This window comes from Burkholderia sp. L27(2015) (assembly GCF_009765705.1).
Taxonomy (GTDB): domain Bacteria; phylum Pseudomonadota; class Gammaproteobacteria; order Burkholderiales; family Burkholderiaceae; genus LMUX01.
Window position 1 is genome coordinate 313,931 of sequence record NZ_LMUX01000008.1, and the last position, 56,667, is coordinate 370,597.

The following is a 56,667-nucleotide window of genomic DNA, read 5'->3' on the forward strand; positions in this document are numbered from 1 at the left end:
GTTACAGGCGGCACCATGCCCACGCATGGCCCGCTGTTCGTAGTGCTGCTGTTCGGTACGGTGCTGCTGGTCGGAGCCTTGACCTATGTCCCTGCGCTGGCGCTGGGCCCGGTGGTCGAGCATCTCATCATGATCGCAGGCCACTAAGAGGATCAAATGACTCAACATTCTGCAACTCGTTCAATGTTCGATCCATCGCTGGTGCGCCCGGCGATCGTCGATTCATTCAAGAAACTGACCCCGCGTACGCAAATACGCAATCCGGTGATGTTTGTCGTGTATGTCGGCAGCATACTGACCACCGTATTGTGGCTCGCCGCGCTCGTGGGCCAAGCCGAGGCTCCGGCCGGCTTCATTCTGGCGATCTCGCTGTGGCTGTGGTTCACGGTGTTGTTCGCCAACTTTGCCGAGGCACTGGCCGAGGGTCGCAGCAAGGCCCAGGCCGCATCGTTGCGCAGCGCCAAGCGCGACGTGGTAGCCAAGAAACTGCTTGAAGCGCGTTACGGCGCGAAATGGCAGGAAGTCTCGGGCAGCACCTTGCGCCGCGGCGACGTCATCTTGGTCGAATCGGGCGATACGATCCCGGCCGACGGTGAAGTGATCGAAGGCGTGGCATCGGTCGACGAATCGGCGATTACCGGCGAATCCGCACCGGTGATCCGCGAGTCGGGCGGCGATTTCTCGTCGGTCACGGGCGGCACGCGAGTGCTTTCCGACTGGATCGTGGTGCGCGTTTCGGTCAATCCGGGCGAAGCGTTCCTCGACCGGATGATCGCGATGGTCGAAGGCGCGAAGCGCCAGAAGACGCCCAATGAAATCGCGCTAACCATTTTGCTGGTGGCACTGACCATTGTGCTGTTGCTGGCAACCGCCACGTTGCTGCCGTTCTCGGTCTTCAGCGTGGATATCGCCAAGGCCGGGCACGTGGTTACGATCACGGCGCTGGTGGCCCTGCTGGTCTGCCTGATTCCGACCACCATTGGCGGCCTGCTGTCGGCCATCGGTGTGGCGGGTATGAGCCGGATGATGCAGGCTAACGTGATAGCGACTTCCGGACGTGCAGTGGAAGCGGCCGGCGACGTGGACGTGCTGTTGCTCGACAAGACCGGCACGATCACGCTGGGCAATCGTCAAGCTTCGGCCTTCGTGCCGGCGCCTGGTGTAACCGAGCAAGAACTGGCCGACGCTGCGCAACTGTCGTCGCTGGCCGATGAAACGCCTGAAGGGCGCAGCATCGTCGTGCTGGCCAAGCAACGCTTCAACCTGCGTCAGCGCGAGATGGCTGGCTTGCATGCGGTGTTTGTGCCGTTCACCGCACAGACTCGCATGAGCGGGGTCGACCTGGTCGATCACGAGATCCGCAAGGGTGCGGCCGACGCCATCCGTAAATATGTCGAGGCAACCGGTGCGCGATTTGCCGCCGAAGTGAGCGCTGCGGTCGACGAAGTGGCACGCCGCGGCAGCACGCCGCTGGTGGTTGCCGAAACGAAGGCCGGTCGTGCTCGCGTGCTGGGTGTAATCGAGCTCAAGGACATCGTCAAGGGCGGCATCAAGGAGCGGTTTGCTGAGCTGCGCCGCATGGGTATCAAGACCATCATGATCACCGGCGACAACCGGTTGACGGCAGCAGCCATCGCGGCGGAAGCGGGGGTCGACGACTTCCTGGCCGAAGCCACGCCGGAAGCCAAGCTGGCGATGATTCGCTCGCATCAGGCTGAGGGCAAGCTGGTGGCCATGACGGGCGACGGCACCAACGACGCTCCGGCGCTCGCACAAGCCGACGTGGCCGTGGCGATGAATACGGGTACCCAAGCGGCGAAAGAAGCCGGCAACATGGTGGACCTCGATTCGAACCCGACCAAGTTGATCGAGATCGTCGAAATCGGCAAGCAAATGCTGATGACGCGCGGCTCGCTCACCACGTTCTCGATCGCCAACGACGTTGCGAAGTATTTCGCGATCATCCCGGCCGCGTTTGCCACCACGTATCCGCAGCTCAACGCGCTTAACGTGATGCACTTGGCCAGCCCGTCCTCGGCGATCTTGTCGGCTGTGATTTTCAACGCGCTGATCATCGTTGTGTTGATTCCGCTGGCGCTCAAAGGCGTGCGGTATCGGCCGCTGGGTGCTGCGACGCTGCTGCGCCGCAACCTGTTGATTTATGGCTTGGGCGGGATCATCGTGCCGTTTATCGGGATCAAGGTCATCGACGTGATCCTGGCCGTCTGCGGTTGGGCTTGAACGCACGGAACAGGTCGACGATGCACATCATGAATAAACAAGGCTAGGAGCAATACTGCGATGAACTCAGTTCTGCAACAGGAAGTACCGGTAAAGAAGCCCGCCTTATGGCGGCCGATGATCACGTTGTTCGTTTTGCTTGGCGTCGTGACGGGCGTGGCTTACCCGCTGGTCATCACGGGCATTGGCCAGACGGCGTTCAAGTCTCAAGCGAACGGCAGCATGATCGAGCAAAACGGCAAGGTGGTCGGCTCGGAACTGATGGGCCAGCAATTCGATGCGCCTCAGTACTTCTGGGGCCGTCTGTCGGCGACTTCGCCGATGCCGTATAACGCGCAAAATTCGTCGGGCTCCAACCTCGGACCGACCAACTCGGCCCTGCAAGATGAGGTGAAAGGACGCATCGACGCGCTGAAGGCCGCCGATCCGACCGCTGGCACTCCGATTCCTGTCGACCTGGTAACGTCGTCGGGTAGTGGCCTGGATCCGGAAATCAGCCCGGCCGCAGCCGCTTATCAGATCAAGCGGGTGGCGCTGGCTCGCCACTTGCCGGTCGAGAAAGTGCAGGAAGTGGTCGATAGCTATACCTCCGGCCGCCAGTTCGGCATACTGGGCGAAGCACGTGTGAATGTGCTCAAGCTCAATCTTGCCTTGGACGCGTTGCCGAAGTCCTAAGTCGCGACCGCTGGCTGCAGTGGTGGCGACTGCGCCAGCTCGGTAACGGGCTGGCGTTTTACTTTTTCATGTGAATTATGGACCGACCCGATCCTGACGAATTGCTCGACAAACTACAACGCGACGAAGCGCGCCAGCAGCGCGGTCGTCTCAAAATATTCTTCGGTGCTTCGGCTGGCGTGGGCAAGACCTTTGCAATGCTGCAAGGGGCGCGACGCCGCCTGAGCGAAGAGAGCCTCGATGTGGTGGTGGGCGTGGTGGAAACGCACGGCCGCAGCGAAACTGCGGCTTTGCTCGAAGGCATGGAAGTGCTGCCGCCGCTGCAAATCGAGTATCGCGGCCGCACGCTATCCGAGTTCGATCTCGATGCTGCGCTCGTGCGCAAGCCGCAGTTGCTGCTCGTCGACGAGCTGGCGCACTCGAATCTGACCGGGGCGCGGCATCTGAAGCGCTGGCAGGACGTGCAGGAGTTGCTCGCCGCCGGCATCGACGTGTACACCACGGTGAACGTGCAGCATCTGGAAAGTCTCAATGATGTGGTGGGGCAGATCACGGGCATCAGGGTCTGGGAGACGGTGCCGGACCATGTGTTCGATATGGCCGATGAGGTCACGCTGGTCGATCTTCCCGCCGAAGAACTGCTCGACCGGTTGCGCGACGGTAAGGTGTATTTGGCCCAACAGGCCGAACGCGCGGTGCGCAACTTCTTTCGCAAGGGCAATCTGATTGCGCTGCGCGAACTGGCACTGCGCCGTACCGCCGATCGTGTCGATGCGCAAATGCGCGAGTATCGCGCCGATCAATCGATCCAGCGCATCTGGCAAGCCCGTGAGCGGCTGCTGGTGTGTGTGGGCCCGGGCGACGGGGCCGAGTCGCTGGTGCGCTCGGCGGCCCGCCTTGCCGCCAACCTGAAGGCGGACTGGATCGCCGTCTATGTGGAAACCGCTGCGTTGCAGCGACGCTCGGATGCGCAGCGCGAACTCACGTTCGCAGCACTCAAGCTTGCGCAGGAGTTGGGCGCGGAGGCCGTGACGCTGGATGGCTCGGACGCGGTACCGACTTTGCTGAGCTATGCGCGCGTGCGCAACGTGTCCAAGCTGGTGGTGGGCGCGTCGCGCCGCCAGGGGCTGTCGCGCACCCTGAAGCGTTCGTTGGGCGACCGCCTGATCGAACATGCCGGCGAGATCGACGTGACCTTGGTGCACATTCAGGTGCAGGCGGGCGCGGGCGTACCGCAGCCGCAGACCCTCGCCGGCGATATCCGCAATGCGCTGGCCGGCGAACGCGAAGAGCGCTCATCGGCCGGCAGCTATGGTTGGGCGGCCGTGACGGTGGCGCTCATTACCGGGGTCGCGAGTTTTCTGACCGGGCACCTCGATCTGACCAATCTGGTGATGCTCTACCTGTTGGGCGTAATCTTCGCCGCCGCCCGGCTCGGGCGTGGTCCCGGCGCGCTGACGTCGGTGCTCAGCGTGGCGGCGTTCGACTTTTTCTTCGTGCCGCCGCGCATGTCGTTTAGCGTGAGCGACACGCAATACGTATTGACGTTTGCCGGCATGCTGGTGACTTCGCTGGTCATCAGCCACCTGACGTCGAGCCTGCGCCAGCAGGCGCGCATAGCCAGTTATCGCGAGCGCCGCACCGGTGCGATGTATGCGATGGCGCGCGAGCTGGCGGCGGCGCTCACGACCGAGCAGATCATCGAGATCGGCAGCCGGCATGTGAGCGAGGTGTTTCGCGCGAAGGTGGCGATACTGCTGCCCGACAGCGCGGATCAGGTACGCCAGCCGGTGGAGGAGCTGCTCCAGCCGATGTGGTTGACCGGCCCGCAGCTGGACGTCGATGTCGCGCAGTGGGTGTACGACCAGCAGAAGCCGGCGGGGGCAGGTACCGATACCTTGCCGGCCAGTCCGGCAAAATATCTGCCGCTGAAAGCGCCGATGCGCACACGCGGCGTGTTGGCGCTCACCAGTGAAAGCGCACAATTGTTCAGTGGCCCCGAGCAGGCCCAGATGCTCGATACCTTCGCCGCGCAAATTGCGTTGGCGGTGGAGCGCGTGCATTACGTCGATATTGCGCGCGACGCCGTGGTCAGCATGGAGTCGGAGCGTTTGCGCAATTCGCTGCTGTCGGCCATCTCGCACGATTTGCGCACGCCACTGACGACCATAGTCGGCTTCTCGTCGATGCTGGCGCAAAGCCAAGGTATCGAGTCGGGGCAGAACGGCCTGGCCATGTCGAATTCCGACCTGGTCGAGGCGATTCACGAAGAGGCCTTGCGCATGACCGGACTGGTCACCAACTTGCTCGACATGGCCCGGCTGCAGGCCGGTGGCGTGCAGCTCAGCCGGCAGTGGCTGATGCTGGAGGAGGTGGTCGGGGCGGCATTGCGCGCGAGCCGGCGACGCTTGGCGCAACATCCGGTGCACGTGCACTTGCCGCCCGATTTGCCCTTGCTGCAACTGGATGCCGTGTTGATGGAGCGTTTGTTCACGAACCTGTTCGAGAACGCCGCCAAATACGCGGGCGCCAACAGCAGCCTGGATATCAGCGCGAACACGGTGACCGTCGACGGCAAACCGTTCGTGCGGGTGAACGTCGACGACCATGGTCCGGGTTTGCCGTCGGGCATGGAGAAGCGCATTTTCGAGAAATTTACGCGCGGCGAAAAAGAGTCGGCCAAGCCCGGCATTGGACTGGGGCTGGCGATCTGCCGGGCGATCGTGAACGCGCACGGCGGCGAGATCGGTGCGGAAAATCGCCTGATGTCGGGCGGTACCACCGGGACCGTCGTGCACGGCGCGCGTTTCTGGTTCACCTTGCCGGCCGGTGAGGCGCCACCGGGGCCCGAGACGCTCGCCGATGAGAGCGGCGGTGAAAGTCAGCACATCGGCAATCCGACCGATGGCGATCCTACAACGGAGGAACACTCGGCATGAATGATCCGGGCGTGAATGTCGTATTGATTGAAGATGAAAAGCAGATCCGCCGTTTTGTCAAAGCGGCGCTCGAGGCCGAAGGCATTACCGTGCACGAGGCCGATACCGGTCAGCGCGGTCTGATCGAGGCCGCTACGCGCAAACCGGATTTGATTATCGTCGACCTGGGATTGCCCGATACGGACGGGTTGGACGTGATACGTGAGTTGCGCGGGTGGACCGAGTTACCGGTGATCGTGCTGTCGGCGCGTAGTCAGGAGAGCGAGAAGGTTGCCGCGCTCGATGCCGGCGCCGACGACTACTTGTCCAAGCCGTTTGGCGTATCGGAGCTGATGGCGCGTATCCGTGCGCATTTGCGTCGACGCAACCAAGGCGGCGCCGCTGAGACGCCGGTCGTGCGTTTCGGCGCGGTCGAAGTGGATCTGGCCTTGCGCCAGGTGCGCCGCGATGGCGAAGCGGTTCATTTGACGCCGCTTGAATACCGATTGCTCGCAACGCTGGTGCGCCATGCCGGACGCGTGCTCACGCACCGCCAGTTGCTGCGCGACGTATGGGGACCGTCGCATGTCGAAAGCAACCACTATCTGCGCATCTATATGGGGCATTTGCGGCAAAAGCTTGAGCGCGATGCAACGCAGCCCGAACATATCGTGACCGAAACCGGTGTCGGCTATCGGCTCGTCGGATTGTTATAACCGCTGCTGCAAAACGTCGGAAGCAGGCGCGACATACGAAAAAACGGCACCGAGAGGCATAAGTGGCCGAGACGGAAACTTATGCCGGCTCCTCGTGCCTAAAAGACTCGCGCGACCTGTTCATCCTGTCCGAGCAGAGCGGCGCATTCCTACAGATTTCGACAGAGTCCGGGGCCCATGGAGCGTATCGCGGCAGCTCGACCGCGGTGTGCGCTGTCTGGAAAACCACAAATCATGACGTTTTTTTGATTTTGTACGGGGCTACACCGCGATGCTATGCGACACCCTGTGTGCAGCATGGTTATAATTAAATCGAAATAAGACGGACGCCGTCGTTTTGCGACGCGATCCGGTCCCGCTTCCTGACTGGGTCAGCCGGGTATTTCAGATCCGGTCGTTGTATGGCGCCCGGGGTTTCGTAAAGAGGGAACAGTCATGCTTGAAGCGATCTCTTTAGCTGCCGGGCTGGCATGGGCTGCGGGCTTGCGCCTTTACCTCACTGTTTTGTTCACCGGGTTGTTCGCCAATCTGGGCCTGATTCATCTGCCTCTCGCGTTGCAGCCGCTTGCCTCGCCATGGCTGTTATGCGCTGCCGTGGTGTTCTCGCTGATCGAGTTTTTCGCCGACAAGATTCGCGCGTTCGATTCGCTCTGGGATGCGGTGCATACGTTGATACGCATCCCCGCGGGCGCTTTGCTCGCGGCCGGCGCGCTCGGTTATGCGGCGCCGCAGACCGTGCTGCTGATGGCGCTGGCAGGCGGCGTGCTGGCTGGAGCCGCGCATTTGACCAAGGCTGGCACGCGTGCCGTCATCAATTTTTCCGGCGAGCAGCCTTCGGGAAAGATCGCTTCGCTGGCCGAAGACGTGCTCGTGATCGTCGGTTTATCGCTGGCTTTTTTCCTGCCGCTGGTCTTTTTGGCCTTGATTGCCGCTTTCCTGCTGGCCGCCGCATGGGCTTTGCCGCGTCTGTGGCGCGGTGTGCAGGGCGGCTGGCGCGGCATGGCCTTGCATATGGTGCATTCCGCGGTCCGGCCGGTTGCCGGCAAGCATGACTGATGCTGCCAGCGGCCCCGCCTAAACGCTCGCTCCGATCCCACCCCCCACTGCTGCGCCAGGGCTGGCGCATGACGGTGCGCGACTGGCGCGCCGGCGAACTCACCATGCTGCTGCTCGCGCTGATTCTGGCCGTCGCCGCGCTCAGCAGTGTCGGGTTTCTGGCCGACCGCTTGGCGCGCGGGCTAGAGCGCGATGCGCGTCAGATGATAGGCGCCGATCTGGTCGTGCGCGCCGATCATCCGGTCGACCCCCAATTCATCGAGCAAGCGCGTGACTGGGGCCTGCGGACCGCCAGCACCACGGTGTTTCCGAGCATGGTTGCGGCGATTGCGGCACCGGCTGCACCGGCATCGTCGCCCGCCGTCGCCGATCTCCCTACGCGGCTGGCTGCGGTCAAGGCAGTTTCTCCCGGTTACCCCTTGCGCGGCTCGGTCTCGATCGCGGCAGCCCCGGACGAGACGGGCACGGCGGCCAACAGCGTCCCGGCTCCGGGGACAGTCTGGATCGATCCGCAATTGCTCGATAGCCTGCATGTGAAAGTCGGCGGTGCGCTAAAGGTAGGCACCCGTCAATTCACCGTTGCCGCACTCATTACGCGCGAGCTGGACCGCGGCTTTGCGTTCGTCAACTTCTCGCCGCGCGTCATGCTGCGTGCCGACGATCTACCATCGACAGGCCTGCTTACCTTCGGCAGCCGTGCAACTTACCGATTGCTCGTTGCCGGTTCGCCTGCGGCAGTAGCGCGGTATACCGCATGGGCGCATGCCCAGGTCGACGGCAATCGCTTGCGTGGCGTGGCGCTCGAGAGCATCGACGACGGCCAGCCCCAGGTGCGCGACACGCTGACGAGGGCACGCCACTTTCTGACCCTGGTGGCGATGCTGACCGCCCTGTTGGCAGCCGTGGCAATCGCGATGGCGGCGCATCGTTATGCACGGCGTCATCTCGACGGCGGCGCGGTGATGCGGTGCCTGGGTGCGAGCGAGCGCACGCTGCGTGGTTTGTTTCTCGTCGAATTCGTGTTGGTCGGTTTGGCCGGCAGTGCACTAGGGGTGGTGCTTGGTTTCGCCGGCCATTACGCGCTGTTGGAATGGCTGGGCGGACTGATAGGCGTGAGTTTGCCGCAGGCCGGCGTATTGCCCGCGGTCGAAGGTATTGCCAGCGGTCTGGTGTTGCTGCTCGGTTTTGCTTTGCCGCCGCTGGCGCCGCTCACGAGCGTGCCGCCGGGCCGGGTGTTGCGTCGTGAACTGGAGGGCAATACCCACATGATGTGGTTGGGTTACGCGGTGGGCATCGCGTGTTTCGGCGCACTGCTGATGGTGGCGGCCGGCGAGATCAAGCTCGGCGTCATCGTGGCGGGAGGTTTCGCGGCAGGAATGCTGGGCTTCGGCTTGCTCGCTCGCATCGCGTTGTGGGCGCTGGCGCGGCTTGCGCGCTCAAGCAAGGGGATCGGTGGCTTGAATGGCTTTGGCGGCTTCGGAGGTCGCGCGGCGCTCGGTTGGCGCTATGCGCTGGCCTCGCTGGAACGCCGTTCCGGCGCGAGCGCGCTGCAGATCACGGCGCTGGGCATCGGCCTGATGTGCTTACTGCTGTTGGCGATTACGCGCAACGATCTGGTCGCGGGCTGGCGTGCCTCGACGCCGCCCGATGCGCCCAACCAATTCGTCATCGATATCCAGCCCGATCAGACGGCGGTCTTCAAGGATTTCCTCGCACAGCACGGCGAATCGGACATTACGTTGTCGCCGATGATACGCGGCCGTTTGATCGCCCTGAACGGCCGGCCGATTGGTGCGGACGACTACAAGGATGACAACACCAAGCGCTTGATCGAGCGCGAATTCAACCTTTCCTACACCTCCGCGTTGCCTTCGGACAACCGCGTGGTTGCCGGCGATTGGTACGGCGCCAGCAAGCGGCCCGAGATTTCGATGGAGGAGGGCATAGCCGAGGCGCTCAAGATCAAAGTGGGCGACATGACGCGTTTCGACGTGGCCGGCCAGCAGATCGACGCGCCGGTGACGAGCTTGCGCAAGCTCGACTGGGGAAGTTTCAGAGTCAATTTCTTTGTGGTGATGCCGCCTGCGGCGCTGGCGGATTTTCCCGCGACGTTCATCACGAGCTTTCATTTGCCGAGCAACCAGCATGGCGTCGTCGACGCGCTGGTGGCGCGCTTTCCGAACCTGACGGTGATCGACACCGGCGCGTTGATTGCGCAACTGCAACGGGTGCTCGATCAGGTGATTGGGGCGGTTCAATTCTTGTTCTTGTTCACGCTCGCGGCGGGCGTGCTGGTGCTCTACGCAGCGCTTGCGGGAACGCGCGACGAACGGGTGCGAGAAGCCGCCTTATTGCGCGCGCTGGGCGCTTCGAGCCGACAGGTGCGTGGGGTGCAGATCGCCGAGTTCGTGGTGGTTGGCGGTTTGGCCGGGCTGATGGCGGCGCTGGGCGCGCAGATATTGGGCGCGGTGCTCGCGCAGCGCATATTTTCATTCCATCTCACGATCAACCCGTGGCTGCCTTTGCTGGGCACTGCGGCCGGTATCGTGTGTGCGACGGCCGGCGGCTGGGCCAGTTTGCGCGCGGTGCTGGCGCGGCCTGCGCTGCAATCGTTGCGGGAAGGGGTTTAAGAAACGGGGGCTAAGCGAAGGAGTGTAAGCCGTGGGCGTGTACGCAATATCCGAGGCGTAAGCGCAAGCGCGTGCAAGCAAGCGGCGCGTGAGCAAAAGCGGGGCGCTACCAAAACGGCGTACAAGCAAAACGCGCGCACGGCAAGTCGGCGATAATGCACATCCACGTCCCCTTGCGGCGCTTTTTACACCGCTTTTTTTCATTAGAGCTCGATGACAGAAACCCTTGATAACGCGCCTAGCGTTTTCGAATTGGTCGGAGGCGAAGCGCGCGTGCGCGAGTTGATCGACCGCTTCTATGATTTGATGGATCTGGAACCCGAGTTTGCCGGGATCCGCGCTCTGCATCCGCCGACGCTGGAAGGTTCGCGCGATAAATTCTTCTGGTTCTTATGCGGTTGGATGGGCGGTCCCGATCATTACGTCAGCCGCTTCGGTCACCCGCGCCTGCGCGCCCGTCACATGCCCTACGCGATTGGTGGCAGCGAGCGTGACCAATGGTTGCGCTGCATGGCCTGGGCCATGGAGGATGTCGGCCTGGACGAGACTTTGCGCGAGCGCCTGCTGACCTCTTTTTTCCAGACCGCGGATTGGATGCGTAATCGCCCCGACTAAAATTGGGCATCGTTGCGGAGTGCCTGCCTTGAATCACGATTCGAAACCGAACGATTCCGACATGCCGTCGCCGTTGCCCGACGCCCGTGCGCAAGCCGTGCTCGATTTCTGGTTCGGTGCGCCAGGGTCGGCAGAATACGGGCAGGAGCGTCGCCTCTGGTTCAAGAAATCGGCCGCAACCGATCAGCGCATACGCGAGCTGTTCGGCCCGCTCCATGCACAGGCGGTGGCCGGACGGTGCGATGCCTGGGTGGCAACGCCGCTGGGCGCGTGCGCATTGATCGTCATGCTCGACCAGTTTTCGCGCAACCTCTTTCGAGACCAGCCGGCGGCGTTTGCGGCCGACGCGCAAGCACTGGGCATTGCAGCGAGCATCGTGCATGCCGGGATCGATCGGCAATTGCCCACGCCTATGCATCGTTCGTTTGTGTATTTGCCGTTCGAGCATGACGAAAACGAGGCCAGCCAGCGTTTGTCGCTCAAGTTGTTCGGTGCTCTGGAACAAGAAACCGGTTGGGCGGACCCGCGGGTATGGGCCGAGAAACACGCCGCGGTGATCGCGCGGTTTGGCCGGTTTCCGCATCGCAATGCCGTACTTGGGCGATTATCCAGCCCCGATGAGATCAAGTTTTTGCAGGAGCGTGGCGCTCGATTTTGACGCGTGCGCCGCGAGCCGAGCGGAGTCGGATGTAAGCGATTCGCGACTCGGGGCTCAGCCTGTCAAACGCTGCAGCAACGCCAGTGGCTCGGTCGAGACCTGCAACAAATCCAGATAAGCCGGCCGCATGAACCCTTCGTTCACCGTATGTTGCAGCATCGTCAACAGCGGATCGAAATAGCCGTCGGTATTGAGCAGCGCGAGCGGTTTGGCGTGGTAGCTAAGCTGGGCCCACGTAAACACCTCGAAAAATTCCTCGAGCGTGCCGGCGCCACCCGGCAAGGTAATGAACGCGTCCGATAGATCGGCCATCATTTTCTTGCGCTGGTGCATGTCGTCGACCACATGCAGATCATCGAGGCCGTGATGGCCGACTTCGCGATCGAGCAGCAATTCGGGGATCACGCCGATAACTCGACCGCCCGCCATCAGCGCCGCATCGGCGACTGCGCCCATCATCCCGAGCTTGCCGCCGCCGTAGACCAGCGTAAGCCCGGCTTGCGCGACGGCGGTTCCGAACTGTTGCGCAGCCTCGATGAAAACGGGCCGCGCACCGGGGCTGGAGCCGCAATAAACACACACCGATCGGATCATGAGCGCTGGCGCCCGCTGTTGTCCCCAACCCGGTCCCCGCCGCCATCGACGCTGATATCGTCGCTCTCGCGCGCAGGGTCTTTGAGAAACTCGCTGAATTCGCGCGGCGGCAGTTTGCCGCTGACCAGATCATCGAATAGTTGACGCGAACGCCCGCGCAGGTAAGGCGCCATCATTGAAATGATGTGGCGGCTCGATGCATGCAATTCCTTGCGTATCGCTTCCTGGTCGTTGTACTGGCGCGGATTCATGACGAACTGGTAAGACAGCCAATAGGTGGCGATAACGCCGATATTAGTGGAGATCACAGCGATTTCTTCGGCGGTGGCTATCATTTCGCCGTCGTCCACCAGGATCTCGCAAAGATCGCGGGCAAACCGCACCTTGTGACCGATGATTTGCTTGAAATGGGTTTCCAGTGTGCGGTTGCGTGCGAGCAGGTCGTTCAAGTCGCGGTACAGGAATCGGTAGTGCCACAGGAAATCGGCCATATAGGACAGATAGGCCCAGACCTCGTCGATGCTCGGTTTGCGATCCTCTTGGAAGCGCAGGCGCCTTTCGACTTGTTGCTCGAATTGCGCAAAAATGCTGTTGATAATGTCGTCTTTGTTGCGAAAATGGTAATAAAGATTGCCTGGGCTAATCTTCATTTCCTCGGCGATGGTGGTGGTCGTGACGTTGGGTTCGCCGAACTGGTTGAATAGTTTGAGCGACAGTTCAAGGATGCGTTCGCGAGTGCGGCGAGGCGGTTTTGCGTCCATAGAGATTGCCGGGTGTGCCCAGGGTGGGGAACCCCGGATCGTTATAATCGGAAAAAGAATTCTAATTATAAACCTCGCCTACCGGCTCCGAGCAGGGTATTTACCTCACCCAAGCGATGACGACCGGGCCAGCCAGCAAACCCCAGGTTAGTGCGCAAATCACCAGCGCCACGGTAACGGCAGCGCTGCCAAAATCCTTCGCACGCTTGGAAAGCTCGTGACGCTCCAGCGAAATCCGGTCGATGGCGGCTTCGACGCTGGAATTGAGCAGTTCGACGATCAGCACCATCAGCACGGAACCCAATAGCAGCACGCGTTCAACGGGCGGCACCGGGATCAGGATGCCGCAGGGTACCAGGATGGCGGCGAGCGTGAGCTCCTGACGAAATGCGCTCTCCTCGCGAAATGCGACGCGGAAGCCATTGATCGAATTCTTCAGCGCATGCCAGGCGCGCGTGATGCCGCGGTTGCCTTTATACGGATTGAACGGCAGCGGCGCCATCTCTTCTGGGGCGGGCACCTCTGCGGCGCTCGGATCTGCGGCGCGTCCGGTCGGCACAACGGGAGCTTGCGTCGAGGCCGTGTCGCTGATCTTTTCGCTGACGGGATGAGACGTTGAGTGGGGCACTGTAGGGGGTCGCCAGAATGATTACCGTTTCAGATTAGCACACGCCAAATGGATGCCGGGCAGCGCGTATGGTGGGTAGGACTAAAGGAAGTCCGGCGGTGTGTGGACGGGTGCGCAGCTCGCGGTGTGCAGCCCGCGATTTGCCGCCTGCTTATCCGGCGAATTCACTGAATTCGCCGCGAAGACCGGGCTGCGCAAATACATCAGGCCGTGGCCTGCTCGGCGCCGACCGCAACGTGCGGCAAGGGCTTCAAATGAGATGCGAATTGCTCCGATGCGGCGCGCCACGAAAACCGTTCGGCCCAGGCTCGTGCATGACCGCGGTCGATTTTCAGCGCGTCCAGGCAGGCTTCGCGCAGATCCTCGTTCATCGCACCGGCACCGCCGTCGGCCAGCACGTCGACTGGACCCGTCACCGGGTAGGCGGCCACCGGCAACCCGCATGCCAACGCTTCCAGCAGCACCAAGCCGAAGGTGTCGGTGCGGCTCGGGAATACGAACACATCCGCCGCCGCGTAGACCTTGGCGAGTTCCGCCTGCGTCAGCACGCCCAGGTAGTTGACTTCCGGATAGCGCGATTTAAGCTCGGCCAACTGCGGGCCTTCGCCGGCCACCCATTTCGAGCCTGGCAGGTCGAGCTTCAGGAATGCTTCGACGTTCTTCTCGATGGCGACCCGGCCGACGTACAAAAAGATCGGGCGCGCGGTGTTGAGTACTTTCGATTCTTGCGGCTGGAAAATTTCCAGATCGACACCGCGGGTCCATAGCACCACATTGGTAAAGCCGAATTTTTCGAGATCCTGCTTGACCACGGGCGTGGGCGCCATGACGGCGCGCGACGGACCGTGGAACCAGTGCAGGAATTTGTAGGTGAGTGCGAGCGGGATGCCGAAGCGAGCCTGCACGTATTCCGGAAAACGGGTGTGATAGGCCGACGTATGCGGCAGTTTGTGGCGTCGTGCATAGGCGCGAGCAGCCATGCCCAGTGGGCCTTCGGTTGCGATATGCAGCGCGTCCGGCGCGAATTCGGCGATGCGCCTGCGCACCTGTTGCCCGGGCATCAGGGACAGGCGGATTTCCGGGTAAGTCGGACAGGGGATGGTGCGAAACTCCAGCGGCGTGAGCAACTCGACGCGATGGCCGAGCTCGATCAACTCGCGCGTGGTGTTCTTCAAGGTCCGAACCACCCCGTTGACTTGAGGTTCCCACGCATCGGTAACGATCATGATTTTCATAAGATTTCAGCCATCGCGCAGTGGCGCAGTGCGGGGTGTAGGGGAGGTTGGATAGGTTATGGGGGGACGCCCGATTCAAGCGATTTCCCGGGCCTTGCTACGAACCTGCACTTTGGACGACGACCCGGACGACGATTCGGGCGGCGACTGCATGACGGTCCAGTAGACGATCTTGAGTTCGCCCTCGGTGGTTTCGACCAAGGCCGACAGGCTTTCTACCCAGTCGCCGTCATTGCAATAGAGCACGCCGTCGATGTCGCGGACTTCGGCTTTATGAATGTGGCCGCAAACCACGCCATCGCAGCCGCGGCGCAGCGCCTCATCGGTCATGACGCGCTCGAACTGGGAGATGAAATTGACGGCGTTCTTGACCTGGTGTTTCAGGTATTGCGACAGCGACCAGTACTGGAACCCAAAGCGAATCCGGATCCGGTTGAACCAGCGATTGAGCACGAGGATCAGCGAATACAAGGAGTCGCCCACGTAGGCGAGCCACTTTGCATGTTGGATCACACCGTCGAACAAATCGCCATGTACGACCCACAAGCGCTTGCCGGCCAGCGTGGTGTGGAAGGCTTCCTCGCGGATGTGAATATCGCCGAACGCGTGATCGCAGAACTGGCGGGCCGACTCGTCGTGGTTACCGGGGATATAGATGACCTGGACGCCTTTGCGCGCCTTGCGCAACACTTTCTGCACCACGTCGTTGTGAGCCTGCGGCCAAAACCAGCCTTTTTTCAGTTGCCAGCCGTCGATGATGTCGCCCACGAGGTACAGATATTCTGAGTCGTTGTGACGCAGAAAATCGAGCAGGTAATCAGCCTGGCAACCGCTGGTGCCGAGGTGGATATCGGAAATCCAGATGGTCCGGTAGCGATGAGTCGCACTCTCGTCGTCGAGAATCGGACCACTGTTGTTGATCTGGGGAGGGATAAATGAGGGGGGTAAGGCAGCGGTGCGCGCACCGGGCAGCTCGGAACCGAGTCCTGCCTGTCGGAACAGGGGCGGCACAGATATCGACTTGGACTCCATGAGATCCCTTGATAGATGCAATGCCTGCATTCAGCCATGTGTATATGACTGCCGCGTGACATTCATGGGAAGTTCTTATTACGGAGTGCTGTACGTCGATGCGCCGCGGCTTGATGGGATGCGCCGCCGCCTATGAGGTGCGCCGCCGCTTAATGAGACTCCCCGCGGCCTAGCGTGACGCGCCGCGGCTTACTGTTCGACGTGCTCGCCCCACAAGGGGCTGGCCGAGGGCATGGGATGCGGGACGGGCGGTGCCACATGCGGATCGACCGCCGCCGGTACCGAAACGGGGGCCGCTGTGGTCGCCACCGGCTTGGCCCCCGGAGACGTGCCGCCGAGCGGAGCCGTCGGCGCCTTGGAGGGCTCGGGCGGTCGATGCGGCGGCGTAATGTCCTTGATTTCTTTTTTGCCGGTCAGTGGCGTGCTGACAACAGTTTGGCGGTGGCTCTTGCGCTCAGTGGCCGCCAGTTTCTTTTTTTGATCTTCCGGTAACCGTTGGTAATCTGCCCACGCTTTTTCTCGCTGCTGCACAGGCACCGCTTTCGAAAGCTGAAAATTCTCGCGCGCGGTGCGGCGCTGGTCGGCCGTCATGCTGACCCATTCCGCCATGCGTTCATGCAGTCGCGCTTGTTCGTCCAGCGACAATTTCGGATATTGCACGGCGATTTTGAGCCACTTGCGCTTGCGTACGTCGCTGAACTGATCCCATTCGCGGGCAAAAGGCGCTAACGCGGTGCGTTGGTTCACCGAAAGCTTGGCCCAGGCGAGCGGGGCGGGTGTCGCTGTGAGCGAGGGCAATACGCCTGCTGTATCCGGGGCGAGCGCCGCGGGCACGGTTTCAGCGGAATTGTTGGCGGTATTGGTCGAACTGCGCGCCGGGTGCCAGCGCGGATAGGTCGCGACGAACGAGACGGCAGCCGCGATCACGCTGATAAAAACGATGGCGAGACCACGCCTGCTGGACACCGGCGGCTCCCGGTCTATCGCGTGCGCGACAAGTAGGCGTTGAAACCGTGATCCAGATAAGCGTTAAGGGGCAGCTCGTCGGACAACATGGCAGCATCGATGTCGGCGGTATCCGCGATGCGCTGCTGGTCTTCCCAGTACGCGACGCCGATCAATGCCGCCACCAGCGCGAACATTGGCCACATCAGGACAAAGCGCGGCGCACGCACGACCGGCGGGCGTGCACCCATTGCGCCGGCGAACGCCGGCGCCATCGCAGATACCGGCGCGGTTTGCGGGGCCACTTCCGGTTTCTTGCGCTGCAGTGCCGCCCGGCGCGCCAATGCCAGCCGGGCCAGCGTTGGCTGCGGCAGGCCTTCGGCGCTCTCGTCCAGCGCGCGACGCACCGCTAACGCGAATTCACGTTCCTTGGTATCGACAGTGGAGTTCATAATGTAATTCCCTTCGCCTTAAGCGCCAAGGCCAGGGCGTGTGTAGCTCGTGAGCAGTGCGTTTTCACGCTACCTTCGGAGCAACCCATCGCGGCGGCAGTTTCAGCGACATCCATGTCTTCCCAATAACGCATGAGGAAGGCCTCTCGTTGACGCGTTGGCAGCTTTTGAATCTCTTCGTCGATCAAATTCAGGATTTGGGCTCGTTCGAGCTGATCTTGACCGCTGTCCGATCCTATAGACCGCGCTTCGGCATCAAAATTCTCAAGCAAATCGAAATCGTCGTCTTCGTTGCTGGGCGTGAGCGAGGAAAAAAGGCTAACCCAGGTATTACGGACTTTTTGGCGGCGGAAATAATCGAGGATGACGTTTTGTAGAATACGCTGAAACAGCATAGGAAGTTCGGCAGCGGGTTTGTCGCCATATTTTTCGGCGAGCCGAATCATGGCGTCCTGGACGCAATCCAGGGACGCCTCGTGATCGCGCACCGCGTAAATGGTCTGCTTGAACGCACGCCGTTCGACGCTCGCCAGAAAATCGGCCAGTTCCTTGTCTGATGCCATCCGTTGTATTTTGACGCGAGTGGCTGCGCGCGTTATCCGTCTATAAAAATGTCGTAAAGCCCGCGGATGCTAGCAAAAAAATCCGCGCAAAGGGTGGTTTTAGCCTCGAATCCCAAACGACGCGTTGGCCCGATTTCGAGGCTTATGCACTGTTTTATTGGCCAAGCGGCCGATTACCGCAAGCAGCATAACCGACTCCGTTTGCTGCTTGGAACAAATAATTGTTGACCCTGCCGCCCTAGGTGGGTATTGTCGAAGGTTCGCAACAAGCTGCAATAAGTTCCATTGAGGCGCAGCTTACAAGGCTCGCCTGTCTTTTGGACGCGCCGCTTGAACCCGGGTCACGAGCCTGAGGGGAGAGCTCCCGATCAATTTTTTGCCGAAAATTCGAAAGGTGAACGATGAATACGCACAGCGCGGAATTCTCTACGTCGGAATTGAACGATCCCGACCCACAATCTGATACACCCACCAGTCCGTCCTCCCCATCTGCTGATATTTCGATCGGTGCAACCGTATTAATGCGGGCTTTGCAAGACGAAAAAGTCGACTACATCTGGGGCTATCCCGGCGGCTCGGTTCTCTACATCTACGACGAGCTTTACAAGCAAGACAAGATCAAGCATGTGCTGGTGCGCCATGAACAGGCCGCTGTCCATGCTGCCGACGCTTATGCGCGCTCCACAGGCAATGTCGGCGTCTGCCTTGTCACCTCCGGGCCTGGCGTGACCAATGCCGTTACCGGCATCGCTACGGCGTACATGGATTCGATTCCGCTGGTGATCATCAGCGGCCAGGTGCCCACAGCGGCAATCGGCCAGGATGCGTTCCAGGAGTGCGACACGGTGGGCATCACGCGTCCCTGCGTCAAACACAACTTCCTGGTCAAGGATGTGCGCGAACTGGCGGTCACGATACGCAAGGCGTTTTTCATTGCCAGTACCGGTCGCCCGGGCCCTGTGCTGATCGATATTCCCAAGGACGTTTCAAAGACGCCCTGCGAATATGAACAGGTCAAGTCGATCTCGTTGCGCTCGTATAACCCCGTGGTCAAAGGCCACTCAGGGCAGATTCGCAAAGCGGTCGCAATGTTGTTGTCGGCCAAGCGCCCATATATCTATACCGGCGGCGGCATCATCCTCGCCAATGCGGCGCGTGAGCTGAACCAGTTTGTCGACCTGCTGGGCTACCCCGTCACCAATACGCTGATGGGCCTGGGCGGGTATCGCGCGAGCGATTCCAAGTTCCTTGGCATGCTGGGCATGCATGGCACGTACGAAGCCAACATGGCGATGCAGAATTGCGATGTGCTGATCGCGATCGGCGCGCGCTTCGACGATCGCGTGATCGGCAACCCCGAGCATTTTGCTTCGGTGCCACGCAAGATTATCCATATCGATATTGACCCCTCGTCCATTTCCAAGCGCGTCAAGGTGGACATCCCCATCGTCGGCGACGTCAAGGAAGTGCTCAAGGAGCTGATCGAGCAGTTGCAGACCGCTGCGCCCGGACCGGACGCGCAGGCGTTGTCGGACTGGTGGGCGCAGATCGAAAAGTGGCGCAGCATCGACTGTCTGAAGTTCGATCGTGAAAGCGAAATCATCAAGCCGCAATATGTGGTGGAAAAGCTTTACGAGCTGACTCACGGCGATGCGTATGTCTGTTCGGATGTGGGCCAACATCAGATGTGGGCCGCGCAGTACTACCGCTTTGACAAGCCGCGCCGCTGGATCAATTCAGGTGGGTTGGGCACCATGGGTTTTGGCCTGCCTGCTGCGATGGGCGTCAAGATGGCGCATCCCGATGACGAAGTGGTGTGCGTCACCGGCGAAGGGTCGATCCAGATGTGCATACAGGAGCTTTCCACCTGCCTGCAGTACCGCACGCCGATCAAGATCGTTTCGTTGAATAACCGTTATCTAGGCATGGTGCGTCAGTGGCAGCAGATCGAATATAAGGAGCGTTATTCGAGCTCCTATATGGATGCGTTGCCCGATTTCGTGAAGCTGGCCGAAGCCTACGGGCACGTCGGCATGCGGATCGAAAAGACCTCGGAGGTCGAGCCCGCGCTGCGTGAAGCGTTGCGATTGAAGGATCGCACGGTATTCATGGACTTTCAGACCGATCCGTCCGAGAACGTCTGGCCGATGGTGCAGTCAGGCAAAGGCATCAGCGAGATGCTGCTCGGCTCGGAAGATCTATAAGGTGGCAAACACGCGGCCGGCGGCGCCCTCGTGGCGTCGACGACTGCGGACATGCCGACATGAACCGCCGGCGGTGCGTCTTGCTGCATAGCAAACCGCGCGCGCCTCGCGATCGCACTGCGATTTGTACCGATAACTACGCACATCATGAAACATATCATTTCGGTTTTACTGGAAAACGAGCCCGGCGCCTTATCGCGCGTGGTCGGCCTGTTTTCCGCACGCGGTTATAACATTGAAACTCTGACAGTGGCGCCTACAGAAGACCGCTCACTGTCGCGTATGACGATTGTCTCCATTGGCTCCGACGACGTGATCGAACAAATCACGAAGCATCTGAACCGCCTGATTGAGGTGGTAAAAGTGGTAGACCTGACCGAGGGCGCCCACATAGAACGCGAGCTGATGTTGATGAAAGTAAGGGCAGTAGGCAAGGAACGCGAAGAAATGAAGCGGATGGCGGATATTTTCCGTGGCCGCATTATCGACGTCACGGAAAAGACCTACACCATCGAGCTGACTGGCGACAGCAGCAAACTCGATGCTTTTATCGAAGGCCTCGATGCCGCAGCCATTCTGGAAACCGTGCGTACCGGCGGTTCGGGAATCGGCCGGGGCGAGCGGATCCTGAAAGTTTGAGATCCCGGGTTTTCGTTTCACACTTGATCCGGGTTATTGGCCGCGCTACGTCAGACGACAGCCGACCGACCCATTAATGAATTTATGCGAAGGAAGACAACATGAAAGTTTATTACGACAAAGACGCCGACCTGTCCCTGATCAAAGGCAAGCAGGTTACGATCATTGGCTATGGCTCACAAGGTCATGCACACGCGCTGAACCTGAAAGAAAGTGGCGTCAACGTCACGGTCGGCCTGCGTCGCAGCGGCGCTTCGTGGAGCAAGGCAGCCAATGCCGGCCTGAACGTCAAGGAAGTGGGCGAAGCCGTGAAGGGCGCCGACATCGTCATGATGCTGCTGCCGGACGAGCAGATCGCTGCGGTCTATAAAGCCGAGGTCGAGCCGAACATCAAGAACGGCGCCGCACTGGCGTTCGCTCACGGTTTCAACATCCATTACGGCCAAGTGATCGCTCGCGCTGACCTGGACGTCATCATGATCGCGCCGAAAGCGCCGGGCCATACGGTGCGTTCGACCTATGCACAAGGTGGCGGAGTACCGCACCTGATCGCCGTTGCACAAGACAAGTCGGGCGCTGCCCGCGATGTCGCGCTGTCGTATGCCGCAGCGAACGGTGGCGGCCGTGCCGGTATCATCGAAACCAACTTCCGCGAAGAGACCGAAACCGACTTGTTCGGCGAACAAGCTGTGTTGTGCGGCGGCACGGTCGACCTGATCAAGGCGGGTTTCGAAACGCTGGTCGAAGCCGGCTATGCACCGGAAATGGCTTACTTCGAATGCCTGCACGAACTCAAGCTGATCGTCGATTTGATCTATGAAGGCGGTATCGCCAACATGAACTACTCGATCTCGAACAACGCCGAGTATGGTGAATATGTCACGGGTCCGAAGATCGTGACGGAAGACACCAAGAACGCGATGCGCGCGGTGCTCAAGGACATCCAGACCGGCGAATACGCGAAAAGCTTCCTGCTGGAAAACGCCGCCGGCGCCCCGACGCTGCAATCGCGTCGTCGCCTGACCGCCGAGCACCAGATCGAGCAAGTAGGTTCCAAGCTGCGCGCGATGATGCCGTGGATCGCCAAGAACAAGCTGGTCGATCAAGCGAAAAACTAAGCCGTCGAAGCGTAGTCTATCGATGCGTCGGCGCCGGTTGCAACAGTTCGCGGCAGGTTCGCCGCAACAGTTTGCGGCGCAGCGCTGACAAGTTCGGTATCATGCAGGCCGTCCAGGGTTGTGAAACCCGGGACGGCTTTTTGTTATCCTAGCTGACTGCCTGCTTGCTGCCGGCGCTGATTTGGCGCTGCCGATCCAGTCCGACTCTTCCCCAACATTGCCAAACTCATGAACTATCCACATCCGATTATCGCCCGCGAAGGTTGGCCCTTCATCGCAATCGTCGCCGTGCTCGCCGTGCTGGTCCAATCGGGACTGGGGTTTGGCTGGGCGTTGCCGGTCTGGGTCGTCCTCGCGTTCGTGGTACAGTTTTTCCGTGATCCGCCGCGGCCGATTCCGGCCCAGGCCAATGCCGTGTTATGTCCGGCCGATGGCCGTGTGGTGGCGGTCGAAACGACGTTCGATCCGTATGCCGGTCGCGACGCGCTGAAGATCAGCGTCTTCATGAACGTATTCAACGTACACTCGCAGCGTTCGCCAGTTGACGGCACGGTCAGCAAGGTCGAATATTTTCCAGGAGCGTTCCTGAATGCGGCGCTCGATAAAGCGTCGCTCGAAAACGAGCGCAACGCGATTGTCCTGACCACTGCGAGCGGTCAGATTGTCACCTCGGTACAGGTAGCGGGCCTGATTGCGCGTCGGGTGCTCTGTTACACGAAGCTCGGCGCGGTGCTTAGCCGCGGCGAGCGTTATGGCTTTATCCGCTTCGGTTCTCGAGTTGACGTGTATTTGCCGATCGGCAGCCGGGCGCGCGTAGCGATCGGCGAAAAAGTCTCGGCTTCGGCCACCGTGCTGGCCGAGCTCGAGCTGTAAAACTGGCAACAGGGAGTTGGCATGGCTGCTTTTAAACCTCGTCGTCCTCGTACTAATGTGACACCGCTGCCGCGACCGTTTCGTCGCAACCAGAGTGGCGCCGATAACGTGGGTGGCGATTTGCGCGCCGAACGGCAGCATCTGCTGAGAAAGCGCGGCATTTACCTGCTGCCCAACGCCTTTACCACCGCGGCGCTGTTCGGCGGCTTCTTCGCGATCGTGCAGGCGATGAATTTGCGCTTCGAGGCCGCGGCGATTGCGATTTTTGCCTCGATGGTGCTGGACGGCATGGATGGGCGCGTGGCGCGCATGACGCATTCGCAGAGTGCGTTCGGCGAGCAGTACGACAGCCTGTCCGACATGGTGTCGTTCGGCGTCGCGCCGGCGCTCGTCATGTACGAATGGGTGCTCAAGGACCTGGGTCGCTGGGGCTGGCTTGCCGCCTTCGTTTACTGCGCCGGCGCGGCGCTGCGCCTGGCGCGCTTCAATACCAATATCGGTTCGGTCGACAAGCGTTTCTTCCAGGGTATGCCCAGTCCGGCCGCCGCGGCGCTGATTGCCGGTTTTGTGTGGCTGGCGATCGATAACCGAGTGCCGGTCAATCTTGTCTGGCTGCCGTGGGTGGCTTTTTTCCTGACGGTGTACGCCGGCGTGACAATGGTTTCCAATGCGCCGTTCTACAGCGGCAAAGCGCTCGATGTGCGGCATCGCGTGCCGTTTGCCGGGGTTTTGCTGGTCGTCATGGTATTCGTGCTGGTTTCGTCTGATCCGCCCGTGATGTTGTTCGGCCTGTTCGTCCTGTATGGCATGTCCGGCTATATTTTCTGGGGCTATAGCATGTTGCGCGGACGGCCCAATCCGGCACGCAGCGCAATAAGTGACGACTGACTCGGTGACGATCAACCCGCTACGACCGATACCACCCTCTCCAGGAGAGCAACATGGCAGATAAACTGATTATTTTCGACACGACCTTGCGAGACGGTGAGCAATCCCCCGGCGCGTCGATGACGAAAGACGAAAAACTCCGGATCGCGCGGCAACTCGAGCGGCTCAAAGTGGACGTGATCGAGGCCGGTTTCGCGGCCAGCTCAAACGGCGATTTCGAAGCGATCCAGGCGATTGCCGCGACCATCAAGGACAGCACGGTATGCAGCCTGGCGCGCGCCAATGACAAGGATATCCAGCGCGCCGCGGATGCGCTCAAGCCGGCAGAGAACTTCCGTATCCATACCTTCATCGCGACTTCGCCGTTGCATATGGAAAAGAAGTTGCGCATGACGCCGGATCAGGTGTTCGAACAAGCGAAGCTGGCGGTTCGTTTCGCGCGCAAATTTACCGACGACGTCGAATTTTCTCCCGAAGACGGCAGCCGTTCAGACATGGACTTCCTGTGCCGGATTCTCGAAGCTGTGATCGCGGAAGGCGCGACGACGATCAACATTGCCGACACGGTCGGTTATGCGGTGCCGGAGCTGTTCGGCACGATGGTCAAGACGCTGCGCGAGCGCATTCCGAATTCGCACAAGGCTGTGTTCTCGGTGCATTGTCATAACGATCTGGGCATGGCGGTCGCCAATTCGCTGGCTGGCGTGCAGATTGGCGGCGCGCGTCAGGTCGAATGCACGATCAATGGCCTGGGCGAGCGTGCCGGCAATACCGCGCTGGAAGAAATCGTGATGGCCACGCGTACGCGCAAGGACTATTTCAACCTCGAACTGGGCATCGACACCACGCAAATCGTGCCGGCCTCGAAGCTGGTCTCGCAAATCACCGGCTTTGTCGTGCAGCCGAACAAAGCGGTGGTCGGCGCCAACGCGTTTGCCCACGCATCCGGCATCCACCAGGATGGCGTGCTCAAGGCGCGCGACACCTACGAGATCATGCGGGCCGAGGACGTGGGCTGGGCCGCCAACAAGATCGTCCTGGGCAAACTGTCGGGGCGCAACGCGTTCAAGCAGCGTCTGGAAGAACTGGGCGTGAAGCTGCCCAGCGAAGCCGACGTGAATGCGGCATTCGCACGTTTCAAGGAACTGGCGGATCGCAAATCGGAGATTTTCGACGAGGACATCATGGCGATCGTGTCCGACGAGGCCGAAGCGCACGAAAATGAATATTTCCGTTTTGTTTCGCTGTCGCAGCGGTCTGAGACGGGTGAGCGGCCGCTGGCTCGGATCGTATTCGCGATGGATGGCGTGGAGGTCAGCGGTGAGGCCGGCGGCAACGGTCCCGTGGATGCGACCTTGAACGCGATCGAAACGCAGGTCAAAAGCGGCGCCGAGCAACTGCTGTATTCGGTGAACGCGATTACCACCGGTACTCAGGCCCAGGGCGAAGTGACCGTGCGGCTGTCGAAAAGTGGGCGCATCGTCAACGGCGTGGGTACCGATCCGGATATCGTCGCGGCTTCCGCCAAGGCCTATCTGGCGGCGCTCAACAAGTTGCAGTCCAAGGCTGAAAAGCTCAGTCCGCAGGGTTAGGGGAGCGATACGCCAAGCCGACCGTCTGCAGCGACGAGTTTTGCGGCGATGAGTTTTGCAGTGAGGCGGGCTGCGGCGAGAGAAACCCCGGGCCGGCGAAATCGGTATGCGGGAATAGGAAAAAGGCGACCGGCGTAATGCCGGTCGCCTTTTTCGATTCAACGCGCAGATGGCTTAAAGAGCGTCGCGCGCCTCAGGGTCGTGCAACGGATCGACCATTTTCTGGGTCATGCGCAGCACGCCGGCGTCGTCGAAATAAAAGTGGTAAAGCATGTACCAGTAATTGTCCTCCTGGAACCGGTAACTCCAGACGCTGCGCTTCATCAGCGGATAGTAAGCGGTTTCTTCAGGCAGCCCGAAGCGAATCTGCACGTCGTGCTGAGTCCACGTGCCAACCTCCGCTCGGTCGAAATTCTGGGTGGTGAGCGCTTGCTCGATGCTCACGGTGATGCCGCTAGGATTGACGACGGCCGCCGTGGTGGTCTCGCCGTAGGGCCGGGTCGGCCACAGCAGTCGCTTGTTGCCGTCGGGCAGTGTATAGACCTCCTTGGGCGGCCCGAACTTCGCCACCAGCGCGCTTTGCGGCGCGCCGGCCTGGAATTGCTGCCAAGGGTTGGCGCAACCGCTGAGCAGTAGCGCTGCCGCGCTGGCCAGCATGACGCAGCGGGTGGGGGTGAAACGGGACAGTGACAAGCGAAACAATGACATCGTGGGCTCCTGACTCCGGCGTTTTCTCAATTCTGACACGGCTAGGGCCAGACTGGGTTTTGTGCCGAACCGCCGCCGGCAAAATTGTCGCCGGTGGATATAGCTTTAGAGCGATGCGATCTCGAATCGTTCGATCCTGCCCCGTCTGGCTTGGCCGCAGCCGCCTTGTTCGCCGCCGGTGGCGCGGCCGAAATGCAAATAAGCGCAAGATAATTGCAAGGTAAGCGCAGGGCAGGCGAAGGGTAGGCGCAACGCGCGCTTCGTGCTATGATCTCGCCCTGTATCAAAGTTAGTTGTGTGAGTGTTCAACCACGGCACGGCCTTTCTTCCGTGACCGCATGTCCAGTTTCAAAGGAAAAAATCATGACTGTTGCAGTACATACCCCGAAGGCAGACGTCGTCGCGCAATATGCGCGCGGTGCGAACGACACCGGTTCGCCAGAAGTGCAGGTCGCATTGCTGACCACGCGCATCAACGAACTGACTGTTCACTTCAAAGCGCACATGAAAGATCACCACAGCCGTCGTGGTCTGCTGCGCATGGTGTCGCGCCGCCGTAAGCTGCTCGATTACCTGAAGCAAAAAGACGCTGATCGCTATCGCTCACTGATCGAAAAACTCGGTTTGCGCAAGTAAGCGGTCGGTCGACCTGAAAAATGCCTGTGTCAGTTTGCTGATGCAGGCATTTTGTTTTCTGGCGTTACCGAAATTTATGTAAGGCCGCCGTAATACCCGGCAGGAGTCGGGGGCAGGGCTTTGTGTCATTCCAGCAGTTCGGCATCGCGACTCAACCCGACCTGCTGGAATGGCATAACACGCCGCTGACTCGCGACACCCGCCGTAGCGCTGTCGCGCCGCTATCATCTAGCGCGGCAACCGAGACCAGGAGTCTGTATGTTCAATAAAATTGTGAAAGAATTTCAGTGGGGGCAACATCAAGTTCGCCTCGAAACGGGCGAAATCGCTCGTCAAGCCAGTGGTGCAGTGCTCGTTAATATCGATGAAACCGTTGTGCTGGCGACCGTCGTGGCCGCCAAAACGGCCAAGCCGGGCCAGGATTTCTTCCCCCTGACCGTTGATTACCTCGAAAAAACCTACGCTGCCGGCAAGATCCCCGGTGGCTTTTTCCGTCGTGAAGGCCGTCCCTCGGAAGGCGAAACGCTGACCTCGCGCCTGATCGATCGTCCGCTGCGCCCGCTGTTCCCGGAAGGTTTCTACAACGAAGTGCAAGTGGTCATCCATGTGCTGTCGATCAACCCGGACGTCCAGGCTGACATCGCCGCGCTGATCGGTGCATCGGCTGCGCTGGCCATTTCGGGCATCCCGTTCAACGGCCCGATCGGCGCCGCACGCGTGGCTTACACCGATGGCCAGTACATCCTGAACCCGACCCGCACGCAGCTCAAGGAATCGAAGCTGGATCTGGTCGTTGCCGGTACGGAACGTGCTGTGCTGATGGTCGAGTCGGAAGCCGACCAATTGCCTGAAGACGTGATGCTGGGTGCCGTGGTGTTCGGCCACGAGCAAATGCAGGTCGCCATCGAAGCGATCCATGGCCTGGTGCGCGACGCCGGCAAGCCGGAATGGGATTGGCAGCCGGCAGCTCGCGACGAAGCCCTGATCGCGCGCGTGACCGCGTTGGCCGAGGCCGACTTGCAAGCCGCATATCAGATTCGCCAGAAGTCCGCGCGTAGCGAAAAGCTCAAGGTCCTCTACAACGGCGTGCCGGCCAAGCTGGCCGAGGAAGCCGCTGCAGCCGGTGCCGGCAAGCCCGACAGCACGGCGATCGGCAATATCATTTTTGACCTCGAAGCCAAGATCGTCCGCAGCCAGATTCTGGCCGGCGAGCCGCGCATTGATGGCCGCGATACCCGTACGGTGCGCCCGATCGAGATCCGTACCGGCGTGCTGCCGCGTACCCACGGTTCGGCGTTGTTCACCCGCGGCGAAACGCAGGCTCTGGTTGTCGCGACCTTGGGCACCAAGGGCGACGAGCAGGTGATCGACGCGATCGAAGGCGAATATCGCGAACGCTTCATGCTCCACTACAACATGCCTCCGTTTGCGACCGGCGAAACCGGCCGGGTCGGTTCGCCCAAGCGCCGGGAAATCGGCCACGGTCGTCTGGCCAAGCGCGCGCTCGCAGCATGCTTGCCCACCGGCCAGGATTTCGGCTACACGATACGTCTCGTTTCGGAAATCACCGAGTCGAACGGATCGTCGTCGATGGCTTCGGTGTGCGGTGGCTGTCTCGCGTTGATGGATGCTGGCGTGCCGATGAAGGCGCACGTTGCCGGTATCGCGATGGGCCTGATTCTGGAAGGGAATAAGTTTGCGGTGCTGACCGACATCCTGGGCGACGAAGATCACCTCGGCGACATGGACTTCAAGGTTGCAGGTACCGCCGCGGGCATTACCGCGTTGCAGATGGACATCAAGATCCAGGGTATTACCAAGGAAATCATGCAGGTCGCACTGGCTCAGGCTCAGGAAGGCCGCATGCACATCCTGGGCAAGATGCAGGGTGCAGTGACCGGTGCACGCACCGAATTGTCGGAATTTGCACCGCGCATGATCACGCTGAAGATCAATCCGGAAAAAATCCGCGACGTGATCGGCAAGGGTGGTTCGGTGATCCGCGCACTGACCGAAGAAACCGGCACCACCATCGATATTTCCGACGATGGTATCGTGACGATAGCTTCGACCAGCAGCGAAGGCATGGCGGAAGCCAAGCGCCGCATCGAAAACATCACGGTGGATGTCGAGGTCGGCCAGGTTTATGACGGCACGGTCCTGAAGCTGCTCGATTTCGGCGCGATTGTGAACATCCTGCCGGGTCGCGATGGTCTGCTGCATATCTCCGAAATCGCCAACGAGCGTATCAAGGATATCAACGACTACCTGAAGGACGGCCAGGCCGTACGCGTCAAGGTCATTCAGACAGACGAAAAAGGCCGTGTCCGCTTGTCGGCCAAGGCTTTGCTGAACGACGGCGCACCGTCGCAGCCGCAACCTTCGCCTGAGCCTGACTCGCACGCTTAAGCGCGCACGCAGCTAGCACTGAACGTTCGCGGCGAAATTCGGTGCCGAACCACGGCCGGCCTTAGAGCCGGCTGTTTTTATTTAGGCTCGCGCATGTTGCTGTGCGTGCGCGACGTGACATTGGGTGGCATTGCGCGACATCGCGAAGTGCGGTGCGCACTCACGGCGGATATGGCCAGTTGAGCTGACTAAAATAGACTAACCGCGAATAGCTCGCGCCCACTGCATGGACGCCGCGAGGGCGCGATCAGGTGTGCGACGCAGTGAGCGCGATGCATCTGTCGCCAACAGCGCGTAGACTTTGGCAACTGACACGGTGCTGCACGACCAGCCGCGATTTTTACTTCAGGTAGACGACGATGAAAGCCATTGAAATAACTGAATTTGGTGGGCCCGAAGTCCTGAAGCTGGGGGAGCGGTCAATGCCCGAGCCACGGGATGGCGAAGTGCTGATCAAGGTGAGCGCGAGCGGCGTGAACCGCCCCGACGTTTTGCAGCGCAAAGGGCATTACCCGGTGCCGTCTGGCGCTTCGGATATTCCGGGGCTGGAGATTGCCGGCGAGATCATCGGTGGGGAGTTGCCCGATTCGACGAGCCTCAACCCGTTCGGACTCAAGCGGGGGGACCGGATCTGTGCGTTGGTTCAGGGCGGCGGCTACGCCGAGTACGCGAGTGCGCCGTTGCTGCAATGCTTGCCTGTACCGGCGGGTTTGAGCGACATCGAGGCCGCTTCGTTGCCTGAGACCTGTTTTACCGTGTGGAGCAATGTATTCGACCGCGCTAGACTGGGCGCTGGCGAAGGCGGCCCGGATGAAACGCTGCTCGTGCATGGCGGTTCGAGCGGGATCGGTGTCACCGCGATCCAGATTGCCACGGCGCTGGGTTTTACGGTCTATACCACCGCCGGCACCGACGAGAAATGCCGCGCGTGTGAAAAACTTGGCGCGGCGCTTGCGATCAATTACAACACCGGTGACTTTGTCGAAGCGGTCAAAGCGGCCACGAACGGCCGCGGCGTCGATGTGATACTCGAGATGGTCGCGGGCGACTATATCCGCCGGGATCTTACCGCGTTGGCCGATGGCGGCAGAATCGTCCTGATTGCACTGCTAGGCGGCGCGAAGGCCGAACTCAATCTGGCCGATGTGTTGCGCCGCCGGTTGACTGTGACCGGTTCGACATTGCGTCCGCGGCCGATCGAATTCAAGGCGAAAATTGCCGCGCAGTTGCGCGAGCGCGTCTGGCCCCTGATCGAAGCCGATAAGATCAAACCGGTGATTTATCGTACGTTCCCGGCCCAAGAGGCGGCGGCCGCTCATGCGATGATGGAGTCCAGCGAGCATGTCGGCAAGCTGGTCCTTACCTGGTAAGCGTTTGGCGCGGTCGAGCCCGTTTCATTGGACGGGTTTCAGCACTGAGTTTCCGCAGTGTCTCGCGCCGTGCAACTGTGTTTTACACATAAGGTAGTTTGACCCGCACAGGGCGCCGCGTTAGAATCCAGGGTTTTTGCGCGATTGGGCAGGTGCCCTATATTCCGATCAAAATAATAACAACACACACGATACGACGCATTTATGGCGAGACTCAATTCCCGGCTGGTGGTTGGCAACTGGAAAATGCATGGACGCCTAAGCGATAACGCGGCGTTGCTGGCGGCGGTGACTGCCGGCACGGTTGCAGATCCGGCTTTGCGAGTCGGCGTGTGTGTGCCGTACCCCTATTTGGCTCAGGCGCAGTCGCTGCTGGGCGCCAGTTCGGGTTCGGGCGCCGTGCAGTGGGGCTCGCAGGATGTCTCGGCGCATCTGCAAGGGGCCTTTACGGGTGAGGTGGCCGCGGCGATGGTGGCCGAGTTCGGTGCGACGTTTGCGGTGGTTGGTCATTCGGAGCGCCGCGCGTATCACGGCGAAGACGACGCGCTAGTGGCGGCCAAGACCTTGCGCGCGCTGGACGCCGGTTTAACGCCGATCGTCTGCGTAGGTGAAAGCGATGCGGCGCGGCAGGCGGGGCATACCGAGTCGGTCGTCGGCACCCAGTTGAAGGCGGTACTCGACGCGCTGAGCGACGAGCAGGCAGTGCGTATCGTCGTGGCGTACGAACCCATTTGGGCGATCGGCACGGGTAAAAGCGCAACCGTCGAGCAAGCGCAGCAGGTGCATGCGTTTTTGCGCTCGGTGTTGAGCGCAAAAACACCGGCCGCGGCCGACGTGGCACTTTTGTATGGGGGTAGCGTGAATGCGGGTAACGCTGCCGCACTGTTTGGTGCTGCAGATATCGATGGCGGCCTGATCGGCGGTGCGTCCTTGAAAGCGGCCGATTTTCTGGCGGTGTGTGCCGCAGCGCGGGCATCCGTGAATTGTTAAATCAGGCTTGATATCGAGCTTGATACAGGCTCATAAAGAGCGGGTATTAAAAAATCTAGGTGGCTGACATGTTGTGGTTTAAAACAGTAATTACCGCGGTGCAATTTTTGTCCGCGCTAGGCGTGATTGGGTTGGTATTGGTTCAACACGGCAAGGGCGCCGATATGGGCGCGGCGTTCGGTAGCGGATCGTCGGGCAGCCTCTTTGGCGCTTCGGGTTCGGCCAACTTTTTGTCGCGCGTAACAGCCGTACTGGCGGTGCTATTTTTCGTCTGCACGCTGGGCCTGACCTACCTCGGGTCGTATCGGCCCAAGGAATCGGCCGGCTTGCTGGGTTCTGCTGCAACGATGCCGGTAACGAGCGGGGCGGCGGCTTCCGGTGCGCTCGCGGCGTCGCCGGCGGCAGCGTCCGTTCCGGGGCAGGACGTACCTAAGTAAGGCTCGTGAAAGACTGATGGCGTGTGGCTTTCATGAGTTTGTTAAAGTGTTTCAAAGTTGAAAAATCTGTCTGAACACGTTACAATTGCTGAGTTGTAGGGATTCGCAGAAACCGCGAATTACAAGAAGTGCCGACGTGGTGAAATTGGTAGACACGCTATCTTGAGGGGGTAGTGGCGCAAGCCGTATGAGTTCGAGTCTCATCGCCGGCACCAAATGTATTTATGATGCCAGCCGCTGGCCAGAAGCTTCGGCTGGCATATTTCTTTCATCTTCCGGTCATCGAGATCGTGGATGTTATTGCATCTGACAAGAGCTGACCAAGCTCGGTCAGCGTCCTGAACCCATCGATAGAGGATTGCCTTGAACCTCGCAGCGTATTTTCCCGTCTTGCTCTTTATTATTGTGGGCACTGGTTTGGGTACCGCTCTAATCGGCATCGGCAAATTACTTGGGCCGAATCGTCCCGACACCGCAAAAAACGCACCTTACGAGTGCGGCTTCGAAGCCTTCGAAGATGCGCGCATGAAATTCGATGTGCGCTACTATCTGGTCGCCATTCTCTTCATTATTTTTGACCTGGAAACAGCCTTCCTATTTCCTTGGGGCGTCGCTCTGAAGGATATCGGCTGGCCAGGCTTTCTCTCCATGATGCTGTTCCTGGTCGAGTTCCTGCTGGGCTTTGCGTATATGTGGAAGAAAGGGGCGTTAGACTGGGAGTGACGAGCAATCACTGACGGCCGGCGGTGCCGGTTGTTTGTCTGGAGCGGAAAGCAATGAGTATCGAAGGTGTATTGAAGGAAGGATTCGTCACCACCACGGCCGATAAGTTGATCAACTGGACCCGTACGGGCTCCTTATGGCCGATGACGTTCGGCTTGGCCTGCTGTGCGGTCGAGATGATGCATGCAGGTGCGGCGCGTTACGACCTCGATCGTTTCGGTGTCGTGTTTCGTCCGAGCCCGCGTCAGTCGGACGTCATGATCGTTGCCGGTACCTTGTGCAACAAGATGGCGCCGGCGCTGCGCAAGGTGTACGACCAGATGGCCGAGCCTCGTTGGGTGATCTCGATGGGTTCGTGTGCCAATGGCGGCGGTTATTATCATTATTCTTATTCCGTTGTGCGCGGCTGCGACCGCATCGTGCCGGTCGACATCTATGTGCCGGGCTGCCCGCCTACGGCTGAAGCGCTGTTGTACGGCGTGATACAGCTGCAAGCGAAAATCAAGCGTACCAATACTATTGCTCGGCAATAAGCGGAGCTGAATTCCATGGCAAGCAAACTCGAGACACTGAAATCGAACCTCGAGGCGGCGTTGGCTGGCCGCCTGCAAAGCGTCACGTTGGCGCTTGGAGAGCTCACTGTCGTTGTGAAAGCGGATGACTACCTGGATGTGTGTCAGCGTCTGCGCGACGAACCGTCGCTGCGCTTTGAGCAACTGATCGATCTATGCGGTATGGACTACCTGACCTATGGGGAAGGCGCATACGAAGGTCCGCGTTTTGCGGCGGTTCTGCATCTGCTGTCGATCGAGCACAACTGGCGCCTGCGGGTGCGCGTTTTCGCGCCTGACGACGACATGCCGCTGGTGGCCTCGGTCGTGGATGTCTGGAACTCGGTCAACTGGTTTGAGCGTGAAGCGTTCGATCTGTACGGCATCATCTTCGACGGCCACCCCGATCTGCGTCGGATCCTGACCGATTACGGATTCATCGGTCATCCGTTCCGCAAGGATTTTCCGGTGTCGGGCTATGTCGAGATGCGCTATGACCCGGAACAAAAACGTGTGGTGTATCAGCCGGTAACGATAGAGCCGCGCGAAATCACCCCGCGCGTGATACGCGAAAACTTGTACGGCGGTTTGAAGCATTAAGCGCTGCGCAGTGCGGCCAGCCGGCGCCATCAGGCCGGCGAAACATGTTGTCGAGGCCTCTAAATGGCGGAAATCAAGAATTACACCCTGAACTTTGGTCCCCAGCACCCGTCCGCGCACGGCGTGTTGCGTCTGGTGCTGGAGTTGGACGGCGAAGTGATCCAGCGCGCCGATCCGCACATCGGCCTGCTGCATCGCGCGACTGAAAAGCTGGCTGAATCCAAGACGTTCATCCAGTCGGTGCCCTATATGGACCGTCTCGACTATGTGTCGATGATGGTCAATGAGCACGCCTACGTGATGGCGATTGAAAAGTTGCTGGGCGTCGAGGTACCGGTGCGCGCGCAATACATCCGCGTGATGTTCGATGAAATCACGCGAGTGCTCAACCACTTGATGTGGATCGGCGCTCACGCGCTGGACGTCGGCGCAATGGCCGTGTTCCTGTACGCGTTCCGCGAGCGCGAAGACTTGCTCGACGTCTATGAAGCCGTTTCGGGCGCGCGCATGCATGCGGCCTATTACCGTCCGGGCGGCGTGTATCGCGACTTGCCGGATGCGATGCCGCAATACAAAGCGTCGAAAATCCACAACGAAAAATCGATAGGGCGGATGAATGAAAACCGCCAAGGCTCGTTGCTCGATTTCATCGAAGACTTCGCGAATCGTTTCCCGACCTGCGTCGACGAATACGAAACCCTGTTGACCGATAACCGTATCTGGAAACAGCGTCTCGTCGATATTGGTATCGTCACGCCTGAGCGCGCACTGCAGCTCGGCATGACTGGGCCGATGCTGCGCGGTTCGGGCTTCGCGTGGGATTTGCGCAAGAAACAGCCGTATGAAGTGTACGACAAGCTCGACTTCGAAATTCCGGTCGGGACCAACGGCGATTGCTATGACCGTTATCTGGTGCGTGTCGAAGAAATGCGTCAGTCGACCAGTCTGATCAAGCAATGTATCGCTTGGCTGCGCAAGAACCCCGGTCCGGTTATGCTCGACAACCATAAAGTGACGCCGCCCAAGCGCGTCAACATGAAGTCGAACATGGAAGAGTTGATTCACCACTTCAAGCTCTTTACGGAAGGCTTTCATGTACCCGAAGGCGAAGCGTATGCAGCGGTTGAGCATCCGAAGGGCGAGTTCGGCATCTATCTGGTTTCGGATGGGGCCAACAAGCCTTATCGCCTGAAGATCCGTGCGCCCGGTTACGTGCATTTGTCGACGCTCGACGAAATGGCGCGCGGCCACATGATTGCGGATGCGGTAACGATCATCGGTACGCAGGATATTGTGTTCGGGGAAGTGGATCGGTAATAAGCGCCAGCGCAGTTCGGCCCGAGAGATCAAAGGCGAGCTGTTTGGCTGAGCCGAGACCAGAGTATCGGATCGGCAATAAATAATGCATTAAAAAAATGCGTTAAAGAATGCGTCAAAAGGACGCATGGCAATCGGATTAAAAAGGGGCGCTCGGTCTGTCGCGGCAAGTTGCAATCATTGGCCGGTCTGGCGGGATGTCGTTCGGTAGGATTTATAAGAGTTGTGTTAGAAAATGCTCTCAACTGAAGCTCTGAAAGAAATTGATCGCGCGCTAGGAAAATATCCTGCCGACCAAAAGCAATCGGCTGTGATGTCGGCGCTCGCCGTCGCACAGGACGAGCATGGTTGGCTGTCGCCCGAGGTCATCCAGTTTGTCGCCGATTACCTCGGGATGCAGCCTATCGCTGTGCAGGAAGTCGCGACGTTCTACACGATGTACGAAACCTCGCCGGTCGGCCAGCACAAGATCACGCTGTGTACCAATTTGCCTTGCCAGTTGTCCGGCGCCGAATCGGCCGCGGACTATCTGAAGCAGAAATTGGGCATCGATTTCAACGAAACGACGCCGGACGGCAAGTTCACGTTGAAAGAGGGCGAATGCTTTGGCGCCTGCGGCGACTCCCCGGTGCTGCTCGTCAACAACAAACGAATGTGCAGCTTCATGAGCCACGAGAAGATCGACCAGTTGCTTGAGGAACTGTCCAAATGACATCGTTGCACGATCGGCATATCAAACCGCTGATACTCGCTGGCCTGACCGGCGAGAACTGGCATCTCGAAGATTATGTGGCGCGCGGCGGTTACGCCCAGCTCAAGCGCATACTCAACGAAAAAATTTCCCAGGAACAAGTCATTGCCGATGTCAAGGCATCGGGCCTGCGTGGCCGAGGCGGTGCGGGTTTCCCGACCGGCCTGAAATGGAGCTTCATGCCGCGCCAATTCCCGGGGCAGAAGTATCTGGTCTGCAATTCGGACGAAGGTGAACCGGGCACGTTCAAAGACCGTGACATCATGCGCTGGAACCCGCATGCGCTGATTGAAGGGATGGCGATTGGCGCCTATGCCATGGGTATCACGGTGGGCTACAACTATATCCACGGCGAAATCTGGGAAGTGTACGAGCGCTTCGAAGCTGCACTCGAAGAAGCGCGCGCCGCAGGCTTTCTCGGCAAAAACATCCTGGGTACGTCGTTCTCGTTCGAGCTGCACGCGCATCACGGTTACGGCGCCTATATCTGTGGCGAAGAAACCGCACTGCTCGAATCGCTCGAGGGCAAGAAAGGCCAGCCGCGTTTCAAGCCGCCTTTCCCGGCGAGCTTCGGCGTGTACGGCAAGCCGACCACGATCAACAACACCGAAACGTTTGCGGCCGTGCCGTTCCTGTTGACGGTGGGTCCGCAGCAATACCTCGAGATTGGCAAGCCGAACAACGGCGGCACCAAGATTTTCTCGGTATCGGGCGACGTGGAACTGCCGGGCAATTACGAAGTGCCGCTCGGTACCCCGTTTGCCACCTTGCTTGAGCTCGCGGGCGGCATGCGCGGCGGGCGCAAGATCAAGGCAGTGATCCCCGGTGGTTCGTCGGCACCGGTGGTGCCGGGCGAAATGATGATGAACACCGATATGGATTACGATGCGATCGCGAAAGCGGGCTCGATGCTCGGTTCCGGTGCGGTCATCGTGATGGACGAAACGCGTTGCATGGTACGCGCGCTGATGCGTCTCTCGTATTTTTACTACGAAGAATCGTGCGGCCAATGCACGCCATGCAGGGAAGGGACCGGCTGGTTGTATCGGGTGGTCCATCGTATCGAGAACGGCCAGGGGCGCCCGGAGGATCTTGAATTGTTGAATTCGGTCTCCGAAAACATCATGGGACGTACCATCTGCGCACTCGGCGATGCCGCTGCGATGCCGGTGCGTGGCATGTTGAAGCACTTCTGGGATGAATTTGAATACCACGTCGAGCACAAGCATTGTCTCGTGTCGGCCACTGCATACGCGTGACAAGGTTAGCCACCATGGTTGAACTAGAAATAGACGGCAAGAAAGTCGAAGTCCCAGAAGGAAGTATGGTGATCCAGGCCGCTCAGGCCGCTGACACCTACGTTCCTCACTTCTGCTATCACAAGAAACTTTCGATTGCGGCGAACTGCCGTATGTGTCTGGTCGAAGTGGAAAAAATGCCCAAGGCCGTGCCGGCCTGCGCAACCCCGGTTTCGGCCGGCATGATCGTCAGGACCAAGTCGGAAAAGGCGATCAAGGCGCAGCAGTCAGTGATGGAATTCTTGCTGATCAACCACCCGCTCGATTGCCCGATCTGCGATCAAGGCGGCGAGTGTCAGTTGCAGGATCTGGCGGTGGGCTACGGCAAATCTTCGTCGCGCTACAACGAAGAAAAGCGCGTGGTATTCCACAAGAACGTCGGTCCGCTGATCTCGATGGAAGAGATGACCCGCTGCATCCACTGCACCCGTTGCGTGCGTTTTGGCCAGGAAGTGGCCGGCGTGATGGAGTTGGGCATGTTGGGTCGTGGCGAGCACGCGGAAATCACGTCGTTCGTCGGCAATACGGTCGACTCCGAACTTTCGGGCAACATGATCGACCTGTGCCCGGTCGGTGCCTTGACGTCCAAGCCGTTCCGCTACAGTGCGCGGACGTGGGAGCTGTCGCGTCGCAAGTCGGTCAGCCCGCACGATGGCCTGGGTGCCAATCTGGTGGTGCAGGTCAAGAACAACCGCGTGATGCGTGTGCTGCCTGGAGAAAACGAAGCCATCAACGAATGCTGGCTCTCGGACAAGGACCGTTTCTCGTATGAAGGCCTCAATAGCGCGGATCGTCTGACTCAGCCCATGCTCAAGCAGGGCGGCGCCTGGCGTGAAACCGATTGGGAGACCGCGCTGCAATATGTCGTGAACGGCTTGAAGAAGATCTCGGCCGAGCACGGTGCTAATTCGATAGGTGCGCTGGTCAGCCCGCACAGCACGGTTGAAGAATTGTTCCTGGTCAAGCAACTCGCCAATGGCGTGGGCACGCCAAACGTCGATTTCCGTCTGCGTCAGACCGATTTCAGCGCCAACTCGTCAAGCACGCCGTGGTTGGGTATGCCGATCACCGATCTGTCGACGGTTGATGCCGCGTTGGTCGTGGGCTCGTTCCTGCGGCGCGATCACCCCTTGTTGGCCGCGCGTCTGCGTTTGGCCGCGAAAGAAGGTGCGCTTATCGCGTTGCTGAACGCGACTAAAGATGATGTATTGATTCCGACCGCGCAACATATCGCTGCAGCGCCGTCCGCATGGCTGATGGAGCTGGCCGGGATTGCTGCCGCGGTGGCTAAGTCGCGCAGTGTCGAATTGCCGGCGGCGTTCGGCGATGCGACGGCTACGGACGCTCATCGCAAGGTGGCCGATCGACTGGTTGCCGGTGAAAAGCGCGTGGTTCTGCTGGGCAACGGCGCGGTAGCGCATCCGGCGTTCGCGCAAATCCACGCAGCAGCTGCCTGGATTGCGGAACAGACCGGCGCCACGCTGGGCTTCCTGACCGAAGCCTCGAACACCGTCGGTGCTCACCTGGCTGGCGCGTTGCCGGCGCAGGGCGGTCTGAATGCCAGCGAAATGTTCAAGCAGGCGCGTCAAGCGTATCTGCTGTTTAACGTCGAGCCCGAGTTCGACACGGCCAATCCGGGCGAAGCGCTAGCTGCGCTGGAACAAGCCCAGATGGTGGTCGCGTTCTCGAGTTTCAAACACAGTGCCAGCTTGGCCGACGTGTTGCTGCCGATCGCGCCGTTCACCGAAACGTCCGGTGCGTTCATCAACTGCGAAGGGGTGGTGCAACCGTTCAACGGCGTAGTGGGTCCGCTGGGCGAAACCCGCCCGGGCTGGAAGGTCCTGCGAGTGCTGGGCAATTTGCTGGGCTTGCCGGGTTTTGGCTACGACACCGCGGAAGAAGTGCGCGCGGCGGCACTGAACGGTACCGACATTGCGTCGCGTCTGTCGAATGCCGCAACGGCCACGCTCGCACCGGTGACGCATGCGGCCACCAGCGACGGCGCTTTCGAACGTATCGCCGATGTGCCGATTTATCACGCCGACGCAATCGTACGTCGCGCCGAATCGCTGCAGCTTACGCGCGCAGCCAGGCAAGCCGTGCAGGTTTCGTTGCCGGCCGCCGTGTTCGATCGGCTGGGCCTGAAGAATGGCGACGCGGTTCGCGTGCGTCAGGGTGCGCGTTCGGTGGAAATGCCGGCGGCCCGCGATGCGAACTTGCCTGATAACGTCGTACGTGTGCCTGCTGCCACCTCTGCCAGCGCGGCGCTCGGCAGCATGTTCGGTGAACTGCTCGTGGAGAAAGCATAAACATGTTCGATACGATCAATACTGTAGGTAACGGCCTACTGGGCGTGGCCTGGCCTACCGTGTGGGCGCTGGTGCGTATCCTGGTTGTGGCAGTGGTGATCCTGCTGTGCGTTGCCTACCTGATCCTGTGGGAGCGCAAGCTGATCGGCTGGATGCACGTGCGTATCGGCCCGAACCGGGTGGGGCCGGCAGGTTTGTTGCAGCCTATCGCCGACGTGCTCAAGCTGTTGCTCAAGGAAGTGATCCAGCCGGCCCAGGCCAGCGGAGCGCTCTATGTGATCGCGCCTATCATGGCGGTGGCTCCGGCCTTTGCCGTGTGGGCGGTGGTGCCGTTCCAGGCCGAGGCCGTGCTGGGCAACATCAATGCCGGCTTGCTGTACGTGATGGCGATTTCCTCGGTGGGCGTTTATGGCGTGATACTCGCCGGCTGGGCGTCGAACTCGAAATACGCGTTTCTCGGTGCGATGCGCGCCGCGGCCCAGATGGTGTCCTACGAAATCGCGATGGGCTTCGCGCTGGTGGTCGTGCTGATGACATCAGGCAGCCTGAATCTGTCGGACATCGTCAACTCGCAGCAGCGCGGTATTTTCGCCAGCCACGGCTTCAATATCCTGTCTTGGAACTGGTTGCCCTTGCTGCCGATGTTCGTGGTCTATTTCATCTCGGGCATCGCCGAAACCAACCGTCACCCGTTTGACGTGGTGGAAGGCGAGTCGGAAATCGTAGCCGGCCACATGATCGATTATTCGGGTATGGCGTTCGCGCTGTTCTTCCTCGCCGAATACATCAACATGATCGTGATTTCGGCGATTGCAGCCACCTTGTTCCTCGGTGGCTGGGACGCGCCGTTCGGTTTCCTGAGCTTTATCCCCGGCATCTTGTGGCTGGTCTTGAAGGTGTTCATGCTGTTGTCCATTTTCATCTGGGCTCGCGGCACGTTCCCTCGCTATCGTTATGACCAGATCATGCGATTGGGCTGGAAAATTTTTATCCCGGTGTCCGTTGTCTGGCTGATCGTGGTCGGTTTCTGGATCATGTCACCGCTGAACATCTGGAAGTAAGTATGGCTGGAGGTGTGCCCTCACGGGCGTGACCCCAGGGATATGATCCCGGGGTTTGACCGGGGTTAGACCAGATACGAACGGACCTTACGGACGAGACAATGATTACCGTTATTCGCAATTTTTTTAGAACCTTCCTGCTGACCGAGCTGTTGCGCGGTCTGGCGCTGACGGGCCGTTATGTGTTCCAGCGCAAGATCACGGTGCAGTTCCCGGAAGAAAAGACACCGCAGTCGCCGCGTTTTCGCGGTTTGCACGCGCTGCGCCGCTACCCGAACGGTGAAGAGCGTTGCATCGCCTGCAAGCTGTGCGAAGCGGTGTGTCCGGCGCTGGCGATTACGATCGAGTCCGAGGTGCGCGAAGACAACACGCGTCGCACCACGCGCTACGACATCGATTTGACCAAATGCATCTTCTGCGGTTTCTGCGAAGAAAGCTGCCCGGTCGACTCGATTGTGGAGACGCACATTCTTGAGTATCACGGCGAAAAACGGGGCGACCTGTATTTCACGAAGGAAATGCTGCTGGCAGTGGGTGACCGATACGAAGACCAGATTGCTGCAGCGCGCGCCGCGGATGCGCCTTATCGTTAAGGTGCCGCAGGGCGAGTCAGTAACACGTATTTAATAAGTTTGAGCCACTCTCAGGTGGCGCCGGCTCAAAGGGTTTCTTCCGAAACCTGAGCCCAACGATGACGAAGATCCGGCAAAAATGGAATTCACGAGCGTACTGTTTTATCTGTTTTCACTAGCCTTGGTGGTATCGGGGCTGAAGGTGATTACGTCCCGCAACCCGGTGCAATCCGCGCTGTTTCTCGTGCTGGCGTTTTTCAGCGCCGCGGCGATCTGGATGTTGTTGCAGGCCGAGTTCCTGTCGATCTTGCTGGTGCTCGTGTATGTCGGTGCGGTGATGGTGCTGTTCCTATTCGTGGTGATGATGCTCGATATCAATGTCGACGTGTTACGCCGCGATTTCGGCAAATTCGTACCGGTAGCGATGCTGGTCGGCGCGATCATCGTGCTTGAAATGGCGCTGGTGCTGTGGCATGGCTACGGCGGCACGACCACGCCACTGCACGATGCGACGACGCAAGTCGCCGCCGCGACCACGGACGGCACGCCGATGGCGAACACGCGCTTGATCGGCAAGGTCATCTATACCGATTACATCTTTGCGTTTGAAGTCGCGGGCTTGGTGCTGCTGGTCGCAATCATCGCCGCCATCGGCCTGACGGTCGATCACCGCAAGGACAGCAAACGCCAGATCATCAGCAAGCAACTCAAGACGCGTCGCGAAGATCGCGTGCGGCTGGTAAAAGTCAAATCCGAAACCGAAGTGCCGGAACAGCCAACCGAGCAGCCTGCCGAGAAGACTGCGGCGCCGTCTGGCCCTGCGTCGCATTGAGCGTGCAGCGCTACTAAAGAGCCAAAATAAGGGACCCTCATGCTTACTCTTGCCCACTATCTGGTTTTAGGCGCGATTCTGTTCGCGATCAGCATCGTCGGCATTTTCCTGAACCGCCGCAACGTGATCATCATCTTGATGGCGATCGAACTGATGCTGCTGGCGGTCAATACGAATTTCGTCGCGTTCTCGCATTATCTGGGCGACGTGCATGGCCAGATCTTCGTGTTCTTCGTGCTGACGGTCGCCGCCGCCGAAGCGGCGATCGGCCTCGCGATTCTGGTTACGTTGTTCCGTAGTCTCGATACGATCAATGTTGAAGATCTCGATCGCCTGAAAGGGTGATTCGATGCGCGCCACCGCATTGCATGCTCAAGGTGGCACGCCGATTCAAGTACTGATGCTGATTAATATGTGTAAGCCCCAGGGTAGCAATACCCGGGTCAATTTTTGGGTGACTCACGCGAAGCTGTTATGCCAACGACACTAAACCCCAATTTGCTGCTTGCGATCCCGCTTGCACCACTTGCCGGCTCGCTAATAGCCGGCCTCTTCGGCAAAGCGGTAGGCCGAGCCGGCGCGCATAGCGTGACGATCCTGGGCGTCGCGATCGCGTTCGTCCTTTCGGCCATCGTGCTGTTCCAGGTGCAGGACGGGGCGTCGTATAACGCCACCGTCTACGAATGGATGCGGATCGGCAATTTCAAATTAGAGATCGGCTTCCTGATCGATTCGCTGACCGCGATGATGATGTGCGTGGTGACCTTCGTGTCACTGATGGTGCACATCTACACAGTAGGCTACATGGAAGAAGATCCGGGCTATCAGCGCTTCTTCTCGTACATTGCGCTGTTCACGTTCGCGATGCTGATGCTGGTGATGGCGAACAACTTCCTGCAACTGTTCTTCGGTTGGGAAGCGGTGGGCCTGGTCTCGTACCTGCTGATCGGTTTCTGGTTCACGCGTCCGACCGCGATCTACGCCAACCTGAAGGCGTTCCTCGTCAACCGCGTCGGCGACCTTGGCTTCCTGCTCGGCATCGGCCTGATTTACGCATTCGTCGGCTCGCTCGATTACAGCGAAGTGTTCGCGCATCGCGCCCAACTGGCGGCGATGGTATTCCCCGGCATGCAATGGAACCTGATGACGGTGACCTGTATTTGCCTGTTCATCGGCGCGATGGGTAAGTCGGCGCAGTTCCCGCTGCACGTGTGGCTGCCCGATTCGATGGAAGGCCCGACGCCGATTTCAGCGCTGATTCACGCGGCAACCATGGTGACGGCCGGTATCTTCATGGTGACGCGTATGTCGCCGCTGTTTGAGTTGTCCGACGCGGCTTTGTCGTTCGTGATGGTGATCGGCGCGATTACCGCGATGTTCATGGGTTTTCTCGGCCTGGTGCAAAACGACATCAAGCGAGTGGTCGCTTATTCGACGCTGTCGCAGCTCGGATACATGACCGTGGCATTGGGCGCTTCGGCTTACCCGGTCGCCGTGTTCCACCTGATGACGCACGCTTTCTTCAAGGCCTTGCTGTTCCTGGGCGCGGGCTCGGTGATCATGGGCATGCACCACGATCAGGACATGCGCAACATGGGCGGTCTGCGCAAGTACATGCCGGTCACCTGGATCACGTCGCTGGCCGGCTCGCTGGCCTTGATCGGCACGCCGTTCTTCTCGGGTTTCTATTCGAAAGATTCGATCATCGACGCGGTCAAGCTGTCGAATCTGCCCGGTTCGGATTTCGCTTACTTTGCGGTGACCTTCAGCGTATTCATCACGGCGCTGTATTCATTCCGCATGTATTTCATGGTGTTCCACGGTCCTGAGCGTTTCCGCAACAAGCCGCATCCGGAACCGGTCCACGACGACGCTACGCTCGACGCGCATGCTCACGATGATGCACACGGGCACAAGGATGCGCATGGCCACGACGATGCACACGGCCATGCTCACGAGCCGCACGAATCGCCATGGGTGGTCACGGTGCCGCTGGTCCTGCTGGCGATTCCGTCGGTCGTGATCGGTGCGCTCGCGATCGGCCCGTTGATCTACGGCAGTTTCTTTGCCCACGGGGTCGTATTCGACCAGGTCATCGCGATCGGCAGCAACCACCCGGCATTGCAGGACATGGCCAAGGAGTTCGACGGCTGGCTGGCAATGGGCCTGAGTTCGGTCGAAGGTCTGCCGGTATGGCTGGCATTGGCGGGCGTGGTCGTCGCGTGGTTCCTGTACATCAAGCGTCCGGAATTGCCGGCGCGCATCCAAGCGCGTTTCAGCGGCATCTACACGCTGCTCGATAACAAGTACTACCTGGACAAGATCAACGAGGTCGTGTTCGCCAAGGGTGCTGTGGCGATCGGCAACGGTTTGTGGAAAGAGGGCGACCAGGCGGTTATCGATGGCATCGTGAACGGTAGCGCCCGGTCGGTGGCCTGGTTTGCCGGCGTGATCCGCTTCCTGCAGTCGGGTTATATCTATCACTACGCGTTTGCCATGATTCTTGGCATGTTGGGGCTCTTGACCCTGTTTGTAACGCTCGGCGGCAAATAAGGCGAACGATCACGATGCAATCACTTCCTCTTTTGAGTCTGGCGATCTGGATTCCGATCGCTGTCGGTATCCTGGTTTTATTCGTCGGTTCCGACAGCAATCCGGCACCGGCGCGCTGGGTGGCGTTGATAGGCTCGGTGCTCGGTCTGATCGTCGTCATCCCGCTGATCACTGGCTTCGATGACAGCACCGCCGCAATGCAGTTCGTCGAGCAATCGAACTGGATCGAGCGCTTCCACATCACGTATCACCTGGGCATCGACGGCATCTCGTTGTGGCTGGTCATACTCACCGCGTTCACCACCGTGATCGTCGTGCTCGCTGGCTGGGTCGTGATCACGAAGCGCGTTGCGCAGTACATGGCGTCCTTCCTGATCCTTTCCGGGTTGATGGTCGGTGTGTTCAGCTCGCTCGACGGCATGCTGTTCTATGTGTTCTTCGAAGCCACGCTGATTCCGATGTACCTGATCATCGGTGTGTGGGGCGGACAGAATCGCGTGTATGCCGCGTTCAAGTTCTTCCTCTACACCTTGGCCGGCTCGTTGTTGATGCTGGTGGCGCTGTTGTACCTGTACGGGCAATCGCACACGTTCGATCTGGCCGCCTGGAGCAAACTGCCGCTCGAATTCGTCCCGCAGATCCTGGTCTTTATCGCCTTCTTCTTCGCGTTTGCGGTGAAGGTGCCGATGTGGCCGGTCCACACCTGGTTGCCGGACGCACACGTCGAGGCGCCGACCGGCGGCTCCATCGTGCTGGCGGCCATCATGTTGAAGCTGGGTGCGTACGGTTTCCTGCGCTTCTCGTTGCCCATCGTTCCGGACGCCAGCCATTTCCTCGCGCCGGTTGTGATCATCCTGTCGCTGATCGCGGTGGTCTATATCGGGCTGGTGGCGCTGGTGCAGACCGACATGAAAAAGCTGGTGGCTTATTCGTCGATTGCGCACATGGGCTTTGTCACGCTGGGTTTCTTTATCTTCAGCCAGATCGGTGCGGAAGGCGCGATCGTGCAGATGATTTCGCACGGTTTCGTGTCGGGCGCGATGTTCTTCTGTATCGGCGTGATGTATGACCGCATGCATACGCGTTCGATCGCGGACTACGGCGGTGTCGTGAACACCATGCCGAAATTCGCGGCGTTCTCGATGCTGTTCGCGATGGCCAATTGCGGTTTGCCGGGCACCTCCGGTTTTGTCGGCGAGTTCATGGTGATACTCGGTGCGGTTCGCTTCAACTTCTGGATCGGCGCGCTCGCGGGCTTGACGCTCATTCTTGGCGCGGCTTACACCTTGTGGATGTATAAACGCGTGATTTTCGGCGCGGTCGCCAACGCGAACGTGGCCAAGTTGCTCGACGTGGGCAAGCGTGAGTTCTTCATTCTTGCTTGCCTCGCGGCACTGGTGCTGTTCATGGGTATTTATCCGAAACCTTTCACGAATGCTATGCACGAATCAGTGGCGAACCTCCTCTCCCACGTCGCGCAGTCCAAGCTGCCGTTGCAGGCGCAATAATAAAGAGCAGAGGATTTAAAAGATCATGCAAAACGCCCATATGAACGTACTACTGCCAGACGCTCTCCTGATGCTGGCCGTCGTGGTGGCTTGGCTTAACGATACGTTCAACGAAAGTGCCGGCACTCGCAAACTGACGGCGAGCATCGCGCTGGTTTCGACGGTCGTCGCGGCCATTTGGTACGGCGTGCTGGCGACCGATCCCAACACCTACTATTTCTTCTCGAATATGTATGTGGTGGATCCGTTCGCGAACTTGATGAAAGCTTTCGTCTCGGTCGCTTATGCGGTGTCCGTTATTTATTCACGCCAGTATCTTGAAGCGCGCGATCTGTTTCGCGCCGACTATTACCTGCTCGGCATGTTTTCGTTGCTGGGCCAATTGGTCATGATTTCCGGCAACAACTTCCTGACGTTGTACCTGGGTCTGGAATTGATGTCGTTGTCGCTGTACGCAGTGATCGCATTGCGCAAGACCAGCCCGGTCGCCAACGAAGCGGCGATGAAGTACTACGTGCTGGGCGCGATCGCATCGGGCTTCTTGTTGTACGGTATTTCGATGGTGTACGGCGCGACAGGTTCGCTCGACCTCGGCGAAGTGTTCCATGCGATCAGTACCGGCCGTATCGACACGGCGGTGTTGCTGTTCGGTGTGATCTTCATCGTGGCAGGGATCGCGTTCAAGATGGGCGCAGTGCCGTTCCATATGTGGGTGCCCGACGTGTATCAGGGCGCACCGACCGCGATGACACTGTTGGTGGGCGGTGGCCCGAAACTGGCAGCCTTCGCCTGGGGCTTGCGCTTCCTGGTGTTCGGCTTGCTGCCGCTGGCGGTCGATTGGCAGATGATGCTGGTGATTCTGGCGGCGCTGTCGTTGATCGTCGGGAACATCACCGGTATCGTGCAGAAGAACGTCAAGCGTATGCTGGCCTATTCCGCGATTGCCAACATGGGGTTCGTACTGTTGGGCATGCTCTCGGGCGTGGTCGACGGCAAGACGCTGGGCCTTTCGGACGCGTATGGTTCGGCAACGTTCTACAGCATTACCTATTTGCTCACCACGCTGGGCACCTTCGGCATTGTCATGCTGCTGTCGCGTCGTGAATTCGAAGCCGAAAACATCGACGACTTCAAAGGCCTGAGCAAACGCCATCCGCTGCTGGCGTTCGTCATGCTGATTTTCATGTTCTCGCTGGCTGGCATCCCGCCCGCGGTCGGTTTCTACGCCAAGCTGTCGGTGCTCAGCGCGGCCATGGACGCCGGGCTGGTGTGGCTGACGGTGCTGGCGGTTATCACCTCGCTGTTCGGCGCGTTCTACTACCTGCGTATCGTCAAGCTCATGTATTTCGACGAGCCGCTGGACGCGAGCCCGATCGAGTCGAGCCCGACTACGCGAGCTTTCCTGATACTCAACGGTTTGGCCATCGTGGGGCTGGGTATCTTGCCCGGTCCGCTCATGACGATGTGTCAGCACGCGCTCCAACAAATCAAGCTCTAAGCGGGAAATTGCATTAATGTCTTCTGCAGGCTGGTTTGTCGTACTGTTGTCACTGATCGGTGCGAATCTGCCGTTCTTCAACCAACGTTTGTTTGCGGTGATCTCATTGCGGGGGAGCCGCAAATCCGGATGGATACGGATCGCCGAAATCATCGTCTTCTATTTCGTGATCGGCGGTCTCGGTTATTTGCTTGAAGCGCGTGCCGGCAATGTGTTCGTGCAGGGGTGGCAATTCTATGCCGTCACCTTCAGCCTGTTCCTGGTGTTCGCTTTCCCGGGTTTCACGGTGCGCTATCTGGTCAAACATCGTTGAGCAATTCGATGAGCAGGTAAATGAGCACGTAAATGAGCACGCAGCGAGGCCAGGCCATGACGCAGATTCTTTCCCAGTACCCCGATAACGACGACCAGCAGGACGCCGGCCTGATCGAAGTCAAGGTCGATGGCGAGACCCTGTATTCGGGCGGCTTCCTGACGCTCAAGCGCGATACTGTGCGCTTGCCGGACGGCAACACCGCCATGCGCGAGTATGTGCTGCATCCGGGCGCCGTTATGATCATCCCGCTGTTCGACGACGGCCGCGTGCTGATGGAGCGTCAATATCGTTATCCCTTGGCCCGTGTGATGGTCGAGTTCCCGGCCGGCAAACTGGATCCGCAGGAAGGCGCGCTAGCATGCGGCGCGCGCGAGCTGCGCGAGGAAACCGGCTACAGCGCCCGTGAATTCTGCTATGTGGCGCGCATCCACCCGGTGATCTCCTATTCCACGGAATTCATCGACATCTACCTTGCGCGGGGCCTGACGGCCGGCGAGCGCAAACTCGACGACGGCGAATTCCTCGAGACCTTCACGGCCGATGTACCGACACTGCTTGAATGGGTGCGCAGCGGCAAGGTGACCGACGTCAAAACCATCATCGGTACGTTCTGGCTGGAAAAAATCCTGGCCGGTACCTGGCAAGTGGGCCCGGCGCAGCGCTTCTAAGCGCCTTTGGCTTGCCCGATCGGGGTTTTCTCGGATGCTGCACGGGTTTTGTGCGGGGCGCCGAGGTTTTCCGGGTCCTCTATTTCCAGCAGCGCTCGCGTTCGAAACCCGCATGCTCGGGGGGCTGCGATGTCTTCGCGAGCACTTTTTTTTGCTGCGCGCTAAAATCGACTTCACGACAAGCTAGAAAAAGCGGAACGTTTGCGCTCACGTTCATCGTGGCCGCGCGGCATTCCTTCCGGTTATATGCGTTTGCACATGGCGTCGTCCGTTCGGGCGCCCAGGTTTAGTATGAAAGTCCTTGATTTAACATGCCCAGCGGACCATCACTTCGAGGGTTGGTTTGGGTCCGATGCCGATTTTGAAGACCAGTTGTCGCGTCGTCTGGTGGCTTGCCCTATTTGCAATTCGACCGAGTTGACGCGCTTACCCTCCGCACCCCGATTAAATCTGTCCGGCGCGATCCAGGCTGAACGCGCGGCCGGGCGTAACGCGCGACAGCCGCAATCGCCGGCCTCACAAAGTGCACCGCAAAGCGTACCGCAAACCGCGGCGGGCGCGCAGGGTGCGTGGCTCACCGCGGTTCGCCAAGTGCTGGCGCAAACCGAGAACGTCGGCGAGCGTTTTGCCGACGAAGCACGCCGCATGCATTACGAAGAAGCGCCGGCGCGCAATATCCGCGGTGTGGCCAGTCGTGATCAGTTTCGTGAATTGCTGGAAGAAGGAATCGAAGTGTTGCCGCTGGCGATTCCCGACAACCTCAAGGAACCGTTGCAGTAGTTATTGCGCCGTAGGCCGATTGCGCAGCACACTTAAACTGGACACACGCGATGACTATCAATACGTACTTCGAAGATCTGAAGGTCGGCTCCAAGCTGCAGCTCGGCAAGTACACCTTCGAGCGTGATGAGATTCTTGAATTCGCGGGTAAATACGATCCGCAACCGTTTCACACGGACGATGGCGCGGCCCGAGAGTCAGTGTTCGGCGGCTTGATCGCCAGCGGTTGGCATACCTGCGCGGTGATGATGAAGCTGCTGGTCGATAGCGTTCTGCACGACTCATCTTCGCTGGGCTCGCCCGGTGTCGACGAGATCCGTTGGCTCAAGCCGGTCAGGGTAGGTGACACGCTCGACGTGGTACTGGTCATCGAAGGGGCGCGTGCTTCGCAGAGCAAACCGGACCGCGGGCTGCTCGTGATGCGCTCGGAAGGCTACAATCAAAACGGCGAGCAGGTCGTCTATGTACGCTCGAAACTGCTGATGGGACGCCGCCCGCCGACGCAAGCCGCGGGCGAACAAGAACAAGTCTGAACTCGAAGCCTGAATTGCGCTGGCAACGCCGCCCGCGAGCGATTAGGAAGTGGGGCGGATAGTGTGGCTCAGGCCGCTAATGCGGCGCGGCCAGGCCGGTCATCAGGTCAGGGCGGGCAGATCAGCGTTTGCTGTACTGAGTCGAGCCGAACAGGTTTTCGCGCGCTCTGTCGTCCACCAGAGGCTTGCGCAAGTCGGCCAGCACATCGACGCCTTTCTTGACAGCCGGGCGGTCCGCAATCTCTTCATGCCAGCGCTGCACGTTGGGGAATTCGCTGAGTTCGATACCCTGATTTTTCCACGAACGTGTCCACGGGAAACTCGCGATATCGGCAATCGTGTAGGCGTCGCCGGCCAGGTAAGTATGCTTGCCCAGTTGACGATCCATCACGCCGTATAAGCGCCGGCTTTCATTGGTGTAGCGTTGAATCGCATAGTCGATTTTTTCTGGCGCGTAGATGCGGAAATGATGCGTTTGACCCAGCATCGGCCCCAAGCCGCCCATCTGGAACATCAGCCATTGCAAGGTGGTGTAGCGGGCGGCGGGTTCGGTGGGCAAGAACTTGCCGGTTTTGTCCGCCAGATATTGCAGGATCGCCCCGGATTCGAACAACGCGAGATCTTTCCCGCCGGGACCGTCGTGGTCGATGATCGCGGGAATCCGGTTGTTGGGGCTGATGGCCAGGAAGTCGGGTTTGAATTGGTCGCCGGCGCCAATATCGACCGGGTGCGCCGTGTAGGCGAGCTCACACTCCTCCAGCATGATGTGGACCTTGTGACCGTTCGGCGTGGCCCAGCTATAGACATCTATCATTGTGGCTCCTCGAAACCTATGTGAGTGCGGCCTTTGCGTCCGCAAGGGCTAGCGCCTTGCTCATTGCACCGCTTTTTGCGCATACCGCCAGGCGAGTTCCGCTAGTGGCCGGGCACTAGCGCCGGCATCGCGCGCTTGTGCACTCGATGCGGTGCCATCGACCACGCGCCGTGCGACGCCCTGCAAGATCGCCGCAATCCTGAACATGTTGTACGCCAGATAAAAATTCCAGTCGCCGTGAATTTCGCGACCGGTCCGCTCGCAGTAGCGGCGGATATAGTCGGCTTCGGCCGGAATGCCCAACGCCGGCAAGTCCAGCCCGGCGATGCCACGGAATTGGCTCGGCTGAACGTGCCAACTCATGCAGTTATACGCAAAGTCCGCAAGCGGATCGCCCAGCGTCGAGAGTTCCCAGTCGAGCACTGCCAGTACGCGCGGCTCACTCGGATGAAAGATGAGATTGTCGAGCCGGAAATCGCCATGCACGATGGCGACGCTCTCGTTCGGCGATTCGGGAATATGCGCGGGCAGCCAATCGATCAGGTGCTGCATCGCTTCGATGGGCTCGGTTTGCGAGGCTAGATATTGTTTACTCCAACGACCGATTTGCCGTGCGAAATAATTGCCCGGCTTGCCGTAATCGCCGAGGCCGACGGCATTCACGTCGACCGAATGGAGCGCCGCGATCACCCGATTCATTTCGTCGTAGATGGCGGCGCGCTCGGTGCGTCTCATGCCAGGCAGGCCCTGGTCCCATAGCACCCGGCCCGAGACGAACTCCATGATGTAGAAGACGCGGCCGATCACGCTCTCGTCAGCACAATGCGCAATCATTTTGGCGACCGGCACATCGGTGCCGGCGAGCGCGTCCATGACGCGATACTCGCGTTCGATGGCGTGTGCCGAGGGCAGCAGTTTTGCGGCAGGACCCGGCTTGGCGCGCATCACGTAGGTGCGCTCGGGCGTGATCAATTTATAAGTCGGATTGGACTGGCCGCCGGCGAACATTTCGCAGACGATGGGCCCGTTGAATCCGCTGACATGAGCGAGCAGCCATGTCTCCAATGCACGCACGTCGAATTCATGCTGACTGGCGACAGCGCGCGTGCCTTGGAACGCCGAGAAATCCTGTGGCATCGTTCCTCCCGATATTGCTACGTCAAAGATAACGCGCCGGGCGCTTTTCCAGGAACGCGCTGATGCCTTCCAAGCCATCGCGGTGAAACAGCGACTCGACAAAACTGTCGCGTTCGCTGAGCAGATGGTTGGCGAGCGGTTGAGTCGCGGCTTGCTCGATCAATCCCTTCATGCGCGCGACCACATTGGGCGAAATCTGGTTCAGTTGCTGCGCCCATTCGAGCGCCGCGTCGCGCGCGGTGCCCGACTTGACCAAGCGGTTGATCAGCCCGGCTTCGTAAAGGCGTGCGGCGCTCACCGGCTTACCTTCGATCAGAATTTCGCTGGCCAGCGCGCGCGGCAAGCTGCGCGCCAGAAACCACGAACCACCGCCATCGGGCGTGAGGCCAACGCGCGCATAGGCCATCACGTATTTGGCGTTTTCGGCCGACACCACCATATCGCAAGCCAGCACCAGCGAAAAGCCCGCGCCGGCGGCCGCGCCTTCGACTGCGGCGATCACCGGCTTGGAGCAGCTACGAATCGCGCTGATCCATGCGCCCAGCGCCTCTATACTTTGCGCCTGTTCAGCCGGATCTTTGGCACGGTTTTCGAGCAACCGGTTCAGGTTGCCACCGGCACAGAAAAAATCATCCGCGCCGGTAATCACCACGGCGGCGATCGACGCATCGCGTTCGACCACTTCGAAGGCTTCGACACCGGCGGCATACATATCCGGATGCAGCGCATTACGCACGCCGGGGTTGGACAGCGTTAAAACCAGTGTCGATTCGTTACGTTGCGCGAGCAGTTCAGCGGCCATCTTTGCATAGTCCTTATAGATCGTCGCTGGTCAGCGACATGCCCAACTGGGCGCGGCGCATCAACCAGGGAGAGGGGCGATAGCGTTGATCGCCCGAGAGCGTTTGCAGGTTGCGCAAGATGGTCAAGATGACCGATGCGCCCACGGTATCGCCCAGCGCCAGCGGACCGCGCGGATAGCCCAGGCCCAAGGTCACGGCGAGGTCGATGTCCTGTGGGCTGGCGATGCGCTGCTGCGCGATATCGCAACCGATGTTGACGATCATCGCGATGATGCGTTGCGCGACAAAGCCCGCGGAATCGCGGATCACGGTAACGGCGGTGCCGTCCGCGGCAAACAGCGCATGGGCGGCATCGCGCGAGACGGGCAAAGTGGCCGGCGTGGTCATCAGCGTGCGGCGGCGCGACGTGGCGAAGGGCAGCAAGGTGTCGATCGCGACCGTGCGAGCGGCATCGAGTTGTTCGTTGACGGCGGCCGTGGTGGCATCGAGTCCGATGGGGGTGACGATGATCAGCGAGTCGGCTTGCGGGCGCGCGCCTTCGTCGAGCGTGATGCCGGCCAGACGAATCAACTCAACCACCGCGTCGCGCGCGCTCGGGTGCACGTTGCTGACCCATACGCGCAAGGGCATTGCAAACGGCGGCAGCAATTCGGTCGGCTGATCCTGGCGCCCGTCGGTATAGGTATAAAAGCCGGCGCCCGTTTTACGTCCGAGCAAACCGCCCGCCAGCCGAACGGCGGTAATGGGCGAAGGGCGGAAGCGCGCTTCTTCGTAGAACTGGTGATAGATCGATTCCATCACGGGATGCGACACATCGAGCGCGGTCAGGTCCAGCAGTTCGAACGGACCGAGTTTGAAACCCGCCTGCTCGCGCATGATGCGGTCGACATCCGCAAAGCTCGCGACGCCTTCGCCGGCAATGCGCAAGCCTTCCGTGTTCATACCGCGTCCCGCGTGATTGACAAGGAAGCCCGGCATATCCCTGGCTTGCACGGCGGTATGACCCATGCGTCGCGCGAGCTGCACGAGCGCCTGGGTCGTTTGCGGCGCCGTGCGCAAGCCGTTGATCACCTCGACCACTTTCATCAAGGGCACCGGGTTGAAGAAGTGAAAACCGGCTACCCGTTCCGGATGGGCGCATGCGGACGCGAGACCGGTAATCGACAACGACGACGTATTGGAGGCAAGCACACACTCCGGGCGCACGATCGATTCGAGCTGGCGCAACAGCGCTTGCTTGATGTCGAGCTGTTCGACGATCGCCTCGACGACCAGATCGCATCCGCTGAATTGCTGCAGCGTGGCACAGGGCACGATGCGTGCGACGGCCGCGTGCGCGTCCGCTTCCGCGAGCCGGCCCTTGCCGACCAGTTTGGCGAACACGTCGGCCAGCGTGGTACGCGCGGCGGCTGCGGCTTCGGGATGGGTGTCGTAGAGCTTGACGTCAAGTCCGGCAAGCACGGCGATCTGGGCGATGCCGCGTCCCATCGCGCCGGCGCCGACGATTCCGACCGAATGGATGGCAAAGGGTGCGTGTTCGATAGTGGTAGATGTCATTCGGATTGAGCAGGCTGGATAAGGTAGATGAGAGTGGTATGGCGACTCATTGAGAGCTAAATCAGTGGCGACATCGGTGGCTACATCAGCGGCTATGAATCAAGCGACGGCCGGACGAAAAGTTGAATTAGAATAGCACGATCGTGCATTTATCAGGCTCGCGTTGTATGAACGATCAACACGACTACATAGTATCAAGACGTACGGGGGCCGAAGCGTTAAGCGTGACGATTGCGGGCAAATACCGGTAAGCTGATTGAAAACTCCATGGGAACTCCAATGATTAAACTGTGCGGCTTTTCGGCTTCGAACTACTACAACAAAGTAAAGTTCGTGCTGCTTGAGAAAGCGATTCCGTTTGAGGAAGTGCATGTGCTGTTCAGCCCACCCGATGAGCTGTTGGGGCGTTCCGCGCTGGGCAAGATCCCTTTTATCGAAACGGACGAAGGGGTGCTGACCGAGTCCCAGGTGATCGTCGATTATCTTGAGGCGGCGTATCCGCAAACCCCGTTATTGCCGTCGGATCCGTTTGCGGCCGCGCAGCAGCGCGAATTAATCACCTATTTGGAAATGCATATCGAGCTGGTTGCGCGCGATCTTTATCGCCATGCGTTTTCGGGGCTGGCTATCAGCGACGAGACGCGTGAACGTGTACACAAGACGCTGAGTCGCAATCTCGCGGGGTTCAAGCGTCTGGCACATTTTGCGCCTTATCTGGGCGGAGAAACATTCACGTTAGCCGATCTGGTCGCCTACCTGCACTTGCCGATCGTGAGCATGGCGAGCAAGGTGGTGTACGGCAGCGACATCGTCGAGGAAGCGGGAATCGACTGGAAGAGTCACGGAACGCTGATCGGGGAACGGCCGGCGGCACAAAAGGTTGTGGCGGACCGTAAGGCCTATCTGGCGGCGCGCAAGGCCGAGGCGGGACGGTAATTCGTCGGGGCACATTGGGGTACTTCCAGGCGCGTCGGGTTGCGACGCGCCCGTGCGTTAGATAAACGCGTTGTTGCGTGCGGTCAAATCTTCGCCAATCGTTCCAGCGCGGTCGCCAAGGTCGATTCTTTCTTGGCAAAACAGAAGCGCGCAACGCCCGATTCCTGGCCGGCGTGATAAAACGCCGACACGGGTATCGCAGCCACGCCGATTTCGGCGGTCAGCCATTGCGCGAAATCCGCTTCAGGCAAGTCGCTGACGGCCGAATAATCGACGCATTGGAAATACGTACCCGTGCATGGCATCAACTTCAACCGGGTTTTGGCCAGCCCGGCGCGGAAGAAGTCGCGCTTTTGCTGGTAGAACGCCGCTAGCTCAAGATAGGGCGCGGGGTTTTCCATATAGCTCGCCAGCCCATATTGCACCGGCGTGTTGACGGTAAATACGTTGAACTGATGCACTTTGCGGAATTCGGCGGAAAGCGCTGCCGGCGCTGCGACGTAACCCACTTTCCAGCCGGTCACGTGGTAGGTCTTGCCGAAGCTCGAAACCACGAAACTACGGCGGCCGAGTTCGGGATAGCGGATCACGCTTTCATGGCGGGCGCCATCGTACACCATGTGCTCGTACACCTCGTCGGAGCAAATGAGAATGTCGGTGCCGCGCACCAGATCTTCGAGGCGGCGCATGTCGGCTTCGCGCCAGATCGTTCCGGTCGGATTATGCGGCGTGTTGATCATGATCAACCGCGTCTTGGGCGTAATCACGGCTTCGAGCTTGTCGAAGGGGATGGCGTAGTGAGGCGCGTCGAGCGCGACAAACACCGGTATGCCGCCGGCCAGTTGAATCGAGGGCACGTAGCTGTCATACACCGGTTCGATCACGATCACTTCATCGCCGGGATGCACGACGGCCATCACGACCGTCAGCAGCGCCTGGGTGGCGCCGGCGGTGATCGTGATCTCTTGATCGGCGTCGTACTGACGTCCGTATAGCGTATTGATTTTTTTCGCGATCGCGGCTCGCAGTGCGGGCACGCCGGTCATCGGCGGATATTGATTGTGACCAGCCCGCATGGCGCCGGCCACCGCATCGATGATCTGCGGATCGCAGTCGAAATCGGGAAAGCCTTGACCCAGATTGACCGCACTTTTTTGCGTGGCAAGGGCCGACATCACGGTGAAGATGGTCGTGCCTACATCGGGCAAACGCGATGTCAGCTCGAAGTGAGCAGATTCTTTAGCATTCATGGGGTGATTCGCAAGGAGGCAAAAGATTTCGCTATTGTAGCCGCTTGCGTGCGCAACCGTTATCAAGCAAGGTGCGGTGGTGAGCGGGGCGCCCTGTGGTGCACGTGTAGCGCACGCGTAGTGCGCGCATCAAACCGGTTCGTCGGCAAGCCCGCAGGCCGCCACAAAAACGGCCGGGATTGCGATGCTAAACGCGAAATCGCGCTCGATGCGGCGCGCCAATTTCAACACGGCGCGGTCTTTCGACACAAGCCAATGCGCACCGCTCGCATGGGCCAACTCAAGAAACTTCTGATCATCCTTGTCCCGGCATGACGGCAATGGACGCGCGTCGGCCGGCGGAGCGGGGTCGACCTGCCGAGTCAAGGCCGCTAGCCGCTGCAGCGTTTGCGCTTTGTCGAGCGCGTATTTCGCGAATTGAGGGTAATCGAGCACGTACGCCAGTTCAGCCAGGCAACGCCGGTCGATCAACGCCTGCAGGCGGCCGCCTTCGAGTGCTAGCCGAATCGGGCGGCTCACCGGGTCGTCGAAAACCAGGATGTCGATCCATACGTTGGAATCGAGAATCACGGTTGTAATACCGTCAGCAAGGGGGGCGGCGCAGGGTTGTGCGCCTGGCGTTGAAATTGACTCGGTCACGTGCGCAGGCACCATTCGATAGAATAAGAGGGTAAATCGCTTTTCGGAACCCTATGATAATCGTTCTCTCGCCTGCCA

General features: G+C 59.8%; 55 protein-coding genes and 1 tRNA gene (2 of these 56 only partly in view). 41 read left to right on the forward strand and 15 right to left on the reverse strand.

Annotation, left to right across the window (positions count from 1 at the left end):
* The 9 genes from kdpA to GSQ77_RS04470 form a co-directional block, all read left to right on the forward strand.
* Positions 1-147: the end of a potassium-transporting ATPase subunit KdpA gene (gene kdpA / locus GSQ77_RS04430; RefSeq protein ID WP_158899400.1), read on the forward strand. 1,662 nt of this gene lie to the left of the window's left edge; only the last 147 of its 1,809 coding nucleotides appear in the window; its start codon lies beyond the left edge, outside the window; the stop codon is at positions 145-147.
* A 9-nt stretch (positions 148-156) separates the two neighbouring features.
* On the forward strand, positions 157-2,241 hold the full coding sequence (gene kdpB, locus GSQ77_RS04435; RefSeq protein ID WP_158899403.1) for a potassium-transporting ATPase subunit KdpB: 2,085 nt from the start codon (positions 157-159) through the stop codon (positions 2,239-2,241).
* 60 nt (positions 2,242-2,301) lie between these two features.
* Positions 2,302-2,916 (forward strand): potassium-transporting ATPase subunit KdpC, encoded by a 615-nt coding sequence (kdpC, locus tag GSQ77_RS04440; protein WP_158899405.1) that lies wholly within the window; start codon positions 2,302-2,304, stop codon positions 2,914-2,916.
* A 77-nt stretch (positions 2,917-2,993) separates the two neighbouring features.
* The gene (locus GSQ77_RS04445) at positions 2,994-5,855 is read left to right on the forward strand and encodes a DUF4118 domain-containing protein (protein WP_158899407.1); all 2,862 of its coding nucleotides are present in this window, start codon (positions 2,994-2,996) and stop codon (positions 5,853-5,855) included.
* Positions 5,852-6,550 (forward strand): two-component system response regulator KdpE, encoded by a 699-nt coding sequence (kdpE, locus tag GSQ77_RS04450; RefSeq protein ID WP_158899409.1) that lies wholly within the window; start codon positions 5,852-5,854, stop codon positions 6,548-6,550. The genes GSQ77_RS04445 and kdpE overlap by 4 nt, the downstream gene beginning before the upstream one ends.
* Positions 6,551-6,985: 435 nt before the next feature.
* Positions 6,986-7,606 carry a DUF4126 domain-containing protein gene (locus GSQ77_RS04455; protein WP_158899411.1) on the forward strand — a complete coding sequence of 207 codons (621 nt, stop codon included), beginning with the start codon at positions 6,986-6,988 and terminating at the stop codon, positions 7,604-7,606.
* A complete protein-coding gene (locus tag GSQ77_RS04460; protein WP_158899413.1) occupies positions 7,606-10,236 on the forward strand; it encodes an ABC transporter permease in 2,631 nt (876 codons plus the stop codon). The genes GSQ77_RS04455 and GSQ77_RS04460 overlap by 1 nt, the downstream gene beginning before the upstream one ends.
* A gap of 213 nt (positions 10,237-10,449) precedes the next feature.
* Positions 10,450-10,851, forward strand: a complete 402-nt coding sequence (locus GSQ77_RS04465) for a group II truncated hemoglobin (protein ID WP_158899415.1) — start codon at positions 10,450-10,452, stop codon at positions 10,849-10,851.
* Between the two features lie 61 nt (positions 10,852-10,912).
* Entirely contained in the window at positions 10,913-11,509 is a 597-nt protein-coding gene (locus tag GSQ77_RS04470) for a DUF924 family protein (protein WP_158899590.1), read from the forward strand.
* Between the two features lie 54 nt (positions 11,510-11,563).
* On the opposite strand, the gene GSQ77_RS04475 is transcribed toward GSQ77_RS04470, so the two are convergent.
* From GSQ77_RS04475 to GSQ77_RS04510, 8 genes are all read right to left on the reverse strand, one after another.
* Positions 11,564-12,100, reverse strand: coding sequence for a TIGR00730 family Rossman fold protein (locus tag GSQ77_RS04475; RefSeq protein WP_158899592.1), 537 nt, complete (start codon positions 12,098-12,100; stop codon positions 11,564-11,566).
* Positions 12,100-12,864 carry a TetR/AcrR family transcriptional regulator gene (locus GSQ77_RS04480; RefSeq protein WP_158899417.1) on the reverse strand — a complete coding sequence of 255 codons (765 nt, stop codon included), beginning with the start codon at positions 12,862-12,864 and terminating at the stop codon, positions 12,100-12,102. Before GSQ77_RS04480 ends, GSQ77_RS04475 begins: the two co-directional genes overlap by 1 nt.
* 100 nt (positions 12,865-12,964) lie before the next feature.
* Positions 12,965-13,423: a diacylglycerol kinase gene (locus GSQ77_RS04485; RefSeq protein WP_254067439.1), complete on the reverse strand. Its 459-nt coding sequence runs from the start codon at positions 13,421-13,423 to the stop codon at positions 12,965-12,967.
* A gap of 272 nt (positions 13,424-13,695) precedes the next feature.
* Positions 13,696-14,727 carry a glycosyltransferase family 1 protein gene (locus GSQ77_RS04490; protein WP_158899419.1) on the reverse strand — a complete coding sequence of 344 codons (1,032 nt, stop codon included), beginning with the start codon at positions 14,725-14,727 and terminating at the stop codon, positions 13,696-13,698.
* A 75-nt stretch (positions 14,728-14,802) separates the two neighbouring features.
* Complete coding sequence (locus GSQ77_RS04495; protein WP_158899421.1) at positions 14,803-15,759, reverse strand: UDP-2,3-diacylglucosamine diphosphatase; 957 nt, start codon at positions 15,757-15,759, stop codon at positions 14,803-14,805.
* Between the two features lie 189 nt (positions 15,760-15,948).
* A complete protein-coding gene (locus GSQ77_RS04500) occupies positions 15,949-16,725 on the reverse strand; it encodes a DUF3106 domain-containing protein (protein WP_158899423.1) in 777 nt (258 codons plus the stop codon).
* 14 nt (positions 16,726-16,739) lie between these two features.
* Positions 16,740-17,156 (reverse strand): DUF3619 family protein, encoded by a 417-nt coding sequence (locus GSQ77_RS04505; protein ID WP_158899425.1) that lies wholly within the window; start codon positions 17,154-17,156, stop codon positions 16,740-16,742.
* Positions 17,153-17,719: an RNA polymerase sigma factor gene (locus GSQ77_RS04510; protein ID WP_158899427.1), complete on the reverse strand. Its 567-nt coding sequence runs from the start codon at positions 17,717-17,719 to the stop codon at positions 17,153-17,155. The genes GSQ77_RS04505 and GSQ77_RS04510 overlap by 4 nt, the downstream gene beginning before the upstream one ends.
* Before the next feature lie 401 nt (positions 17,720-18,120).
* On the opposite strand from GSQ77_RS04510, the gene GSQ77_RS04515 reads away from it, so the two are divergent.
* The 6 genes from GSQ77_RS04515 to GSQ77_RS04540 all read left to right on the forward strand — a co-directional run bounded on the left by GSQ77_RS04515 (position 18,121) and on the right by GSQ77_RS04540 (position 25,033).
* Positions 18,121-19,923 carry an acetolactate synthase 3 catalytic subunit gene (locus GSQ77_RS04515; protein ID WP_158899429.1) on the forward strand — a complete coding sequence of 601 codons (1,803 nt, stop codon included), beginning with the start codon at positions 18,121-18,123 and terminating at the stop codon, positions 19,921-19,923.
* Between the two features lie 147 nt (positions 19,924-20,070).
* Entirely contained in the window at positions 20,071-20,562 is a 492-nt protein-coding gene (gene ilvN / locus GSQ77_RS04520; protein WP_158899431.1) for an acetolactate synthase small subunit, read from the forward strand.
* 101 nt (positions 20,563-20,663) lie between these two features.
* Positions 20,664-21,680, forward strand: coding sequence for a ketol-acid reductoisomerase (gene ilvC / locus GSQ77_RS04525; RefSeq protein WP_158899433.1), 1,017 nt, complete (start codon positions 20,664-20,666; stop codon positions 21,678-21,680).
* A gap of 228 nt (positions 21,681-21,908) precedes the next feature.
* Positions 21,909-22,553 carry a phosphatidylserine decarboxylase gene (locus GSQ77_RS04530; protein ID WP_158899435.1) on the forward strand — a complete coding sequence of 215 codons (645 nt, stop codon included), beginning with the start codon at positions 21,909-21,911 and terminating at the stop codon, positions 22,551-22,553.
* A 21-nt stretch (positions 22,554-22,574) separates the two neighbouring features.
* The gene (gene pssA / locus GSQ77_RS04535; RefSeq protein ID WP_158899437.1) at positions 22,575-23,441 is read left to right on the forward strand and encodes a CDP-diacylglycerol--serine O-phosphatidyltransferase; all 867 of its coding nucleotides are present in this window, start codon (positions 22,575-22,577) and stop codon (positions 23,439-23,441) included.
* 53 nt (positions 23,442-23,494) lie between these two features.
* Positions 23,495-25,033, forward strand: a complete 1,539-nt coding sequence (locus GSQ77_RS04540; RefSeq protein WP_158899439.1) for a 2-isopropylmalate synthase — start codon at positions 23,495-23,497, stop codon at positions 25,031-25,033.
* Positions 25,034-25,207: 174 nt separating this feature from the next.
* Here GSQ77_RS04540 and GSQ77_RS04545 read toward each other — a convergent pair whose 3' ends face one another.
* Positions 25,208-25,741 carry a hypothetical protein gene (locus GSQ77_RS04545; RefSeq protein WP_174246388.1) on the reverse strand — a complete coding sequence of 178 codons (534 nt, stop codon included), beginning with the start codon at positions 25,739-25,741 and terminating at the stop codon, positions 25,208-25,210.
* A 363-nt stretch (positions 25,742-26,104) separates the two neighbouring features.
* On the opposite strand from GSQ77_RS04545, the gene rpsO reads away from it, so the two are divergent.
* From rpsO to GSQ77_RS04665, 24 genes are all read left to right on the forward strand, one after another.
* On the forward strand, positions 26,105-26,377 hold the full coding sequence (rpsO, locus tag GSQ77_RS04550; RefSeq protein ID WP_158899441.1) for a 30S ribosomal protein S15: 273 nt from the start codon (positions 26,105-26,107) through the stop codon (positions 26,375-26,377).
* A 258-nt stretch (positions 26,378-26,635) separates the two neighbouring features.
* Entirely contained in the window at positions 26,636-28,786 is a 2,151-nt protein-coding gene (gene pnp / locus GSQ77_RS04555) for a polyribonucleotide nucleotidyltransferase (protein ID WP_158899443.1), read from the forward strand.
* A gap of 359 nt (positions 28,787-29,145) precedes the next feature.
* Positions 29,146-30,156, forward strand: a complete 1,011-nt coding sequence (locus GSQ77_RS04560) for an NAD(P)H-quinone oxidoreductase (protein ID WP_158899445.1) — start codon at positions 29,146-29,148, stop codon at positions 30,154-30,156.
* Between the two features lie 204 nt (positions 30,157-30,360).
* Entirely contained in the window at positions 30,361-31,146 is a 786-nt protein-coding gene (gene tpiA, locus GSQ77_RS04565) for a triose-phosphate isomerase (protein ID WP_158899447.1), read from the forward strand.
* A 68-nt stretch (positions 31,147-31,214) separates the two neighbouring features.
* Positions 31,215-31,583 carry a preprotein translocase subunit SecG gene (gene secG / locus GSQ77_RS04570; protein WP_158899449.1) on the forward strand — a complete coding sequence of 123 codons (369 nt, stop codon included), beginning with the start codon at positions 31,215-31,217 and terminating at the stop codon, positions 31,581-31,583.
* 130 nt (positions 31,584-31,713) lie between these two features.
* Positions 31,714-31,798, forward strand: a tRNA-Leu gene (locus GSQ77_RS04575).
* Between the two features lie 148 nt (positions 31,799-31,946).
* Positions 31,947-32,306 carry an NADH-quinone oxidoreductase subunit A gene (locus GSQ77_RS04580; RefSeq protein ID WP_158899451.1) on the forward strand — a complete coding sequence of 120 codons (360 nt, stop codon included), beginning with the start codon at positions 31,947-31,949 and terminating at the stop codon, positions 32,304-32,306.
* Between the two features lie 53 nt (positions 32,307-32,359).
* Positions 32,360-32,839, forward strand: coding sequence for an NADH-quinone oxidoreductase subunit B family protein (locus tag GSQ77_RS04585; protein WP_158899453.1), 480 nt, complete (start codon positions 32,360-32,362; stop codon positions 32,837-32,839).
* A 15-nt stretch (positions 32,840-32,854) separates the two neighbouring features.
* Positions 32,855-33,457, forward strand: a complete 603-nt coding sequence (locus GSQ77_RS04590; protein WP_158899455.1) for an NADH-quinone oxidoreductase subunit C — start codon at positions 32,855-32,857, stop codon at positions 33,455-33,457.
* A 63-nt stretch (positions 33,458-33,520) separates the two neighbouring features.
* Complete coding sequence (locus tag GSQ77_RS04595) at positions 33,521-34,774, forward strand: NADH-quinone oxidoreductase subunit D (protein WP_158899457.1); 1,254 nt, start codon at positions 33,521-33,523, stop codon at positions 34,772-34,774.
* A 235-nt stretch (positions 34,775-35,009) separates the two neighbouring features.
* Positions 35,010-35,486, forward strand: coding sequence for an NADH-quinone oxidoreductase subunit NuoE (gene nuoE, locus GSQ77_RS04600; RefSeq protein WP_158899459.1), 477 nt, complete (start codon positions 35,010-35,012; stop codon positions 35,484-35,486).
* Complete coding sequence (gene nuoF / locus GSQ77_RS04605; protein ID WP_158899461.1) at positions 35,483-36,784, forward strand: NADH-quinone oxidoreductase subunit NuoF; 1,302 nt, start codon at positions 35,483-35,485, stop codon at positions 36,782-36,784. Before nuoE ends, nuoF begins: the two co-directional genes overlap by 4 nt.
* 14 nt (positions 36,785-36,798) lie before the next feature.
* Positions 36,799-39,132, forward strand: a complete 2,334-nt coding sequence (nuoG, locus tag GSQ77_RS04610) for an NADH-quinone oxidoreductase subunit NuoG (RefSeq protein WP_158899463.1) — start codon at positions 36,799-36,801, stop codon at positions 39,130-39,132.
* Entirely contained in the window at positions 39,129-40,193 is a 1,065-nt protein-coding gene (gene nuoH / locus GSQ77_RS04615; protein ID WP_158899598.1) for an NADH-quinone oxidoreductase subunit NuoH, read from the forward strand. The genes nuoG and nuoH overlap by 4 nt, the downstream gene beginning before the upstream one ends.
* 104 nt (positions 40,194-40,297) lie before the next feature.
* Positions 40,298-40,786 carry an NADH-quinone oxidoreductase subunit NuoI gene (gene nuoI, locus GSQ77_RS04620; protein WP_158899600.1) on the forward strand — a complete coding sequence of 163 codons (489 nt, stop codon included), beginning with the start codon at positions 40,298-40,300 and terminating at the stop codon, positions 40,784-40,786.
* A gap of 118 nt (positions 40,787-40,904) precedes the next feature.
* Complete coding sequence (locus GSQ77_RS04625) at positions 40,905-41,597, forward strand: NADH-quinone oxidoreductase subunit J (RefSeq protein ID WP_158899465.1); 693 nt, start codon at positions 40,905-40,907, stop codon at positions 41,595-41,597.
* A 39-nt stretch (positions 41,598-41,636) separates the two neighbouring features.
* Positions 41,637-41,942 carry an NADH-quinone oxidoreductase subunit NuoK gene (nuoK, locus tag GSQ77_RS04630; RefSeq protein WP_158899467.1) on the forward strand — a complete coding sequence of 102 codons (306 nt, stop codon included), beginning with the start codon at positions 41,637-41,639 and terminating at the stop codon, positions 41,940-41,942.
* A 129-nt stretch (positions 41,943-42,071) separates the two neighbouring features.
* Positions 42,072-44,150, forward strand: a complete 2,079-nt coding sequence (gene nuoL / locus GSQ77_RS04635; RefSeq protein ID WP_158899469.1) for an NADH-quinone oxidoreductase subunit L — start codon at positions 42,072-42,074, stop codon at positions 44,148-44,150.
* A gap of 14 nt (positions 44,151-44,164) precedes the next feature.
* Entirely contained in the window at positions 44,165-45,658 is a 1,494-nt protein-coding gene (locus tag GSQ77_RS04640) for an NADH-quinone oxidoreductase subunit M (protein WP_158899471.1), read from the forward strand.
* Positions 45,659-45,683: 25 nt separating this feature from the next.
* Entirely contained in the window at positions 45,684-47,156 is a 1,473-nt protein-coding gene (gene nuoN, locus GSQ77_RS04645) for an NADH-quinone oxidoreductase subunit NuoN (protein ID WP_158899473.1), read from the forward strand.
* A gap of 16 nt (positions 47,157-47,172) precedes the next feature.
* The gene (locus GSQ77_RS04650) at positions 47,173-47,469 is read left to right on the forward strand and encodes a DUF2818 family protein (RefSeq protein ID WP_158899475.1); all 297 of its coding nucleotides are present in this window, start codon (positions 47,173-47,175) and stop codon (positions 47,467-47,469) included.
* Between the two features lie 56 nt (positions 47,470-47,525).
* Positions 47,526-48,140, forward strand: coding sequence for an NUDIX domain-containing protein (locus tag GSQ77_RS04655; RefSeq protein ID WP_158899602.1), 615 nt, complete (start codon positions 47,526-47,528; stop codon positions 48,138-48,140).
* A 291-nt stretch (positions 48,141-48,431) separates the two neighbouring features.
* Positions 48,432-48,920: a DUF1178 family protein gene (locus GSQ77_RS04660; protein ID WP_158899477.1), complete on the forward strand. Its 489-nt coding sequence runs from the start codon at positions 48,432-48,434 to the stop codon at positions 48,918-48,920.
* A 56-nt stretch (positions 48,921-48,976) separates the two neighbouring features.
* The gene (locus tag GSQ77_RS04665; RefSeq protein WP_158899604.1) at positions 48,977-49,453 is read left to right on the forward strand and encodes a MaoC family dehydratase; all 477 of its coding nucleotides are present in this window, start codon (positions 48,977-48,979) and stop codon (positions 49,451-49,453) included.
* Positions 49,454-49,574: 121 nt separating this feature from the next.
* Here GSQ77_RS04665 and GSQ77_RS04670 read toward each other — a convergent pair whose 3' ends face one another.
* The 4 genes from GSQ77_RS04670 to GSQ77_RS04685 are packed head-to-tail and all read right to left on the reverse strand — an operon-like array spanning position 49,575 to position 53,764.
* A complete protein-coding gene (locus tag GSQ77_RS04670) occupies positions 49,575-50,267 on the reverse strand; it encodes a glutathione binding-like protein (RefSeq protein WP_158899479.1) in 693 nt (230 codons plus the stop codon).
* Between the two features lie 60 nt (positions 50,268-50,327).
* Positions 50,328-51,404, reverse strand: a complete 1,077-nt coding sequence (locus GSQ77_RS04675) for a phosphotransferase (RefSeq protein ID WP_158899481.1) — start codon at positions 51,402-51,404, stop codon at positions 50,328-50,330.
* 22 nt (positions 51,405-51,426) lie between these two features.
* A complete protein-coding gene (locus GSQ77_RS04680; protein ID WP_158899483.1) occupies positions 51,427-52,206 on the reverse strand; it encodes an oxepin-CoA hydrolase, alternative type in 780 nt (259 codons plus the stop codon).
* Between the two features lie 13 nt (positions 52,207-52,219).
* Positions 52,220-53,764, reverse strand: coding sequence for a 3-hydroxyacyl-CoA dehydrogenase (locus tag GSQ77_RS04685; protein WP_158899485.1), 1,545 nt, complete (start codon positions 53,762-53,764; stop codon positions 52,220-52,222).
* A gap of 279 nt (positions 53,765-54,043) precedes the next feature.
* Between GSQ77_RS04685 and GSQ77_RS04690 the strand changes: the two genes are divergently transcribed.
* Complete coding sequence (locus tag GSQ77_RS04690; protein WP_158899487.1) at positions 54,044-54,700, forward strand: glutathione S-transferase family protein; 657 nt, start codon at positions 54,044-54,046, stop codon at positions 54,698-54,700.
* Between the two features lie 83 nt (positions 54,701-54,783).
* Here the strand turns inward: GSQ77_RS04690 and GSQ77_RS04695 are convergent, their stop codons facing one another.
* Together GSQ77_RS04695 and GSQ77_RS04700 are read right to left on the reverse strand one after the other, a co-directional pair.
* On the reverse strand, positions 54,784-55,950 hold the full coding sequence (locus GSQ77_RS04695; RefSeq protein ID WP_158899489.1) for a pyridoxal phosphate-dependent aminotransferase: 1,167 nt from the start codon (positions 55,948-55,950) through the stop codon (positions 54,784-54,786).
* A gap of 129 nt (positions 55,951-56,079) precedes the next feature.
* Complete coding sequence (locus GSQ77_RS04700; protein WP_254067435.1) at positions 56,080-56,520, reverse strand: putative toxin-antitoxin system toxin component, PIN family; 441 nt, start codon at positions 56,518-56,520, stop codon at positions 56,080-56,082.
* A 122-nt stretch (positions 56,521-56,642) separates the two neighbouring features.
* Between GSQ77_RS04700 and yaaA the strand changes: the two genes are divergently transcribed.
* Positions 56,643-56,667: the 5' end (the start) of a peroxide stress protein YaaA gene (yaaA, locus tag GSQ77_RS04705; protein WP_158899494.1), read on the forward strand. The gene runs 755 nt beyond the window's last position; 25 of the gene's 780 nt are visible here — the first part of the coding sequence; the start codon lies at positions 56,643-56,645; its stop codon lies beyond the right edge, outside the window.

Excerpts from the sequence above, each read along its gene's own strand:
- nuoG (WP_158899463.1), top strand. The coding sequence starts at position 36,799 with ATGGTTGAACTAGAAATAGACGGCAAGAAAGTCGAAGTCCCAGAAGGA.
- pssA (WP_158899437.1), top strand. The coding sequence starts at position 22,575 with ATGGCTGCTTTTAAACCTCGTCGTCCTCGTACTAATGTGACACCGCTG.
- kdpB (WP_158899403.1), top strand. The coding sequence starts at position 157 with ATGACTCAACATTCTGCAACTCGTTCAATGTTCGATCCATCGCTGGTG.
- nuoF (WP_158899461.1), top strand. The coding sequence starts at position 35,483 with ATGACATCGTTGCACGATCGGCATATCAAACCGCTGATACTCGCTGGC.
- GSQ77_RS04540 (WP_158899439.1), top strand. The coding sequence starts at position 23,495 with ATGGCAGATAAACTGATTATTTTCGACACGACCTTGCGAGACGGTGAG.
- GSQ77_RS04510 (WP_158899427.1), bottom strand. The coding sequence starts at position 17,719 with ATGGCATCAGACAAGGAACTGGCCGATTTTCTGGCGAGCGTCGAACGG.
- GSQ77_RS04465 (WP_158899415.1), top strand. The coding sequence starts at position 10,450 with ATGACAGAAACCCTTGATAACGCGCCTAGCGTTTTCGAATTGGTCGGA.
- nuoE (WP_158899459.1), top strand. The coding sequence starts at position 35,010 with ATGCTCTCAACTGAAGCTCTGAAAGAAATTGATCGCGCGCTAGGAAAA.
- GSQ77_RS04660 (WP_158899477.1), top strand. The coding sequence starts at position 48,432 with ATGAAAGTCCTTGATTTAACATGCCCAGCGGACCATCACTTCGAGGGT.
- pnp (WP_158899443.1), top strand. The coding sequence starts at position 26,636 with ATGTTCAATAAAATTGTGAAAGAATTTCAGTGGGGGCAACATCAAGTT.
- GSQ77_RS04640 (WP_158899471.1), top strand. The coding sequence starts at position 44,165 with ATGCAATCACTTCCTCTTTTGAGTCTGGCGATCTGGATTCCGATCGCT.
- GSQ77_RS04685 (WP_158899485.1), bottom strand. The coding sequence starts at position 53,764 with ATGACATCTACCACTATCGAACACGCACCCTTTGCCATCCATTCGGTC.
- GSQ77_RS04695 (WP_158899489.1), bottom strand. The coding sequence starts at position 55,950 with ATGAATGCTAAAGAATCTGCTCACTTCGAGCTGACATCGCGTTTGCCC.
- GSQ77_RS04530 (WP_158899435.1), top strand. The coding sequence starts at position 21,909 with ATGAACTATCCACATCCGATTATCGCCCGCGAAGGTTGGCCCTTCATC.
- GSQ77_RS04670 (WP_158899479.1), bottom strand. The coding sequence starts at position 50,267 with ATGATAGATGTCTATAGCTGGGCCACGCCGAACGGTCACAAGGTCCAC.
- nuoL (WP_158899469.1), top strand. The coding sequence starts at position 42,072 with ATGCCAACGACACTAAACCCCAATTTGCTGCTTGCGATCCCGCTTGCA.
- GSQ77_RS04495 (WP_158899421.1), bottom strand. The coding sequence starts at position 15,759 with ATGGAGTCCAAGTCGATATCTGTGCCGCCCCTGTTCCGACAGGCAGGA.
- GSQ77_RS04675 (WP_158899481.1), bottom strand. The coding sequence starts at position 51,404 with ATGCCACAGGATTTCTCGGCGTTCCAAGGCACGCGCGCTGTCGCCAGT.
- GSQ77_RS04585 (WP_158899453.1), top strand. The coding sequence starts at position 32,360 with ATGAGTATCGAAGGTGTATTGAAGGAAGGATTCGTCACCACCACGGCC.
- ilvN (WP_158899431.1), top strand. The coding sequence starts at position 20,071 with ATGAAACATATCATTTCGGTTTTACTGGAAAACGAGCCCGGCGCCTTA.
- GSQ77_RS04560 (WP_158899445.1), top strand. The coding sequence starts at position 29,146 with ATGAAAGCCATTGAAATAACTGAATTTGGTGGGCCCGAAGTCCTGAAG.
- GSQ77_RS04595 (WP_158899457.1), top strand. The coding sequence starts at position 33,521 with ATGGCGGAAATCAAGAATTACACCCTGAACTTTGGTCCCCAGCACCCG.
- GSQ77_RS04545 (WP_174246388.1), bottom strand. The coding sequence starts at position 25,741 with ATGTCATTGTTTCGCTTGTCACTGTCCCGTTTCACCCCCACCCGCTGC.
- GSQ77_RS04515 (WP_158899429.1), top strand. The coding sequence starts at position 18,121 with ATGAATACGCACAGCGCGGAATTCTCTACGTCGGAATTGAACGATCCC.
- GSQ77_RS04650 (WP_158899475.1), top strand. The coding sequence starts at position 47,173 with ATGTCTTCTGCAGGCTGGTTTGTCGTACTGTTGTCACTGATCGGTGCG.
- kdpE (WP_158899409.1), top strand. The coding sequence starts at position 5,852 with ATGAATGATCCGGGCGTGAATGTCGTATTGATTGAAGATGAAAAGCAG.
- GSQ77_RS04590 (WP_158899455.1), top strand. The coding sequence starts at position 32,855 with ATGGCAAGCAAACTCGAGACACTGAAATCGAACCTCGAGGCGGCGTTG.
- secG (WP_158899449.1), top strand. The coding sequence starts at position 31,215 with ATGTTGTGGTTTAAAACAGTAATTACCGCGGTGCAATTTTTGTCCGCG.
- GSQ77_RS04445 (WP_158899407.1), top strand. The coding sequence starts at position 2,994 with ATGGACCGACCCGATCCTGACGAATTGCTCGACAAACTACAACGCGAC.
- GSQ77_RS04470 (WP_158899590.1), top strand. The coding sequence starts at position 10,913 with ATGCCGTCGCCGTTGCCCGACGCCCGTGCGCAAGCCGTGCTCGATTTC.
- GSQ77_RS04655 (WP_158899602.1), top strand. The coding sequence starts at position 47,526 with ATGACGCAGATTCTTTCCCAGTACCCCGATAACGACGACCAGCAGGAC.
- GSQ77_RS04460 (WP_158899413.1), top strand. The coding sequence starts at position 7,606 with ATGCTGCCAGCGGCCCCGCCTAAACGCTCGCTCCGATCCCACCCCCCA.
- tpiA (WP_158899447.1), top strand. The coding sequence starts at position 30,361 with ATGGCGAGACTCAATTCCCGGCTGGTGGTTGGCAACTGGAAAATGCAT.
- ilvC (WP_158899433.1), top strand. The coding sequence starts at position 20,664 with ATGAAAGTTTATTACGACAAAGACGCCGACCTGTCCCTGATCAAAGGC.
- GSQ77_RS04455 (WP_158899411.1), top strand. The coding sequence starts at position 6,986 with ATGCTTGAAGCGATCTCTTTAGCTGCCGGGCTGGCATGGGCTGCGGGC.
- kdpC (WP_158899405.1), top strand. The coding sequence starts at position 2,302 with ATGAACTCAGTTCTGCAACAGGAAGTACCGGTAAAGAAGCCCGCCTTA.
- nuoN (WP_158899473.1), top strand. The coding sequence starts at position 45,684 with ATGCAAAACGCCCATATGAACGTACTACTGCCAGACGCTCTCCTGATG.
- GSQ77_RS04690 (WP_158899487.1), top strand. The coding sequence starts at position 54,044 with ATGATTAAACTGTGCGGCTTTTCGGCTTCGAACTACTACAACAAAGTA.
- rpsO (WP_158899441.1), top strand. The coding sequence starts at position 26,105 with ATGACTGTTGCAGTACATACCCCGAAGGCAGACGTCGTCGCGCAATAT.
- GSQ77_RS04625 (WP_158899465.1), top strand. The coding sequence starts at position 40,905 with ATGGAATTCACGAGCGTACTGTTTTATCTGTTTTCACTAGCCTTGGTG.
- GSQ77_RS04505 (WP_158899425.1), bottom strand. The coding sequence starts at position 17,156 with ATGAACTCCACTGTCGATACCAAGGAACGTGAATTCGCGTTAGCGGTG.
- GSQ77_RS04680 (WP_158899483.1), bottom strand. The coding sequence starts at position 52,206 with ATGGCCGCTGAACTGCTCGCGCAACGTAACGAATCGACACTGGTTTTA.
- GSQ77_RS04480 (WP_158899417.1), bottom strand. The coding sequence starts at position 12,864 with ATGGACGCAAAACCGCCTCGCCGCACTCGCGAACGCATCCTTGAACTG.
- GSQ77_RS04490 (WP_158899419.1), bottom strand. The coding sequence starts at position 14,727 with ATGAAAATCATGATCGTTACCGATGCGTGGGAACCTCAAGTCAACGGG.
- nuoK (WP_158899467.1), top strand. The coding sequence starts at position 41,637 with ATGCTTACTCTTGCCCACTATCTGGTTTTAGGCGCGATTCTGTTCGCG.